Annotated in this window: 48 protein-coding genes and 1 other RNA gene (1 of these 49 running past the window's edge); 14 read left to right on the forward strand and 35 right to left on the reverse strand. The window is 33.8% G+C overall.

Annotation, left to right across the window (positions count from 1 at the left end; all coding sequences use genetic code 11):
- Positions 1-1315: 1315 nt before the first annotated feature.
- Positions 1316-1570: a GlsB/YeaQ/YmgE family stress response membrane protein gene (locus tag CP357_RS00780; RefSeq protein WP_025005684.1), complete on the reverse strand. Its 255-nt coding sequence runs from the start codon at positions 1568-1570 to the stop codon at positions 1316-1318.
- Positions 1571-2133: 563 nt separating this feature from the next.
- Here CP357_RS00780 and CP357_RS00785 point away from each other — a divergent pair.
- Complete coding sequence (locus tag CP357_RS00785; protein WP_098036306.1) at positions 2134-3291, forward strand: GH25 family lysozyme; 1158 nt, start codon at positions 2134-2136, stop codon at positions 3289-3291.
- A gap of 485 nt (positions 3292-3776) precedes the next feature.
- A complete protein-coding gene (locus tag CP357_RS00790; RefSeq protein WP_025005682.1) occupies positions 3777-4385 on the forward strand; it encodes a DUF5052 family protein in 609 nt (202 codons plus the stop codon).
- Between the two features lie 102 nt (positions 4386-4487).
- Here CP357_RS00790 and CP357_RS00795 read toward each other — a convergent pair whose 3' ends face one another.
- A complete protein-coding gene (locus CP357_RS00795; protein WP_025005681.1) occupies positions 4488-4943 on the reverse strand; it encodes a hypothetical protein in 456 nt (151 codons plus the stop codon).
- A 515-nt stretch (positions 4944-5458) separates the two neighbouring features.
- On the opposite strand from CP357_RS00795, the gene xerS reads away from it, so the two are divergent.
- A complete protein-coding gene (gene xerS / locus CP357_RS00800) occupies positions 5459-6541 on the forward strand; it encodes a tyrosine recombinase XerS (RefSeq protein WP_098036307.1) in 1083 nt (360 codons plus the stop codon).
- Positions 6542-6735: 194 nt separating this feature from the next.
- Here xerS and CP357_RS00805 read toward each other — a convergent pair whose 3' ends face one another.
- Both CP357_RS00805 and CP357_RS00810 read right to left on the reverse strand, forming a co-directional pair.
- The gene (locus CP357_RS00805; protein WP_098036308.1) at positions 6736-7617 is read right to left on the reverse strand and encodes a DegV family protein; all 882 of its coding nucleotides are present in this window, start codon (positions 7615-7617) and stop codon (positions 6736-6738) included.
- A 73-nt stretch (positions 7618-7690) separates the two neighbouring features.
- Positions 7691-8107, reverse strand: a complete 417-nt coding sequence (locus CP357_RS00810; protein WP_098036309.1) for a MarR family transcriptional regulator — start codon at positions 8105-8107, stop codon at positions 7691-7693.
- A 294-nt stretch (positions 8108-8401) separates the two neighbouring features.
- Between CP357_RS00810 and CP357_RS00815 the strand changes: the two genes are divergently transcribed.
- Positions 8402-10096, forward strand: coding sequence for an NFACT family protein (locus CP357_RS00815; RefSeq protein ID WP_098036310.1), 1695 nt, complete (start codon positions 8402-8404; stop codon positions 10094-10096).
- 64 nt (positions 10097-10160) lie between these two features.
- Here the strand turns inward: CP357_RS00815 and CP357_RS00820 are convergent, their stop codons facing one another.
- The 10 genes from CP357_RS00820 to CP357_RS00870 all read right to left on the reverse strand — a co-directional run bounded on the left by CP357_RS00820 (position 10161) and on the right by CP357_RS00870 (position 21821).
- Complete coding sequence (locus tag CP357_RS00820) at positions 10161-13352, reverse strand: carbamoyl phosphate synthase large subunit (RefSeq protein WP_025005677.1); 3192 nt, start codon at positions 13350-13352, stop codon at positions 10161-10163.
- A gap of 3 nt (positions 13353-13355) precedes the next feature.
- Positions 13356-14411, reverse strand: coding sequence for a carbamoyl phosphate synthase small subunit (locus CP357_RS00825; RefSeq protein WP_025005676.1), 1056 nt, complete (start codon positions 14409-14411; stop codon positions 13356-13358).
- 2 nt (positions 14412-14413) lie between these two features.
- Positions 14414-15325 (reverse strand): RluA family pseudouridine synthase, encoded by a 912-nt coding sequence (locus CP357_RS00830; protein WP_098036311.1) that lies wholly within the window; start codon positions 15323-15325, stop codon positions 14414-14416.
- Entirely contained in the window at positions 15318-15782 is a 465-nt protein-coding gene (gene lspA, locus CP357_RS00835) for a signal peptidase II (protein ID WP_025005674.1), read from the reverse strand. Before lspA ends, CP357_RS00830 begins: the two co-directional genes overlap by 8 nt.
- A 6-nt stretch (positions 15783-15788) precedes the next feature.
- Positions 15789-17465 carry a formate--tetrahydrofolate ligase gene (locus CP357_RS00840; protein ID WP_025005673.1) on the reverse strand — a complete coding sequence of 559 codons (1677 nt, stop codon included), beginning with the start codon at positions 17463-17465 and terminating at the stop codon, positions 15789-15791.
- Positions 17466-17920: 455 nt separating this feature from the next.
- Positions 17921-19153, reverse strand: a complete 1233-nt coding sequence (locus tag CP357_RS00850) for a metallophosphoesterase (RefSeq protein WP_098036312.1) — start codon at positions 19151-19153, stop codon at positions 17921-17923.
- 3 nt (positions 19154-19156) lie between these two features.
- The gene (locus CP357_RS00855) at positions 19157-20281 is read right to left on the reverse strand and encodes a class I SAM-dependent RNA methyltransferase (protein WP_098036341.1); all 1125 of its coding nucleotides are present in this window, start codon (positions 20279-20281) and stop codon (positions 19157-19159) included.
- A gap of 67 nt (positions 20282-20348) precedes the next feature.
- Positions 20349-20718: RNase P RNA component class B (rnpB, locus tag CP357_RS00860), an RNA gene on the reverse strand.
- Positions 20719-20744: 26 nt separating this feature from the next.
- Complete coding sequence (locus tag CP357_RS00865; RefSeq protein ID WP_098036313.1) at positions 20745-21161, reverse strand: DivIVA domain-containing protein; 417 nt, start codon at positions 21159-21161, stop codon at positions 20745-20747.
- Between the two features lie 90 nt (positions 21162-21251).
- Positions 21252-21821 (reverse strand): DUF1273 domain-containing protein, encoded by a 570-nt coding sequence (locus CP357_RS00870; protein WP_087235528.1) that lies wholly within the window; start codon positions 21819-21821, stop codon positions 21252-21254.
- A gap of 63 nt (positions 21822-21884) precedes the next feature.
- Here CP357_RS00870 and recU point away from each other — a divergent pair, with 63 nt between their 5' ends.
- Together recU and CP357_RS00880 are read left to right on the forward strand one after the other, a co-directional pair.
- Positions 21885-22511, forward strand: a complete 627-nt coding sequence (recU, locus tag CP357_RS00875) for a Holliday junction resolvase RecU (RefSeq protein WP_025005667.1) — start codon at positions 21885-21887, stop codon at positions 22509-22511.
- Positions 22512-22513: 2 nt separating this feature from the next.
- The gene (locus CP357_RS00880) at positions 22514-24787 is read left to right on the forward strand and encodes a PBP1A family penicillin-binding protein (protein WP_098036314.1); all 2274 of its coding nucleotides are present in this window, start codon (positions 22514-22516) and stop codon (positions 24785-24787) included.
- 179 nt (positions 24788-24966) lie between these two features.
- On the opposite strand, the gene nth is transcribed toward CP357_RS00880, so the two are convergent.
- The 7 genes from nth to CP357_RS00915 all read right to left on the reverse strand — a co-directional run bounded on the left by nth (position 24967) and on the right by CP357_RS00915 (position 38070).
- On the reverse strand, positions 24967-25587 hold the full coding sequence (gene nth, locus CP357_RS00885) for an endonuclease III (RefSeq protein ID WP_098036315.1): 621 nt from the start codon (positions 25585-25587) through the stop codon (positions 24967-24969).
- 1 nt (position 25588) lies between these two features.
- Positions 25589-26233, reverse strand: a complete 645-nt coding sequence (locus tag CP357_RS00890; RefSeq protein ID WP_098036316.1) for a DnaD domain protein — start codon at positions 26231-26233, stop codon at positions 25589-25591.
- A gap of 85 nt (positions 26234-26318) precedes the next feature.
- A complete protein-coding gene (gene asnS, locus CP357_RS00895; RefSeq protein WP_098036317.1) occupies positions 26319-27617 on the reverse strand; it encodes an asparagine--tRNA ligase in 1299 nt (432 codons plus the stop codon).
- A gap of 54 nt (positions 27618-27671) precedes the next feature.
- Positions 27672-28169: a hypothetical protein gene (locus tag CP357_RS00900; RefSeq protein ID WP_087235550.1), complete on the reverse strand. Its 498-nt coding sequence runs from the start codon at positions 28167-28169 to the stop codon at positions 27672-27674.
- Positions 28169-30952: a helicase C-terminal domain-containing protein gene (locus CP357_RS00905; RefSeq protein WP_098036318.1), complete on the reverse strand. Its 2784-nt coding sequence runs from the start codon at positions 30950-30952 to the stop codon at positions 28169-28171. Before CP357_RS00905 ends, CP357_RS00900 begins: the two co-directional genes overlap by 1 nt.
- A gap of 18 nt (positions 30953-30970) precedes the next feature.
- On the reverse strand, positions 30971-34585 hold the full coding sequence (addA, locus tag CP357_RS00910; protein WP_098036319.1) for a helicase-exonuclease AddAB subunit AddA: 3615 nt from the start codon (positions 34583-34585) through the stop codon (positions 30971-30973).
- 2 nt (positions 34586-34587) lie between these two features.
- Positions 34588-38070 carry a PD-(D/E)XK nuclease family protein gene (locus CP357_RS00915; protein WP_098036320.1) on the reverse strand — a complete coding sequence of 1161 codons (3483 nt, stop codon included), beginning with the start codon at positions 38068-38070 and terminating at the stop codon, positions 34588-34590.
- 81 nt (positions 38071-38151) lie between these two features.
- On the opposite strand from CP357_RS00915, the gene mvk reads away from it, so the two are divergent.
- Genes mvk through fni form a run of 4 tightly spaced genes read left to right on the forward strand, consistent with a single transcriptional unit; the run spans position 38152 to position 42177 of the window.
- Positions 38152-39060, forward strand: a complete 909-nt coding sequence (gene mvk, locus CP357_RS00920) for a mevalonate kinase (RefSeq protein ID WP_025005661.1) — start codon at positions 38152-38154, stop codon at positions 39058-39060.
- Positions 39060-40022 carry a diphosphomevalonate decarboxylase gene (gene mvaD / locus CP357_RS00925; protein ID WP_025005660.1) on the forward strand — a complete coding sequence of 321 codons (963 nt, stop codon included), beginning with the start codon at positions 39060-39062 and terminating at the stop codon, positions 40020-40022. The genes mvk and mvaD overlap by 1 nt, the downstream gene beginning before the upstream one ends.
- Positions 40023-40065: 43 nt before the next feature.
- Positions 40066-41148 carry a phosphomevalonate kinase gene (locus CP357_RS00930; protein ID WP_098036321.1) on the forward strand — a complete coding sequence of 361 codons (1083 nt, stop codon included), beginning with the start codon at positions 40066-40068 and terminating at the stop codon, positions 41146-41148.
- 12 nt (positions 41149-41160) lie between these two features.
- Positions 41161-42177 (forward strand): type 2 isopentenyl-diphosphate Delta-isomerase, encoded by a 1017-nt coding sequence (fni, locus tag CP357_RS00935; RefSeq protein ID WP_098036322.1) that lies wholly within the window; start codon positions 41161-41163, stop codon positions 42175-42177.
- 235 nt (positions 42178-42412) lie between these two features.
- On the opposite strand, the gene CP357_RS00940 is transcribed toward fni, so the two are convergent.
- The 3 genes from CP357_RS00940 to CP357_RS00950 are packed head-to-tail and all read right to left on the reverse strand — an operon-like array spanning position 42413 to position 45501.
- On the reverse strand, positions 42413-43801 hold the full coding sequence (locus tag CP357_RS00940; protein ID WP_098036323.1) for an RsmB/NOP family class I SAM-dependent RNA methyltransferase: 1389 nt from the start codon (positions 43799-43801) through the stop codon (positions 42413-42415).
- The gene (locus CP357_RS00945; RefSeq protein ID WP_087176071.1) at positions 43782-44759 is read right to left on the reverse strand and encodes a hypothetical protein; all 978 of its coding nucleotides are present in this window, start codon (positions 44757-44759) and stop codon (positions 43782-43784) included. Before CP357_RS00945 ends, CP357_RS00940 begins: the two co-directional genes overlap by 20 nt.
- Entirely contained in the window at positions 44749-45501 is a 753-nt protein-coding gene (locus tag CP357_RS00950) for an SAM-dependent methyltransferase (RefSeq protein ID WP_087176070.1), read from the reverse strand. The genes CP357_RS00945 and CP357_RS00950 overlap by 11 nt, the downstream gene beginning before the upstream one ends.
- 85 nt (positions 45502-45586) lie before the next feature.
- Here CP357_RS00950 and lepB point away from each other — a divergent pair, with 85 nt between their 5' ends.
- Positions 45587-46156: a signal peptidase I gene (gene lepB / locus CP357_RS00955; protein WP_025005655.1), complete on the forward strand. Its 570-nt coding sequence runs from the start codon at positions 45587-45589 to the stop codon at positions 46154-46156.
- Between the two features lie 62 nt (positions 46157-46218).
- Positions 46219-46410, forward strand: a complete 192-nt coding sequence (locus tag CP357_RS00960; protein WP_003627439.1) for an LBP_cg2779 family protein — start codon at positions 46219-46221, stop codon at positions 46408-46410.
- A gap of 56 nt (positions 46411-46466) precedes the next feature.
- On the opposite strand, the gene CP357_RS00965 is transcribed toward CP357_RS00960, so the two are convergent.
- The 9 genes from CP357_RS00965 to CP357_RS01005 all read right to left on the reverse strand — a co-directional run bounded on the left by CP357_RS00965 (position 46467) and on the right by CP357_RS01005 (position 54482).
- On the reverse strand, positions 46467-47792 hold the full coding sequence (locus CP357_RS00965) for a replication-associated recombination protein A (RefSeq protein ID WP_098036324.1): 1326 nt from the start codon (positions 47790-47792) through the stop codon (positions 46467-46469).
- A 61-nt stretch (positions 47793-47853) separates the two neighbouring features.
- Positions 47854-48681, reverse strand: coding sequence for a hypothetical protein (locus CP357_RS00970; RefSeq protein ID WP_098036325.1), 828 nt, complete (start codon positions 48679-48681; stop codon positions 47854-47856).
- A 6-nt stretch (positions 48682-48687) separates the two neighbouring features.
- The gene (locus tag CP357_RS00975) at positions 48688-49530 is read right to left on the reverse strand and encodes an ABC transporter permease (protein ID WP_098036326.1); all 843 of its coding nucleotides are present in this window, start codon (positions 49528-49530) and stop codon (positions 48688-48690) included.
- A 12-nt stretch (positions 49531-49542) separates the two neighbouring features.
- A complete protein-coding gene (locus CP357_RS00980) occupies positions 49543-50379 on the reverse strand; it encodes an ABC transporter permease (protein WP_098036327.1) in 837 nt (278 codons plus the stop codon).
- Positions 50379-51086, reverse strand: a complete 708-nt coding sequence (locus tag CP357_RS00985; protein ID WP_098036328.1) for an ATP-binding cassette domain-containing protein — start codon at positions 51084-51086, stop codon at positions 50379-50381. Before CP357_RS00985 ends, CP357_RS00980 begins: the two co-directional genes overlap by 1 nt.
- Positions 51079-51453 carry a GntR family transcriptional regulator gene (locus CP357_RS00990; protein ID WP_098036329.1) on the reverse strand — a complete coding sequence of 125 codons (375 nt, stop codon included), beginning with the start codon at positions 51451-51453 and terminating at the stop codon, positions 51079-51081. Before CP357_RS00990 ends, CP357_RS00985 begins: the two co-directional genes overlap by 8 nt.
- 290 nt (positions 51454-51743) lie before the next feature.
- A complete protein-coding gene (pepT, locus tag CP357_RS00995) occupies positions 51744-52985 on the reverse strand; it encodes a peptidase T (protein ID WP_098036330.1) in 1242 nt (413 codons plus the stop codon).
- Between the two features lie 20 nt (positions 52986-53005).
- The gene (locus CP357_RS01000; RefSeq protein ID WP_098036331.1) at positions 53006-53803 is read right to left on the reverse strand and encodes a Nif3-like dinuclear metal center hexameric protein; all 798 of its coding nucleotides are present in this window, start codon (positions 53801-53803) and stop codon (positions 53006-53008) included.
- Positions 53796-54482, reverse strand: a complete 687-nt coding sequence (locus CP357_RS01005; RefSeq protein WP_025014652.1) for a class I SAM-dependent methyltransferase — start codon at positions 54480-54482, stop codon at positions 53796-53798. Before CP357_RS01005 ends, CP357_RS01000 begins: the two co-directional genes overlap by 8 nt.
- Before the next feature lie 102 nt (positions 54483-54584).
- Here CP357_RS01005 and CP357_RS01010 point away from each other — a divergent pair, with 102 nt between their 5' ends.
- Both CP357_RS01010 and CP357_RS01015 read left to right on the forward strand, forming a co-directional pair.
- Positions 54585-55025 (forward strand): 8-oxo-dGTP diphosphatase, encoded by a 441-nt coding sequence (locus tag CP357_RS01010; RefSeq protein ID WP_098036332.1) that lies wholly within the window; start codon positions 54585-54587, stop codon positions 55023-55025.
- Complete coding sequence (locus CP357_RS01015) at positions 55026-55694, forward strand: M23 family metallopeptidase (protein ID WP_098036333.1); 669 nt, start codon at positions 55026-55028, stop codon at positions 55692-55694.
- Positions 55695-55744: 50 nt separating this feature from the next.
- Here the strand turns inward: CP357_RS01015 and rpoD are convergent, their stop codons facing one another.
- Together rpoD and dnaG are read right to left on the reverse strand one after the other, a co-directional pair.
- Positions 55745-56857 (reverse strand): RNA polymerase sigma factor RpoD, encoded by a 1113-nt coding sequence (gene rpoD / locus CP357_RS01020; RefSeq protein WP_056945521.1) that lies wholly within the window; start codon positions 56855-56857, stop codon positions 55745-55747.
- Positions 56858-56873: 16 nt separating this feature from the next.
- On the reverse strand, positions 56874-57671 hold the 3' end of the coding sequence (dnaG, locus tag CP357_RS01025; RefSeq protein WP_098036334.1) for a DNA primase. It continues 1038 nt past the right edge of the window; only the last 798 of its 1836 coding nucleotides appear in the window; its start codon lies off the right edge, out of view — the gene reads right to left on this strand; the stop codon is at positions 56874-56876.

A 57671-nucleotide genomic window follows, 5' to 3' on the forward strand; every position in this document is an offset into this window, starting at 1 on the left:
CCGAATGGACTTTTTATTTTTTATCAAGTGTTCAATTTAATTTTACAATCGGCGAAAATAATAAAAAAGTAGACATGCTAAAATAAGTAATTATATAGCAATAAAGAAGTATAAAAGAGAGCAATTAATTCTTACTTGTATCTGCGCATAATTCATATTATGTAAAGTTATAAGTAAGAATATCGTAAATACACAAACAGAAGACATTTTCGTGTATTTTAAAATTGGCAACTCTTTTTATACTTTTTATTTTTGCTTTCTTATTTGTTGCAAGTTAATTAAAGTTTTTTACTTTTATAAAGATGCTGAGATCGCAATTCTACGGTCAAGTTCATTATTTTTAATTAATAATCAATGGATCTATTGATTAATTTCTAACAAAATTTAAAGGCTTAAGTGAAATACCATATACATTCAATAACTAGCTAATCAAGCTAATACGCTGATATTTTTACCATAATAATAAATAGATTTAATACAGATTCTCAGACTAAAAATCGGTCTAATTTCATGCTGATTATAGGGATATTCATAGTAAAATGGCATGATCAGCTGATTTAATAATGATTTTAGGGGGTAGACAATTCGTCATATAAATTTTGCTGAATCATTATTAATGAAATAATCCCTTTAACGACCATATTCTTTATACTTGCTTTCTATAAATGGTAATTAATTAGATAAATTATATTTGCTATGCATTACTTAAAACAATAATTTTAATGATAGCAAGAACTAAGTTCCTATCAAAACAGCTATTTTTGCTGATTTATAAAGTTCGAACAAATTTTATATTTTGTTTTAATTTTCATTCATTCTTTATAAAAATCCTTATATTATAAAGAATCTCTACGTCTCATAGCTTTTCTAAGCTTTTTTCTTTTATTACTCCACAGTACACTTGCTAATCATCTTTCTATTTTTAATATTCAGCTTTTAATATTCAGCGTTTGATTTTTAACAATTACGTATTACATAATTACGTATTACATAATGAATAAAAAATGACTTTTTATTTGAACAATCATAAATCCTTTTAAAATACGTCATTATTAGTCAATAAAAACCTAAATATAACTGGCTTCAGTTGATAATGAGAGCCAGAAATTCTATTTAAAACAGCTAAATTATCATCAATTCATTGTTTCAAAACCTATTTATTTTCGTCAATCTGTGCCCACACTACCTTTAATGCTTTTATTTCTCTCCCCTCTCCCAAGAGAATAGGGCAACAAAAAAGGCTAAATAAGGATTTTATCCTAGATTTAGCCTTTTCGTTTGTAGTACGTACTAAAAATTTCTACTCATATAAACGTTATGCAGTTCTAAATTTGCTGACAACGAAGGCAACAATGATTACCAAAATTACTGCACCTAAAATTGACGGTACAATTGCCATGCCAGCAACTTGTGGTCCCCAGGCACCCAATAAAGCTTGACCTAATGAGGAACCAATTAACCCTGCTAAGATATTAGCAATCCAGTTCATTGATCTGCCGTGCCCTGTAAGAGCTCCAGCAATCAAACCAATAACTCCTCCAACAATTAATACCCAAATCCAATGTAGCATTTTGATCACCTTTGCTTTCATTAAAGAAACATCTATATACTTTATTTAGTTAATTAAGCGCTTTTCTTAACTATCTATATTTTATATAATTACAATATTTTTGTCATTAAAGTAATATACGAAATAGGCCTCCTTATACTTTTCTTTAGGTTTTAAGTATTATTCTTGCCATTTAAAAATTAAAAGTTTCTAAAAAACATAATATTCTAATTGTAATATCAGCATCTATTTATTTTCATTCAAATTTCTTCACCACGTCTATTATCATACTTGGCTAAGTACTAGCACTTTTTTACTGTTTGCTAGGCCTTTTGAACGTGCATCCCTCTAAGGAAGCATAAACCAAAAAGAATGACATTTAATAATCATTCCATGCTCGACTCTCAATTATTATCCCAATTTTATTGCAATTATTTCTATCTGATTACTACAATATTAATATTTAATCTCAACTATTGCATTTTGGTACCTACCAATGTAGTCTATAATATATAAGTTTTAAATATATTAAAAGTGGGAGATATAGATTATTAACTCTCTCCACCAATTATGGAGGAATTAATTTGTTAAAAAAGAAAACATTCGTAAAATTAGCTTGTGCAACTATGTTAGTAAACACTGGGATGAGTCTCCTACCTGCATCCCTCTCTCCTATTAATCCTTCCCATGTACAAGCTTCAGCAACTTCCGTAGCAGCAAGAGAACTAGGGATTGATGTTGCTAGTTATCAAAGTGCGGATTTAACAGCTCATGCCAAAGCCGGATCTCAATTTGCAATAGTCAAAGTTAGTGAAGGTACTAGCTATCGTAATCCAAAGGCTGCCGCTCAAATCAAATCTGCCATTGCTAACGACATGATGCCGATGGGTTATCACTTTGCTACATTTAGTTCTAATGCTTCTATAGCTAAAAGTGAAGCTAAATATGCTGTAGCATCTGCTAAAGCCCTTGGCCTTCCTAAAGGATCCTACTTAGCTTGTGATTATGAAACTGGCAGCGGCAATATAATTACTAACGGTAAGAACGTCACCGCTAAGGCAATCTTAGCCTTTATGGATGAAATTAAAGCAGCTGGCTATCAGCCACTACTTTACGCTAGTTCTTCTGTGTTACAAAATAACATTAATACACCATCTATTATCAAAAAATATCCTAATTCCTTATGGGTAGCAGCATATGCTATATCTGGACGAGTAGATAAGCCTAATTTTAAATACTTCCCTTCAATGGACGGCGTAGCTATCTGGCAATACACTGATAATTGGAAAGGAATGTCTACAGACGGTAATGTAACTATTCTCCCATTATCTATTTCAGGCTCTGCAGTTTCCCAAGCACCTTCTAACTCTAATGCCAAACATACTGGCACAATAATGTATAAGTCCTACGTATATGATGGCAATGGCAAGCGTACCGGCGAAGTTTATAAAGCTTATACATCAGTCAATTACTATGGTGGCAAGACAAAATTAAGCAATGGTAAATCAGCCGTTAAAATTGGCGATAATAAATACATCATGGCAAGCAATATCTTAGGTAACTCACGTATATTTAAGACTGATGCCGATGTTTACCAAAGCAATGGATCACTTAACACCGAGTGGAAAACATTAAAGCAAGGTTCACCTATTAAGACATATGGACCAAAACATTATATTAACAATGAAGCCTACTATAGAGTTGGTAAAAATGCATACGTAAAGGCTGAAAATTTTAAATAATTGAAAAAGGACTAGACGTAATAGTTTAGTCCTTTTTGTTATAAATCAATTATCAGATTTAAGCTTATGTTTCAAAATTAATTTAGTAAATTATTTTTGAATTTTTTAGCATCTTGCATAGATAATATATACAGAACTTAGGTGGAGATATAACTGGCCTAATTTTGATGATTATCGCAGGCGTTCTAGGAATATTTGGTGGTTTTATATATGCCTGGATGTTTTTGTATGCGGCTATTGCATTAGTAATCGGATTTGGATTTTACATTTGGCATCGTATAATTGGTACTGATGATTAGAAAAAGATATTCAAAATATATAAGAGTGGATTGATTATTAGAAAAGATCAATTCACTTTTTTGTTTTTTTATTAACTATCAATAGCTTAATTTAATAATACTCCCCGCCTTTTTGCATCCCTTAAGTACAAATATGATAAAATTAAACTCATCACTATTAAGTATGAATTGAGGAATTTAAAACATATGCGTAAAAAGAAACTTATTTCATTGTTAAGCTTAAGTATTTTAAGCGTAGCTTTACTTTCTGGCTGTAGCAATTTTGAAAATTGGGAGCTGTCTATGCGCTCTAAAATCGGTGCTTTACCATTGACAGTTTCCACTTATGATTCAAATGGACAAAAGATCGATCAAATTAAGGCAAAATCTGTTAATATTCATACAGATAAAAAGATGTCTCAAAAAGACAGCAATGGTAACGAAAAATCTAGCGTAATTGACATTGATTACGGTCACAACAGAATGATTCATGTAGGCTCCACTCTTATTGCCTATGAAGGACTAAAGAATTACGAAGATGAATTTAATAAGCATGTTAATATCAATGATCAAAACAAGGCTGTTCCACTATTAAATACTATGTATCAAAATTTTAAAAATGACTGGAATGGTGATGCTAAAGTAGTTATGATTAGAAGCCAACTAGGGATGCCAATTGCTGTATTCACTGGTAAAAACGTTTCTATTCATAAAAGTGATATGAAGAATGCTACCCAGTTTGTAATTGATGGTCATCGTCTTGTTGCTTATAGAGCTGATTACACTATTTATCCAATAGCTAGTTTAAAGAAATAATATATTAAAAAAGCGCCTCACACATGAGACGCCTTTTTAATTGATCCATCTAAAGATTGTAAAACCATTTTGCCTTTTATTAAATTGGATCTTCAAGCACTATTATTCCTTAATTAAAGTATTGAAAGCTTCATTAGTAGCTACAATATCACCCATAACCTGGTTAACCCAATCGTTGAGTTTATCGTTATCATAGTTTTCAAGACCACCTTCAGTATCTCCAATATCAGCAATACCATTATTAAAGTCTACCATTTCAGTGATTAATCTTTCTGCAAAATCCTTAGTTGTACCTGCAAAATTATCCGCAAAGGTATCAACGTTACCATAAGCATCTGTGATATCACTAAAAGTTTGTACCATCTTGCCAAAAGTATCGTCCAAATTATTAACGTCTTCTTGAGTTGGTACAGTTAATTCTTCATTTTCATTATTAAGCTGCTCATCCAAACGAACACCGATATCATTTAATACTAAATGACCATCATACAAACGATTTAATAATTTAATACCACTTGGATTCTTAGCTTGAAAATTTACATCAATTTCTTCTGTCATAATTTTTCCTCGTCTTATATAATCTTCGTCTTTATTGTACAATTTTTATACATGAAATTTCAAAAACAATATTTTAAACTAAATTAACATTAAATATAAATATTTTTTGAAAATTTGGCGTTTAAGACTTGATCATTAGATTTAATCATCTTAAAATAAATACTTGAAAGGTAAGTTGTACCATACAAACAACACTGTCTAATAATACAGATTGTTTAGCTTGATGTTAAATGCCTATATTATATAGATAAACATAATCAAAGTTACTATAACTGGAATGCTGAAGGGTTGCTACCGGCGTTGCTAGTATTCCAGTTATAGTGACGTGGTTTATTCCATTCTTTAAATACTTATGAACAATTTTTTACAATAATACTATAGATATTATCGTTTGAGTTGGGAAAAGTAATTAAAGCTGGGATTTTTAATATTCGCCTATCTCCAAAGATAGGTGTTTTTTATTGCCTTTTTCTATGATACAATTATTTAAACATTTGTTCGAGTAAGGAGAAAATATGGAATCTACTAAGTATCTTAGCTTAATTAAAACTGAACTAGATAATATGCCAGACTTTGTTAAACAATATAATTTAGGTACTAATCACTCATTAACAACCACCTATCAATATTTAACCGAGATACGTCGTTTTTTTAATTGGTTACGTCAAGAAGGCATCTCTACTGCAAAAGATAATCAACATATCTTACCAGATACTTTAGCAAATTTACGGCGAAATGATATCATGTTGTACATTGATAACTTAGGCCACACTAAGAATAAGCAAGGACACTTGAACTCCCCCACTACTATTAATCGTTCTATTAATGCCCTACGCTCTTTATTTAAATTTTTGACCATTACATCAGATAATAATAATGGTGAGCCCTATTTTGAGCGCAACGTAATGCTCAAAATTGAGTCTTTAAATGATACTAAAACATTAAATTATCGTGCTCACGTTTTAGAATCACACATGTACACTGGAAACCTCAAATTCGAATTTCTTAAATTTATTGATCATGACTATGAAAATAAATGCAATAAGCAAGCTAAACCTGGTTTCAAGATGAATAAAGAAAGAGATATGGCCATTATTGCTTTAATTTTAGGGACAGGAATTCGAGTTTCTGAGTGTGCTGGCGTAGATATGCAAGATTTGAATATAAAGGACGCAGTTTTAGATGTCACGCGTAAAGGCGGACAAAAGGATAGTGTCCCTATTGCTGAATGGACTCTAAACTATATTAAAAATTATAAAAAAATCCGAACTGAGCGTTATATGGCCGATTCTAAGCAAACGGCTTTCTTTCTAACAAGATGGCACAATAAAACAAAACGCATGACTACTAATGCAATTGAAAAAATGGTTAGCAAATATTCAGCCAGCTTTGGTCATCCTCTTACCCCTCATAAATTGCGCCATACATTAGCTTCTGAATTGTATGCTGTTACTAAAGATCAAGTTTTAGTAGCACAGCAATTAGGTCAAAAAGGAACAACTGCCACAGATTTATATACTCACGTAGATCAAAAGAAGCAGCGAGCAGCATTAGATGCAATTTCTAATGATCATCAAAATTTAAATGAAACTAAATAATAAAACAGCACCAAACTATATAAAAATGGTGCTGTTTTTAATATGTCTAGCAATAATAAAAGTGTTATTGCTGATCGCCACATAGATAATAGCAAATTTATTATTATATCCATAACTACAACTATAACAATTTTACTATTAATATTAAATAATAAAAAAGACACTGTTTTTTTAGTTTAACAGCGCCTCTTTTATTATTTAGTTAAATCTAGTTTATCAAAGTCTATCATCCATGCAATCGCAATAGACTTTTCACCTAAGTGTGTAGCAATTACAGGACTGAATTCAGCCACATCCACCGGCTTATCTGGGAAGTTAGTATTAATAAACTCTTTTATGTCTTCTGCTCGTTTGAGGTCATTAGAATGAAATACGAATAAACGTAATCTATCCTTATAAGGTAATTCTGCAGTTTTTTCTAAAGTAAGTTTCTTAACCTTGGCAACAGCACGCTTTAAAGATCTGATTTTATCAAAAGCAACAATTTTACCATCATCATTAAATGTTAATAATGGTTTTATTTGCAGCATAGTACCAATAAACGCACCTGCGTTGCTTAAACGACCGCCTCTGCTTAAATTCTTAAGATCATCAACTACAAAATATTCATCGATTGTCTTTCGAATTTCGTCCAGTTTCTTTAAAATAGCTTCTGGTTCCATGCCATTCTTAATCATTCTAGCAGCAGCTAATACCAAATAACCTTGTAATCTTACGGTCATTTTAGAATCATAAGGATATAGATTATATTCCGGATTATTATGAGCCATGTTTACCATGTTTTGATAAAATCCAGAAATACCACTCGATAAAGTAATAGCAATGATAGCCTCATAGCCTTCTCCATGAAGCTTATTGCATAATTCAATCATTTGACCCATGCTTGGTTGTGAAGTCTTAGGAAAAGCTGCGCCTTGCTTTTGTAGTTCAAAAAGTTGCGCAGAAGTAATATTAACTCCTTCTAAGTATTCCTTGTCGCCAACGATGACGGGAATCGGAACCACATTAATATTATTGTCCTTAACTTCTTGTTCAGTTAAGACACTAGTACTGTCAGTAACTAATGCGATTTTCAATTTATTTCCCCTTCCCAATTTCTTTAATTATATAATACAGAAGAATTATAGCATAAAACCATTAATTACACACCTATTGCAAGTCGTCTAATGAGGAAGAAGCTTGTGCAATTTCGTAAAGTTGCTTAACAAACAGACTAGAAGCATCAGAATCCAAAGATATAAAAAGAAGACTTTCAATTTTACTAAGTGTATTCTTTAGTTCTTCTGCTTTCTTTATACCTTCTGAACTTAATTTCACAATCTTACTTGAATCTTTTTCAGATCGTGTAATTTCTATAAGGCTCTTTGTCTTTTTTTGTTGAAGCTGACGACTTAAGGTAGATAAAGAAATATTAAGTGCTTTAGCTAATTTCCCCATGGCTAAAGCTTTATTATTTGTGTCATCAAAAAACAGCAAAATTCTAGTTTGTGAAATATTCAGGCCACACTTGTGATTTATTTCTTTTTTTATTTGATCTGCAACAGTGCTAAAAAATAATACATCCATATACAAAGTCCTTTTTCTCCAAATTAGATTACTATAACTGTATTTTATCATTTAATAATCTATTTGATAATACCGTTTCCAAACTATATTAGATATATAGTGTTGTGTGAAACATTAAATATTAAAACTTTAATACTAATGTTAATTATAACTTTAATATGTCATTTTGTATTTATATTAGTTTTACCTAATTATTAATGTGTATTATTTTTAGCTTATAGTTGATAACTCTAATAATTTTAGAATATTGAATTTTATTGTTATAATATTAAACGTATTTTGAGGTGATGTATTATGGCATTTGATGGATCATTTATCCATAGTTTATTACAAGATTTAACCCCTACTCTAGTAGGAAGTCGTTTATCAAAAATTTACCAACCCTTTGATCAAGACTTAGTTTTAATCTTTAGAAAAAATCGAAAAAACTACCAATTTTTAATTTCAGCTAATGCACAATATCCAAGGATGTATTTAACTGAACAAACAATTAACAACCCTGATAAAGCTCCTATTTTTGTAATGGTATTACGTAAATACTTAGAGGGCTCTGTTTTACAATCTATTGATCAAGTAGGTTTAGATCGAATTACTAATTTCCATTTTAGTAATCGCAATGAATTGGGTGATGAAATCGAATTAGTTCTTTCCGTAGAATTAATGGGTCGTCACAGTAACGTGATTCTCTACAATCAAAAAGATAATCATATCATCGACTTATTAAAGAGAATTAATCCTGATGAAAATAGAGCTCGTATTTTATTACCAAAAGCGAAATATGAGTTACCTCCATTGAAGCCAGGAATAAATGGATTAACTTTGTCTGAAACTGAATTTAAACAACTTAGCAATGAAAATGATGCTAAAAGTTTAGCTAAGCAAATGGATGGTTTAGATAAAGATGATCGAAGTGAACTATTGGGGTACTTAGAAGATGAATACAGCTATTCTTCCTTTAAAACGTTTTTCAATCAGTTCGACAATCCACGCGCATTTGTTTTAAAGACTCCTAATAATAAGAGAAAAATCTTTTGTTATTTGCCTTATCATCTAGATCTTGAAAAGGAAAGCTCTAATCCTGACCTTAACAAAGGACTTGATGAATTTTATGAATATCAAGCTAATCGTGATTGGGTAAAACAACGCGCTAGTCAAGTAGAACGCGTGGTTAAGAATGAGCAAAAAAAGCTAAGCAAGAAAATCAAGAAATTAAAGAAACAACTCAATCTTGCTGAAAACTCAGAAGGATATCGTATTAAGGGTGAAATTTTAAACACAAATTTAAATCAAGTGAAGCCAGGAATGACTACAGTTTCCCTGCCTAACTACTATGAAAACAATGCACCTATTGCAATAAAATTAGACCCTGCCCTTTCACCAGCACGCAATGCTCAAAAATATTTTACTCGATATAAAAAATTGCGCGATTCCATTAAACATGTTAATCAGCAAATCAAAATAGCCGAAGAAAATTTGCGCTATTTTGATTCTATTCAAACTGCTATCGATAATGCGGATCCGCAGGATATTGATCAAATTAATGATGAGTTAATCAATCAAGGATATATTCGAAAACAAAAGAAGAATAAACGAAAAAATAAAATTACAGAACGTAATCTGAATGAATTTAAACTTTCTTCTGGTAAACATGTTTTAGTTGGTAAAAACAATTATCAAAATGATTGGTTAACTTTAAAAAAGGCTAACAAATCTGATTACTGGTTCCATGTTAAAAATATGCCAGGATCTCACGTGATTTTACGAGATGATCAACCATCTGAAGACGATATTAAAGAAGCAGCTGAAATCGCAGCATTCTTTTCTAAGGGCAAAGACTCTGCCCATGTTCAAGTAGATTATGTACAAGACAAACGTGTTAAAAAGCCTAATGGTGCTAAACCCGGATTTGTAATTTATACTGGTCAAAACTCTATTGAAGTCACTCCAGTAGAGAAAGAAATTATGGCAATGAAAGTCAATAAAAAATAAGCATGCCTCTTAAACATGCTTATTGCGAAAGCTAAGTTATTTGAATAAACTTAGCTTTTTTATTTTAAATTGGTTGTGTAGTTAACGCTAGTGATTCTAATACATCTAAAATTAATTCAGCAGTTTCAATACTTGAAAATACCGGAATATGAGTATACAAAGCCTCATCTCTTATTCGTAATGCATCTTCACTAGCCGCATCAGAAAGATTAGTAATATTTACTACCATTACAATTTTATGTTGTCGGATTTTTTCTAGTAAATTGCGAGGATTATTATGGACTTTTTCTACAACTCCTGTAGTAATCCCAGCTTCCGCAAACATATTCGCAGTTCCTTCGGTTGCAATTAACTTAAAGCCCAATCTATCAAATCGACGAGCCAATTCTGTCACTCGATTTTTATCTTCATCTCTAACTGAAATAAAAATTGTCCCATAACTAGGGATGTGTAAATCACTAGCTTCGTATCCTTTGTATAATGCCTTAGCTAAATGAGTATCTCGCCCCATTACTGAACCAGATGATTTCATATTAGAATCAAATGTATTGCCACTACTATAATTAAGGAAAGAAAATACTGGCATTTTAATATGAATAAAGTTACTTGTATGCCATAGTCCATTGGGATAGCCCAAATCTTGAAGGTTATGACCTATCAAGACTTCCGTAGCGCAGGCAGTAATATCTTTATTCAAAGACTTAGACAAAAACGCTACGTTATGACCTGCATATGGCTTAATTTGTAATAAATATAATTCATCATTTACCAACAAATAATGTAAGTTAAAGATTCCTCTTGTTTGTAATACTTTTATCAATTTAATCGATTGTTGTTCAATCTTTTTTTGTTGTTCTAATGATAAATTTTGAGGTTTAATAACCGCTATTGAATCTGATGCATGTGAACCTGTTTGCTCTAAATGTTCAATAATACCAGGTAAAGTGACATTCTTACCATCCGAAATAGCTGTTACTTCATACTTATTCCCTTCAATAAACTGAGACACGGTGATTTGATCTACCTGATTTTCAGCTAAATATCTTTTAATTGCTGGAATATCATAAACTACAGCGGATTTTAATTTATTCTCTTTATTCATGCCCCCAATTAAAATTGGAAAATCATATTGATCAACAAATTCAAATACAGCATTAGGATTTGTAGTTTTCAGAGATGGTACTCGTTTTAAATCGGTCAGGGGATGATTTAATAATTCCGTAATCATATCACGAGGATCTTTAGTCTCCCATTGACCTATTATATGAAGACCATTTTCTTCCAATTGCTTACTTAATGCACTTACTCTTTTACCTGAAAATTGTAAAAGTACATCTTTAATATTTTCTCTTTTAGCAATAGTTAAAATATTTTCTAATGTAATTGATTCAAAATATACTCGATCGATATCCTTATATCTAGAAGAAACAGATTCATCATTATTTGAAAGCAAAACTGTAACATAGCCATTATTATGTAAAGTCTTTGCTGCATGAGCAATCATATAGTCAAATTCACTAGTCACAGATACTTGTAAAGGCAACATACCTAAAATTAATATCTTTTTATCTGCCGCTAAATCTTTAGCTTCATTTTGAACATCATATGCGCCATAGTAAGCACACACATTAGGCCGATAAACTCCAGCCGAACCGTCTATCTTTAAAAATGATGGTTCTAAATTATATTTACTAATTAATGATCGTACTTCCTCTACAGAAATATTTAATACCTTAGCAAGCAATGGATTAAAAAAGCCGTAATCTTTAGCTTCTCTTACTAAATCTAAAGTTAAATGCTCCTTATTTTGCACTAGTTTATTAATGATTGTGACAATATGAAGAAGCTTTTGATAATAAATTGGATGAAGGCCTGTAATTTCTTGTAATTCACTAAAAGGAATATTTTCTTTAATAGCTGCTAGTAATTTAATTAGATGTAATTCATCGGGATGCTTAAGATCTTCAATTATTTCTTCATATGTTTTCCGGCTCTCTTCTACAAAAGCAGCCCAGCCCAAGTCAAGATTAGTAGTTGCATCTAAACCTTTCAAAAACGCTGTTTCAAAATTACGTCCTACGCCCATTGCTTCGCCACTGGCTTGCATTCGATTATTCAACTGATAATGGTTATAACCTGAACCAGTAAATGACCAATAAGGTATTTTAATCGCTATTGCATCTAAAGTAGGTTCAATAGAAGCATTTAATCCTGATAATGGATCGGTTATTTCATTTAGTCGATAACCAATAGCTACTTTACTTACTACATAACCCACATCATACATGCCAATTCGTTGAGCCCAAACAGAACTACGAGTTAAACGAGGACGGATCGTCAATAATTTTGACTTAATTTGGGTGCCATGATGTTTAATAGCAAAATGAAAACTAGTAAAACCAACAATTTCCAAATTATCTACAATTCGTCTAACTGATTCTCTCAATTCTTGAATATGATCATTATTTAAAGTTAAAGACGGCATTACTATAGCTGAATCACCAGAATTTATTCCCACTGGCTCTATCGAACCAGCAAAATTAGTAAATACTAAATTGCCATCCTTATCACGTATTACATCAACAATAACTTCTTCCCAAGCTGAAAGATCCTCCGTTAATCGATAATTTTTCCATGTAAAATTATCAGTTTGTCTTTCTTCTTTAAAATAGGTCACTAAAGCTTCTTTAGTCTTAAATCGTAAATGTTCATTATGAACATAACGATTATACTTAGTAACTAATACTGGAAAAGTAACTTTGGAAAGTAAATTATCCATAGCACCATTCATATTGTCTTGAGCATTTTGATTTAATTCCCAAGACTCACTAGTATCAATTCCTAATTTATTTAAAAGCTCTGTTCTTTTTTGCTGATTACCCATCTGCAAGATACGAGAATTCAAAGTTAGCAACTGAATGCCCATTTGCTCTAAAATTCCATCTTGCAATAATTTATGAGCAACTTTTAATCCATTAGTTGAACCGTACGCAGTAATAATCGCATCTGGTTCTTCCATACGTAAAATTCGCTTAAGAAAATCTAATGTCATCGGCTCTAGATATACGGTAACATTGGACTTTTTATCCGTGGAGATAGTTGCTGGATTAGGATTAACCAATATAACTTGTATTCCTTCTTCGGTTAAGGCATCAATAGCTTCTGTAGCCATTAAGTCCATCTCAGCTACGCTACCAATCAAAGTAGGACCTGATCCGATAATTAATACTTTATCTAAATCATTTTCTAACGGCATAATTTACTCCATCATTTGTAAAAAATAATCGAAAATTTCATCTGCATCATGGGATCCTGGGGCTCCCTCTGGATTAAAAGCGGTTGCTACTATCTTGTCTTTGATATTCCAAAATCCTGCATTTAATTCACTATGAAGATCAAAATATTCACGATTCATATTCATTTTTACGCTATCAGGTAATACTAATTGATCAATATTCATTGAAGTCTGCCAAATTGCATTAGTATTTTGCTCAATTACTGGATAATTAATTCCATTGAATTCCTGAGGTAACTGAACCAATTCAAAGTCTAAATAATCACTTAACACTAAGAAACCTAATCCAATTCCTAAGATTGGATATTTGCCATAAAAATGATCTAAAATCGGAGCAATTTTATCAACTATTTCCTCCGGTTTACCTGGTCCATTTGAAATAATGATTCCTTCAGGACGTAAGTTCTCAACATCCAGCGGACTAACATTATAAGGTAAAACGGTTGTGTTTACTTTTCTAAGAGACAAAGCTCTGAGCATAGAGTGCTTTAATCCTAAATCTAAAACTGCAACTGTTTTACCTACATTTGGGGATGCATAAGCATTTTTAGTTGAAACCATTGCCGATTTATTTTTAGGCAGAACTAATGCTTTAATTTGATCAAAAGCGTGTTCATCATTAGTATCCATGATTGAGGCCTTAATAGTTCCTTCTTCGATCAAACGATGAACAAGCGCACGGGTATCTACCTTAAAAATGGCAGGTATCTTTTTTTCTTTTAAAAACGAACTAAGATCTTCAAAATTTTCACTATCAGAAATATTCAAAGCAATATCATTAGCAATTATTCCCTTAACAGTAGGATCAATACTTTCATAGTCAATTGCATTGATCCCATTATTGCCGATCATTGGCGATGTGAAAACTAGAATTTTTCCAGCATTAGTAGGATCAGTTAATGCTTCTTGATAACCAAAATTAGTAGTTTGAATTGCTAATTCTCCGGTGGAAATAATACTTGCGCCAATACCTTCACCAGCAAAAGAGCTGCCATCTTCTAATATCAAATAACGTTTCATTTTTATTCACTTGCTTTTTCTAATTGGGCTAACATATCCTGAAATATCTTAGGTGGTTCAACAGTGAATTCTAGCCATTCTCCTGTCCGGGGATGCTTAAAGCCTAAAACTTTAGCATGCAAAAACTGGCCGTTCCCTTTTAAAGTTTTGCGTGGACCATATAATGGATCTCCCGCAACTGCATGTCCAATATAATCTAAATGTACTCTGATTTGATGAGTTCGTCCTGTCTCGAGTTGACATTGAATTAAACTATAGCCTTTGAATTGTTTGAGTACCTTAAAATGTGTAATAGCTTTTTTACCATTTTCTACCACTGCCATCTTCTTGCGATCATATGGATTGCGGCCAATTGGAGCATCAATGACACCATTTTCTTCACTAAAATTACCATGAACAATGGCCCAATATATTCTTTTGTTTGTCTTATGAGCTAACTGATCTTCAAGTGATTCTCTTGCTTGAGCATTCTTAGCAATCATCAACAAACCTGAAGTATCCTTATCAATTCGATGTACAATCCCAGGTCTAAAACCTTCGGGAGATTGTGCCAAATCTTTTGTGTGATAAAGAAGTGCATTCACCAAAGTATGATCAGGATGTCCTGGTGCGGGATGCACCACCATGCCCTGTGGTTTATTTACTACAATTACATCGTCATCTTCATAAACAATATCAAGTGGAATATTTTCTGGAACAATATCCAATGGTTTTACCGCTGGAACATTAATTTTAATTTTGTCGCCTGCTTGAATTTTATAAGATACTTTCTCTGCTTTTTGATTAACTAGGATTTCTTTTTCTTTAACTAATTCTTTTACTCTAGTTCTAGACAAATCAGGTACTTGCTCTGAGATAAATTTATCTAAACGTCCGTGCTCATCTTTAACTTGTAATAAATATTTTTTAGGCATTTTTATCATCCTTATCTGCAAAGAAAATTAAGTAAATAAATATAATGAGCACACCAGTGGTAATAGCAGAATCAGCAATATTAAAGATGTTAAAATTAATGAAATCAAGTTGAAGCATATCAACTACATACTTTAAATGAAGTCGATCAATGAAATTACCGATAATACCACCTAATACTAAGGCTAATCCCACGTCAAACAATGCATTTTTATACTTTTTATTGAACAAAAAATATAAACAAACTGCAATGGCAATAACGCTGATAGCGTAAAATAGCCACATTTGACCAGTTAAAATATTCCAAGCTGCACCATCATTTTGTAAATAATTAAATGATAAAATTCCCGGAATAATCTGATGAACTTCACCAACGGTATAATTGCTTACAATATAATTTTTTAATCCTTGATCTGCTAAAACTACAAATAATGAAATAAATAAATATAAAAATTGCATCTTTTATTAAAATAACCCACTAATCTTGCCATTATTATCAACATCGATATCCAAAGCTGCAGGATGCTTAGGCAAGCCTGGCATATCCAATACATGTCCCGTAGTTACAACAATAAAACGAGCTCCATTTTTCAAACTGATTCCTTTCACATGCAACTTGAAATCAGTTGGAGCACCTAATTGCTTCTTATCATCGCTAAACGAATATTGTGTCTTAGCAATAATTACTGGCAACTTTTCCTTGCCTAACTTGGTTAGCTCATTAATTTGTTTATCAGCCTTTTCTGTATATTCCACTCCGCTAGCATGATAAATTTTAGTAGCTACCTTTTCAATTTTGGTTTTGACATCGTCATCTTCATCATAAGTTGATACTACTTTAGCCTTACCAGAATCGGCTAAATCAATTACTGTTTGTGCAGCTTCAATTCCGCCTTTAGAGCCATCATCATGGTAAGTAACTACCTCAGCTGGAATATCTTGTTCTTCAACTAACTTTTTAAGCAAATCAAGTTCTGCCTCAGTATCTGTTGCAAATTGATTAATTAACACAACCACCGGCACATTATATGAACGCATATTATTCATATGACGCTCTAAATTCTTAAATCCAGCCTTCAAAGCAGCAAGATTTTCTTCATCCAGATTGTCGGTCTTTCCTAAAGCTTGATATTTAAGCGCACGAACAGTTGCAACAACAACCGCTGCATCTGGCTTTTTGTCCAAGTGGTTAGATACAAAATCCATAAACTTTTGACCACCGAGATCACTACCAAAGCCTGCCTCAGTTAAAACATAATCGCTTAAATGTAGGGCAAGATTAGTAGCAATAACCGAGTTAGCCCCATGTGCAATATTTGCAAACGGGCCACCATGAACTAGTGCAGGAGTATGCTCAAGCGTTTGAACTAAATTTGGCTTTAATGCATTAGAAAGTAATGCAGCAATTGCACCTTGAAAACCGAGTTGCTTAACATAAACTGGTTGATCATCTTTGGTATAACCAACAAGCATATCACCAATTCTAGCTTTCAAATCATCAATATCTGTTGCTAAACATAAAATAGCCATCAATTCATTGGCTACAGTGATTGCAAAACTTGATTTATGCTCAACGCCATTAAACTTAGAGCCTTGCCCAACTGTAATATTTCTCAAAGCACGATCATTAACATCTAAACCGCGTTTCAAAAGAATTCGTTCTGGATCAATATTTAAACTATTATCCTGATAAATATAGTTATCTACTAATGCAGCTAATGTATCAATCGCTGCAGTTAAAGCGTGCATATCACCAGTAAAGTGTAAATTAATGTCTTCCATCGGAATAATTTGTGCCATACCACCACCGGTTGCACCACCTTTAAGTCCAAAAACAGGACCCATTGATGGTTCACGCAGAGCAATCATTGTATTTTTATGCAATTGATTATTGATAGCATCACCTAAACCAATAGTAATAGTAGATTTTCCTTCTCCAGCTGGTGTTGGCGAGATAGAAGTTACTAAAATTAACTTTCCTAATTTTTTGTTTTGGGAAATGCGATTAATAGCTTGCCAATTGATCTTAGCCTTATCATAACCATATGGTTCTAGATCATCTTCTTTTAAATTAACCTTTGCGGCAATTTCATTAATTGGTAACTCTTTAGTTTCTTGTGCAATTTCAATATCTGATTTCATCTATGCTTATTCTTCTTTCTTGAAAAAACTAAAACAGAATAGCTTTGAAATTCACTTTTTAATCGATAAATTTCAAATATACGCCATTTTGCAATTAAAACTGGTTTACTTACCTTAATTTGAGTTCTGTATGGCAATTTAAGTAAATATTTATTTTTACTATTTTCGAAAAATGAATACAACCATGTATACACTAACAAAACAATAAAAATGAATCCGACTACCATTCCAGGAATATTAATTGCTTTATTTCCTTCATAACCCAAAATAAAAGCTGTCAACAGAACGATTAAAAGCCATGAGTAATAAATTACTCCAATTGTTCCTAAAAATATAAAATGCCGTTTAGATTTTAGAATTTAGATCACACCCTACATATCATTTATTCCTTTTCTTATTGTATCAAAAACCATCAAAATAAGAGAGTACGAAATAAATCATACTCTCTTTATTTATCAATATTTTATTTTTACTTGTAAATTACTATGATCACTGGTGTCATACAGAGTCTCTAAATATAGCCTATATTCAGGATGATGTTTAATTAACACTTGATAGGCCTTTGAAGAATGAATTTTATTCAATTCACTCGCCTTAATATGATTATGCCCAGTGAAAAAGTGATAATTCATCCAGCCAAACAATTTACCCATTGCTCGAACTAAATCTATATCGTCATGATATTTATTCAATTCACTCTGCATCATATCCGCAGAGATACTGCCTAATTGTAGATCCTTTAAATACTTATGAAAATGTTCTAAGGTATAATTTTCTTTTTCTTGGTCTGTCAGGTATCTTGTCATATCAAAATCACGTCTTACATATGTAATATGACGTGAATGAACGCGCACAACCCCATATCCTTGATCATTAGAACAAAAACTTGAAGTTACTACTTCAGTTGTAGGAGTTGTTTCTTGGGGACCCATAATATTTTGAGCATGAATGTGACCACTGAAAGCTAGTTTAACATTATATTGACTGCAAAGCCGCCTTAATTCAACTGCATCATCAACCACATATCCTTTATTTACAGCAGGATTATGAGCATATAAATTATGATGCATAAATAAAATCGGACGAAGTTGCTTTTTCTCCGCATACTGCAGCTGTTTTTTAATCCATTTAAGTTGGGATTTGCCGATCATTCCTCGCGTATGCGGAGCAGCCGTCGTTTCTTCTTTACCATATAAGTTGGAATCTGCCAATATCAAAAAATATTGTGGATTTAATTGCACACTATATGCCAAAGAACTATCATCCGTATCAACTGCTTGACGATAGGATTTAGCAAAAATTGAACGCCAAAACATTGGGCTAATTTCACCTGCATAAAATTGCTTTTTACCACGAAATTCTCTAGCCCAACCATCAAAAATATCGTGATTTCCTGGTATAACTAATACTTTCGTATGTTTTAATGGTCGAAAGATTTCGGCAAATTTTTCAGCTGATACTCTTTCACCATTAAAAGTAATATCGCCTGTGACAATAATTGCTGCAGGCTTTTTTCTTTGTGCCATTCGCATAAAAGCTGTTAGAGCAGTCTCTTGATAATATAAGTCCTTACCTTGACTAGTTTTTTGCATTTGTGAAAAAGCTTGTCCTTCATCATGCAAACTGTTTGCAATCAAATGCGTATCAGAAATTACCCAAAATTCAGTATTAAGATCCTTCGTAATCATTTTTTATCTTCTGTTTGCCCAATATTGATAGAAATCTACTCTTAAATTACCATTAAACAGCTTACGTTTCTTAGTAGCCTTTGCTCCAAAACATTTTTCAAAATTAGGATCAGCTGTTAAATAATATTGACTAAATGAGTCTAGTGGACGTAAAACTTCACCCATTTGCTTATATAATTCTTCAGCAGATTCTCGATCCTTAAGACGTTTACCATAAGGCGGGTTGGCAATAATAATTCCATTTTCTAAGTCAGTAGTAAAGTCTTTGACCGCTACTTGCTTAAAACGAATATCTTGTAAAACCCCTGCATTATGAGCGTTTAACTTAGCAACCTCAAGTACAGATTGATCAATATCACTAGCCCAAATAGGAGCGTCTAATGGTTTGACCTCTGCCTTAGCTTTTTCTAATGCAGATTTATGTAAATCGTGATTAAACCAATCGAAATTATCAAAAGCAAATTTTCGCCATGTTCCTGGTGCAATGTTTTTAGCAATTAAAGCCGCTTCAATTGCTAAAGTACCAGAACCTGTCATTGGATCAATCAGGGGATGCGTTCCGTTATACGGGGTCAATTTTAATAAACCTGCCGCAAAGTTTTCCTTTAATGGTGCGCCACCATGTTCTACTCTATATCCACGCTTAAAAAGACTTGCTCCAGTAGTATCCAAGGAAATACGAGCAATATTTTTATAAATGTGAACATCCAATGGATATTCACTACCAGTTTCTGGCAAGAAGCCACGTCTATGATATTGATCAATCATCTTATTGACGATAGCTTTCTTTACGATCGATTGTACATCTGGTTCAGAGTGAAGCTTCGACTTGACCGCACGACCTTGCACAGGAAACTTAGCATCTACTGGCAACAAATCTGCCCAATTGTAATCATAAACTTCATTAAATAGAGTATCAAAATCGGTTGCTCTAAATTCTTTTAACAAGATTTTGATTCTATCTGCAGTTCTTAACCACAAGTTAGTCTTTACAATATCTTCTTGGGTTCCCTTAAAAAACACACGTCCATTTTCGACTTTGGTCTTGTAACCCATACTTTGTAATTCTTTGTTTACAACGCTTTCAAAACCAGCGCCCATAGTTGCGTATAGTTGATATTCTTTCATTATTTCTCTTTCGTTAATTAAAAATAAAAAAAGAGCTGGACTCAAGCCCAACTCTGCCAATGTGAATCTCTATAAGCCACGTTTTGTTCCAGTAATTCTGGCAAAAATTACCTTCAGTAGTCATCTATCTTTATTGTCAAAGACAATAACCTGGTCTTTAGTTCATTTTCTTAGACCAAGACTCCCCCACCAAATTTGGGTTTCACGCTCGCAGGGTTTACCTCGTTCCACCAAAATCATTTCTAATTTTGCTTCGTCACTGTGGCACTTTTCAGGATAGTCATGCATGTCTTAAAGATTTAGCATTTTTTCCGCCGTAAGAGTTAAAAACTCTTCTCCAGCTTATTGAGCTGAATACGATCACTACAAGCATCGCAGCCTGTGCGTGCGTGGACTTTCCTCAGCTAGCATATAGCTAGCCGCGCCTACTCAAGATCCACACCGTTAACCATTATAGCAAAAATTAATGCTTTACACCATAAACATGTTGTTCAAGATTATAAACTTTTCTTTCTAAAGTTGAAATTCGTTGAATAATGGCCATGTTAGTTGAAATTTCGCCCTGATTATCATCATTATTATCCGCAAAATTAGGAACTGAGGCAGTTCTTCTATGAGTTGGGGTGTAAGTTTTTACTTTATCTTCCTTCTCTGTTTCAACTGTCTTCTTTTCCTTTTGTCTTTCGTCCATTATTTGACGTTGAAGTGTGCCAATTTGTCCATATAAATCTTCAATAATTTGTTGAAAATTCTCATAATCTGAAATAACTTCATCCAAATAAGCATCTACTTCGTCTGGATCATAACCTTTTACTTTACTCCTAAATTGCTTTTTTAGTATGTCTTGTGCAGATAGTTTAATATCATTTAAATTTGCCATTCTACTGACAACTCCTTTACATTCATTTTTATTTTAGCAAAAAGATAGCCTAGGTAAAACCAAGATTTCCATTTTTATAAAACTTTAAAATTATTCGGAGAAATAATTCTGTCGATGAGTCTCTTGATATTCTTCCGCTGCATCTTGTAAATCATAAAAATCAATTAAATCTAAGGGATATTCTTTAGTTTCTTGGTACTTTTGAATTAAATTATAATCATATTTTGGTTTGCCGGGATGCTCTGGGTCATAAATCATCAAAGCTCTATCAGTATGTTGAACCATAAAATTTTGATAATTACGTAATTGCACCGAATTTTGATAAGGTAGATTAGAAGTTGAAGCAAAAAAGTCGACGCGTTCTTTTAAGTTTAAAAACTTAGACTGATTATTTTCATTCCAGCGATCAGCAAACTTCTCATACGGGATCATAATAGAAGTTCGCACAGGAAACTTTTGACCCAATTCTAGTCCTACTTCTGCCGCCCATTGCTCGATTCCTAAATTTGCTCCCGTAATAATCCAGTCCAACTGGTCCTCTTCAAGCAAACTCTTAAAATAATTTCTTAAAGCGTACTTAATAACAGTAATTTTAGGGTCTTTATCACCAAAAACATTTAATTCATAACTACGATAACCAGTTACCCATAAACGCTGCATTAAAAGCCCCCTATATTCAAAAATCTAGTCTTTATTGCTATAATGCTAACAGGAGTGAAGTCAATGGTCAAATATCCAAGCGGCAGTTTAGCTGCATTTAGAAAACCTATTAAAAAGAAAGAAAATAGTACTCGTCGTCCATATACTCACCGGAAAGGCGTTAACTTTTCTGATCGTGGAATGACACTTGAACAACAAATTAATGAATCTAATAAATACTATTTGACTGAGGGTATCGCCGTAGTTCATAAGAAGCCTACCCCCATTCAAATTGTTAAGGTTGATTATCCTAAACGCTCTAAAGCTGTTATTCGTAAAGCTTATTTTAGACAAGCTTCAACTACTGACTATAACGGCGTTTATAAAGGATATTATCTTGATTTCGAAGCTAAAGAAACCAGAAATAAAACCAACTTTCCTTTAAAGAACTTTCATGAGCACCAGATTTTTCATTTGAGCGCATGTTTGAAGCAAAAAGGAATTTGCTTTACAATTATTAGATTCGCTAGTTTGGAACGATATTTTGTCACTCCAGCTAGCTTTGTAATTAATGCTTGGAGAGAAAAGGATAAAAGTTCTATGACTTTAAAAGAAATCGTGGACAATTCCTATGAAATCAAAAGCGGTTTTCGTCCTACACTACCTTATTTAAAAGCAGTTGATAAATTTATTGCAGATAGGGAAAGATAATCATGACAGAAAATAATATGAAACGTGAATCACGTAGAAATTATCATAAACGAAGGTCGATTAAGAATAGTTTAGGTATCAAAATCATTAAATGGTTTTTTCTAATAGTTTTGCTATTGATTGTTTCAGGTATTGGGCTATTTGCTTTTTATGCAAAAGATGCACCTAATATCAGTCAAGATCAATTGCAAAGTGGCGGTACGTCTAGTTTATATAATAATGATGGTAAGTTTTTGTTGTCACTTGGTTCTGAAAAACGAATTTACGTAAAAAATAAAGATATACCACAATTATTAAAAGATGCCGTAGTTTCCGTTGAAGACAAGCGTTTTTATAAAGATAAGCTTGGCGTAGATCCAATTAGAATCGTCGGTTCTATGCTTACTAATGCCAAAAGCAATAGTATTGCTGCTGGTGGATCTACTATTACTCAACAACTAGTTAAGTTAACAGTATTTTCTACTGCAGCATCACAACGTACCTTAAAGAGAAAGGCTCAAGAAGCTTGGCTAGCAGTTAAAGTACAACATGAATTCAGTAAAGACCAAATTTTAGAATTCTATATTAACAAAGTCTTCATGAATTATGGAAATTATGGTATGGGAACTGCTGCTAACTATTACTATGGCAAGCCACTGAAAAAGCTTGATTTAGCTCAAACTGCTTTAATCGCAGGGATGCCTAATGCTCCCGTTGCCTATGATCCTTACCTTTATCCTCAAAAGGCCCAATATCGTCGTAACATTGTTTTAAAAACTATGCTACAAAACGAAAAGATCACTAAAGATGAGTATAACCAGGCAATTAATGAACCAATTACTAAGGGGCTAAAAAAGCGTCGAGCAGATAACGAATCGAAGATTCGAAAGATCGATGATCCATACATCAAAGAAGTTATTTCTGAAGTTAAGAGCAAAGGTTTTGATCCTTATAATGATAATTTGAAAATCACTATTAATATTGATCAAAATGCTCAAAACAAACTCTATGAATTGGCAAATAATGGCTCTGTCCCATTCACAAACAATAAAATGCAAATTGGTGCTACAGTGATCGATCCTAATAATGGTCATGTTGTAGCAATTTTAGGTGGTCGACACTTGCCTTCAGTTCAATTAGGCTTAGACCGTGCTGTTCAAACTGGACGATCGACAGGTTCATCAATTAAGCCAGTATTAGATTACGCTCCTGCAATTCAATATTTGAATTGGTCAACTGCAAAGATGCTTGACGATAGCAAATATGTTTACCCAGGTACTAATATCCAACTTTATGATTGGGATAATAAATATGATGGCATGATGACTATGCGTAAAGCTTTGGAACAATCACGTAATGTTCCCGCTGTTAAGACATTAGCTGATGTTGGTGTTAAACATGCTTCTGCTTTTGCTCGTCGATTGGGCGTTAATGTCCCAGCCAATTCCGGATTATCAGTTGCTATTGGTGCTAATGCCTCTAGTTTGCAAATGACAGGTGCTTACAGTGCATTCGCAACAATGGGTATTTACCATAAGCCTCAATTTGTCTCTAAAATTGAAACACCTGATGGTTTAACTAGAAATTATGACTCTAACGGTGTTCGTGTTATGAAGAAGTCAACAGCATACATGATTACTGATATGCTGAAAGGCGTCATCAAACATGGTTCAGGTACTAATGCAAAGATTCCAGATCTTTATCAAGCTGGTAAAACTGGTACTGTTAAATATTCTGATGAAGATTTAGCAAAATACCCTGGTTATAATTCAACTCCTAAGGACTCCTGGTTTGTTGGTTACACTAGATCTTATACAATTGGTATATGGACAGGTTATGATAATTTAAAGGATGGTACTATTTCAGGTATTGGACAACAATCAGCTCAACTAATGTATAAGAGCATGATGTCTTACTTAATGAGAAATAAACCAAACTTGAATTGGGAACAGCCTAAATCTGTCATTCGTGCAAAAACTGGCGGCACTTGGCAATTATATGTTAGAGGTCATGCCCCTGCTGGTGTCAGTGATAGCGCGGCCAGTTACGATGAAGATGATGAAGAAACTGATACAAATAATGAGACCAACAATTCTGTTAATACAAACAATACTCAGTCTTCTTCTAGTGAAGCTGGTACTGCTCATCAATCAAGTAGAGTTGAAAGATCTCAATCTAGTCAAAGTAGTCGTGAACAATCATCATCTTCCGCTTCACATACTCAAAGTAGTAGGCCGACAAGAAATGAAGATAACGAAGATCATGAACAAAATCATGATGACTCTGATAAAGATTAATTGTTTAAGAGTAGACTGGCGTGTCTACTCTTTTTATTTGTCTGCCGAAACGTAGTGAAGGCAGACTTTGTTTTATGCATTTCAAATTTAGTAACAACTCACTATAATTATATCATTAACAAAAAAGGTTTATTTCTCTAAGCATTTTTGCAAATAGAAATAAACCTTTTTCATCTTAATTAATTCAAATATGAATATGGATCACCTTTGGCTCTGGCTGGCATTGTATATCTTCCAAATAGAATCATAGCATGATGCGTTTTAATCCATTCATTCTTAGGTAAAATTGATTCCAACCGTTGTTCAACTTCATGTGGTGTTGCCTTTTGATCAACAATATGAAACACCTTCGATATTCTTGATACATGCGTATCTACCGCAATTGCTGGAACTCCGTAACCTTCAGCTAAAACTACATTAGCAGTTTTCTCTCCTACTCCAGGTAACGTCATCAAAGTCTTCTTATCTTCAGGAATTTCACTATTATACTTTTCAACTAAAATTTGTGCAGTAGCTTTTAAGTGTTTGGCCTTTGAGCGATACAATCCAATAGTCTTAATTGTATTTTCAATCTCTTCAATTGGAGCATTGGCTAAAATTTCAGGAGTAGGAAATTTTTTAATAAAATCAGGCATAACCCGATTAACCATTTTATCGGTCGTCTGTGCACTCATCATTACCGCACACAACAAATGAAAAGTAGTATCCCATTGCAATTCGCCTTTAGCATCAGGGTACATTGCTAAAATTCTTTTTAAAACACTACGTGCTTTATCATCGCTTAATAAATCTTCTGCCATCCTATCTGTTCCTCTTTAAAAATCTCTCAATTTCATCAACGGTTTTTAAGTTATGCCGCTGCCAATTAAGTAAAACTCGATCAATATATTTCAAAGAATAAGCCTGAGACAACACAGCTTCTCTCAGAGCCAATTCTATCACTTCAGGAGTATATTGATCCACACTTAGCCATTGAGCGATCTCTTCCCTCTCAATTGGGCTCAGATAACGTCCAAACTCTACCTCAACTTTACGAGAAAGATAATTTAACGGATTATTATCTAAATCATCTACAACGGATACAGTCTTTTCTCTCTTCTTATCTTTGATTAATATATTCTGATCTATATATTGATCTATAGCATCATACAATTTATTTAAGCTATATCTATTACCAATTTTATCTTGATTATCTTTTACTTGCTCAATAGTTAAATAATCTCGATCAATTAGTCTTTGAATAATATTGCCAACATCTGCTACCGTCAAATTAGTATTAGCCGCTATTTTTTCGTTCGAGGGGAACGACTCTCCACGCTGACTAAAAGCTTCCAGTTGAATAATTAACAATAACTCCGCATCACTAATATTAAGTTTAGAATAGTACGCAATTAAGCCATTTTGTAAGGTGGTAAAACCTAAAGCGCGATAATCATTAAATTGCAAGGCAGATTTCCTTTCCAAAAATAAAAGTTGAACTAATAAATAGTCCAACTTTCGGTTTATATATTCATAATTGTCGATGCAATTATTAAGGTTGCATTCTGTTAATCAATCTTGGGAATGGAATTGCTTCACGAATATGGTCAAGGTGACATACCCAAGCAATAGTACGTTCAAAGCCCATACCGAAGCCTGAGTGAGGAACACCACCAAATTGACGTAAGTCAAGGTACCATTGATAATCTTCAAGGTTAAGACCAGCATCAATAATTTGTTGCTTCAACACTTCGTAGTTACCTTCACGTTCTGATCCACCAAAGATTTCACCGTAACCTTCTGGTGCAATAACATCAGCACATAAGTATTCCTTTGGATTATCAGGATTCTTCTTCATGTAGAATGGCTTAATTGAGGTTGGGTAGTTTACGATAAATACTGGACGGTCATATTGTTCAGAAATGTAACCTTCATCAGGTGCACCAAAGTCATCGCCCCACTTAAAGTCACGACCTGCCTCTTGAAGCATCTTAACAGCATCATCATATGGAAGACGAACAAAGTTACCTTCGGTAGTTGGACGAAGCTTTTCAGGATCTCTACCTAAAATCTTCAATTCGTATTCATTCTTGTCTAATACTTGCTTAACCATGTAAGCTAAGTATCTTTCTTGTAAGTCTAATGATTCATCTTGGTGCATCCAAGCCATTTCGGGTTCCATCATCCAGAATTCAGTCATGTGACGGCGACCCTTTGATTCTTCCGCTCTAAATGTTGGACCAAAAGTAAAGATCTTGCCATAAGCCATAGCACCAGCTTCACCGTATAATTGACCAGATTGTGATAAGTAAGCATCATGGTCAAAGTATTCAACGTGGAATAATTGAGTAGTACCTTCTGGAGCTGAGTGCATGAAAATTGGTGCATCAAACTTAATGAAGCCTTCCTTTTCAAAGAAGTCTACAGTAGCCTTAAACATAGTGTTTCTAATTTGCATAATTGCAAATGGCTTCTTTGATCTTAACCATAAGTGACGGTGGTCAAGTAAGAAGTCAACACCGTGTTCCTTATTACCAATTGGGTAGCTTTCATTGTTTGAAACTACCTTTAAATCAGTAATTTGGATTTCATAGCCAAAGTGAGAACGTGCATCTTCGTGAACAGTACCAGTAATGTAGAAGCTGGCTTCTTGTCTAAGAGTCTTAGCAGCTTCAAAAACTTCTTCTGATACGTCATTCTTACGAACTACCCCTTGGAAAAATGCAGTACCATCACGTAATTGCAAAAAGATAATCTTTCCGCTTGATCGTTTATCTGTAAGCCAAACATGCATTTTCACTTTTTCATCAACATGTTTAGAAGAATCTTTAATTGAAATCAATTCTGTCATAAAATTCCTATCCACCTTTTTATCATTTATACAATGTACATGATACCAAAGTTTCTACAAATTATCGACTTCTGAGATATCATTTCCATCTTTAAATTCATATAAAGTATAACCTAGATTGCCATTTTGTTTTTTATAGGCAACTTCCCAAACAGCTTCACCTTTGTACCAACCAAGATTAATATGATTAATTGTAGCATCAGAATGAGAGGATTTAAACTTATTTTTAATATAGGTTTCAGATACTCCTTTATTTGCTGGATATAAATATGCTTTTTTAGAGTTAGGCAAATAAACAAAATAATAGCGTTTGCCTTTTTTCCCGGTTCCAGTAATAGCATAACTACTAGTTCCTCTATCTAAATGATAGTAGCTTTGAATATTCTTAATTGGAGTTTTAGTCCGGGCTATTTCTGCAATTTTTTGATCATTACCTCGACTGCGAGACCCCGCATAATAAAAGATTAAAATGCTAGCCACAAAAGCAATTATAACAATCCCGATTACCCATGATATAAATTTTAACGTTTGTCTCGTATCATCTTGTATCATCATTTTTTCTTATTTTCTAATTCTTTTAATTTCTCTTTTGTAACTCTTTCTACCTTAACAGGAATTGCCTGTAAGAACGCCTTGCCATATTCTTTAGACCATAATCTAGGATCCAAAATAATATATTGTCCATGATCTTTTTCACCACGAATTAAGCGCCCCATTCCCTGTCTGAATCTAATAACAGCTCGAGGGAGGCTATCCTTTTCAAAGACGTTAATCCCTTGATCTTCTAGTTTTTTCTGTCTTAAACGAACTTCTGGCTGATCTGGGGATTCAAATGGCAATCGTGCTGCAAATACAGTATCAATACCACAATCATGAAAATCGATTCCTTCCCAAAAACTATCAGCACCAATAATAATCGCTTTTTTAGCAATTACAAATCTTTTTGCAATTCTATTATTAGAACCCGATATTCCTTGGGCCAATATTTCGAAATCTTTTAATTCTGGGGAATTCATAATAGCCATGAATACCGTTCGAATTTTTTCTAGATTAGTCATTAACACTAGGACGTGGTTTTTATTTGTAAGATCGTTAATTAAAATTTGCTCAATATCATCTTCATACGCTTCACTATCTGGATTAGGCATGTTATTAACCGAGATTACTTGCAAATGCTTCTTAATGTTAAATGTGCTTTTGCCTATGTATTCAACTACAGCCATATTTTTTAAAGCCAGCTGGTTAACAGCATAATCAAAATTATGGTTACTGGTTAATGTAGCACTGATAAAAGCAATATGGTCAAAGCGACTATAAATTTGATTAAGCACTTCTTCAGCATCTAACATCAGCCAATCTAAGTTAGTGCTTAAAGGATCATCCGGATTAGTAACCATCAATATAAACCCATCTTGATCCAAATTTTGCGAATCAGATAATATATCTGCTAATTGATAACTCTTTTCAGAATAATAATCTAAACGATCAATTTGTTCAGTAATTTCACTCAGCAGAGTCTCAGTATTGGTCAGAATTTGTTCTTGCTCATGATAAAGTTCAAACAAAACCTGATTGGTTAATTCTCTAACTTCCTCTAATTTTTGTTGGAACTTAGATAATAATTGCTTAAATTGACTATTTTTATTAAATAAGCCTTTTCCTTGAAAACTTAATTCTAAAGTTCCATTAGCCAAAAATGACCTATTGACTGCATTATCGTTTTGAGCGTATAAATCCTTTTGTAAATCATTAATACATTGAATCAATTCTAGAATCTGTGGATCAAGCTTTTTTAATAAAAAGTTGAGTTGCACATTATCATTAAATTGATTTTCTACACCATCATTAGAAAAATAAAGCAGGTTGCGTAAATGACTTAATACACCCCATAAAGCTTCAAAGCGTAATGAATCATTACGTGAACTAATAACGTTTTCAGTAAAGCGATGTGCTTCATCAACTACTAAATATGGGTTTTGCCCCCAAATAGTGTCCATATAATGATTAGCCAAATAAGCATGGTTAGTAACTAATATATCAGCCTCTTCCTGGCGCTTTCGTGCAAGATTCCAGAAATCTACACTAGCAAAACGACTACCTACTCTTGCATCCCCCGGGTGTTGAATCTGTGCAAACAACGGAGCATTATAGTTAGTCAAATTTAGCTCATCTAGATCACCAGTTTTAGTTTCCGTAAGCCAAACTAAGATCTGCATCTGTAATACAAGAGTATTTTTATTCGGCGTACCTTGAAAAATCGTTTGTACAAACCCATCTAAATCTAAATAATGACTGCTGGATTTAACGACCTCAGCTGTTAAATCTAATTTAGTAACCTTTAAAAGCTGAGGTATCTCATGCTCCATTATCTGCTCTTGTAATACCTTGGTTGGTGTAGCTACTACTAGTTTTCTACCCGAATAAAGTTGATACGCATATGAAAACAAATATGAGAAAGTCTTTCCAGTTCCATTAGGCGCTTCAATTATCATAGCTCGTTTATCGGGATTATTAATAAATTGATGTAAATGGTTAATTAAATCTACCTGAGCACGACGAAAATGCAATTTACCTTTAAACAAATTCTTCTTTTCATCATCAGTTTTTGGAAAATGAGCATTCTCTCCATGACGATCTAATTGATCATTCTGTTTTTGTAAAATAATATTGCGAACCTGCATATAGCTTGAGCCCAGTGGTCGTTTTTGCTTACGCAGATTATCTGCAATTGTCGCAATTACCCAAGATGTATCTCTAATTAAACTTGCTGATAAAGAGCTCAACGTATTCAAAGTTGCCTGAGGAAGACTCTCTAATTTATGAATAATTTTAATTAATAAAATGGCGGTCCCGTATGCATCTGAATCAGCCTTATGAGGATTAAGATGTTTAATCTTAAGTTGAGCAGTTAGATCACTCAACTTATATGAAGGCAATGTAGGAAAAGCAATCTTAGCTAATTCCACTGTATCAATTGCCTTATTAGTCAAAGCCTCATAGCCATGTTGTACTAATTCATAATTTAGAAAAGGTAAATCGAAATCAACATTATGCGCTACGAAAACCGTATCTTTTAAAATCTCTACTATCTTCGGTGCATAAACAGAGAAATCATCTTTCCCTTGTACATCTTCATTATGAATACCAGTCAGATTAACTACAGACTGGGGAATTTCACGATGAGGATTAATCATAAATGAATATGTCTTAACCACCCTCATATTTTTGATAATTGCACATCCGAACTGAATAATATGATGGCCTTTTTCTCGCTGCGTTCCTGTAGTTTCTAAGTCAACAACAGCAAAGGTATCTTTTGCAAAAATCTTTGCCATCTTTTTCCTTCTTTCTAACTACTTAACCTCAACTACTTGTTTTGCATCAAGCAGAATTAAATATTTGCCAATAACTTTCTTTTCACTAAATTCATTTAACGCTTGTTCATACAAACGAAGCTGACCAGTATATTTTTCTTTAATTAATTCAATTGATTTATCAATATTAGATTTATTCACATGATCAGTTTTGTAATCAAACAAAATGATACCATTCTTTGCTACAAAATAACCATCAATTGTACCGTGAACCAAAATTTTAGAATCTGGATCACTAAAATCCTTAAATAAAGTTCTAGCTGAAAGCAAACTAGAAAAATCAACTTCTCGCTTTAAATTATCTGGCTCTTTCCAAAAAGCTTTGGCAAAATCACTATGAACAAACCAGTCAATTTGGTCCTTCTTTAAGCTCGAAACAATATCTGGATTCAATTTCTTTTGTTCAATCAACGTTTCTATCTCTTGATCTAAATTATCTGCACTATCATTCGTGTAATCATAATACTGCAGGATTAAGTGAGTAGCCGTACCGATTTCTGCTCCTGTAAATTTTGTTTGATACAAAAAATTAGGCTTGGTATCAATTGGTTGCAAATAACGATTAGTAGAAGTTAATAAATGTGAATTCTCTAATTCAGCATCTATTGGATCATTAAATGCTTTTTTGATTTCAGAAACCGCTTGATAAGCCGTAGTTTCACTTGCATCTTTGAAAGGATAATCAAATTGATAAAGCTGGTTGACTGTCTGCGTTAGCAAATTAAGCTTACTTGTATTTTCCTGCTGCTTATTATCAGTTTCTTCTTTTTCAGTAAATTTAATATCTTCATCCTGATAATCAATAAACAAGATCTTTTGACTTTGATCGATTGACTTAGTAACATCACTCAATTTAATAGCCACATGTCGATCAAATCTTAATGAAGGTCCTATAAAACTTAAAGGACTAGTAGCTGATAATTTATTAATTAATGGCAGTTGACCAGCATGATTCAATTCCGTCGACCATTCTTTTACCTTTTTGTTAAAGCTAGGAACATCACCTACCAAAATCAATTTTTGCTTTGCTCTAGTTAAAGCCACATAAAGAATACGTGCTTCTTCTTCAAGCAATTGCTGTTTTTTAGTAATGTTCCCCATTGCCTTAACTAGTGAGTCTACACGATAATGCTTTTCTCTTAAGGTAATCCCCATACTATCAGAGTTAATAATATAATTACCATTTAAATCGCGCATCTGATAATGGTGCTGCATCCCTACATAGAAAACAATTGGAAACTCTAATCCCTTAGAACCATGAATCGTCATTAATCTAACAGCATTACCAGCTTCTTTAGTTAAAAGTGGCTGTGCTAAATCTTTTTGACTACGTCTCATTCGATCAATGAAGTTAATAAATTGATATAGTCCTTTAAATCCTGCACTTTCATATGAAGAGGCTCTTTCATATAGTGCTTCTAAGTTAACTCGCCGCTGCTCACCATTAGGCAATGCCGTCATTATCTCTAATAAATTAGTACGCTCATATATGCTCCAAATTAATTCCGATATTCTATGGGTCGTGGCAAAACTACGCAATTCTGCTAACTGATTTAAAAAGTTTTTACACTTTTTACTTAACTCATCGTTAGTACCTATATATGAAGTAAGTGCACTATAAAAGTTGCTATTTTTACTCTTAATTCTAATTCTGGCTAGCTCTTTTTCATCAAAATTGAACAGTGGAGAACGTAATACTGTTACTAATGGAATATCCTGATCAGGATTATCAATTATTTTTAAATAATTCATCATGACAGTTAATTCAAAAGTTTGAAAATAGTTTTCTGCATCAGTAACAAATAATGGAATATCTTGCTTAGCAAATTCTTGCATAATTTCCAGATTATCACTACGACTTCTAGTTAAAATAGCAATATCACTATATTGCATATCTCGCATTTTACCAGTATTACTGTCAAAAACCTGAACGTGTTCTTCTTCTAACTGCTTAATCCGAGCAAGTACCATTTGAATTTCAGAAAAGTCTATCTCACTTTCATCTTTATTAGTGCCGTTTTTCTTTTCATGAATAATCACTTCACTTGCTTGAGGCAGTGATTTGGGATAATATTTCGCCCCAAAAACTAGCTGCCCTTCTTTTTGATAATCAATCCCACCAAAATCAGTACTTAAAATGCTCTTAAACACTAGGTTAACTGTTTCTGTTACTGGCTCGGTTGATCTAAAATTATCTGACAACAAAATCCGTTCTTCATGTTCATTCTGTTCTTGGGCAAATTGATGATATTTTTGTAAAAACAGACTTGGTTCAGCTTGTCTAAATCCATAAATTGACTGTTTTACATCCCCCACCATGAAAAGAGTGTTCTTTTCCTCATTTTTAATTTGCTGAATAATTCTTTCCTGCAGAGCATTAATATCCTGATATTCATCAATCAGAATTTCCTTAAACTTATTTTGATAAAAATCGCGCGCCATTTGGGAACTAGACGTATCTTGACTTAAGATTTGATAAGCTAATTGCTCCATATCACTATAATCAAGCAAATTTTCATTACGTTTTAACTGATTAAAGCGTTCAATTAATTTAATTTCAGCAGCTGAAATAGCACTGACAATCTTTTGCCCGTCTTGCATAATCTTGATCTGCTCTTTTTCAGCTACCGCAAAAAATGAAGTAAAGGTATCGAATACCTGACTCTTCGATTCATCTTTTAAAGCTTGGATTTCTTCATAAAACTCTACCAGGTCTTCATCCCATTTTTTCGATTTACGAAAACTAATTGTAAATACGCAGCTTCTTAATAAATCCCTCTGCTTATCATAATCAGCATCTTCTTTAACCGCTTGGACAAAATTATCTATATTTTGTGCAAACAGCGTGAATGACTCTTTTACCTTAGCCAATTCCTTAGTTTCCATCACAGCTTGTGATAAATAAGATGCTATCTTGTCCTGTAATTCCGAGAATTTAGCCACAATATACGGCTTAATTTGTTTTTGCCAAATCTTTGATTCCACAACACTGTCTTCAATATCATAAATCTGTGGCAATTGTTTAAGCCAAGCGCGATATTCTGGTTTTGCCATAGCAAAATTGTATAAATCTAATAGCAAATCACGAGGACTATCTGCATCCCGATCACCAGCGAAATTATCATAGAAATGTCTAAAAGCTTGATCCTTATTAGTTAACATTTCCCCTTCGATCTCACGCAAAGCACGTTCTTTCAACAAGGCAGCTTGCGTATCATCAGTTAAGATCGTAAAACTAGGATCTAACTCAATTGAATAATAAAAGCGATGAATTACATCCAAACAAAATGCATCAATAGTTGAAATATTAGCGGTATCTACCTGATTTAACTGCTCACGCAAATATCTATGATTAACTCCAGGTTTGGCTAATTCTTTAGTTAAAGCAGCTTTAATTCTGATCTTCATTTCTTCGGCTGCGGCTTTGGTAAAAGTCACAACTAATAATTCATCTACTCGCGTACCTGCTAAAATTTCTTTTAAAACACGCTCAACTAAAACAGTAGTTTTACCACTACCGGCAGATGCGGAAACTAAAATATCATGCCCTTGATCATTAATTGCTTTTTCTTGTTCTTTTGTAAATTGTGGCAAAACTAATCCTTCTTTCCTAGTTTTTCCTTAATTTTAGCTAACAAATCTTTCTTACTCATGTTGCTAATCTCGTGATATTGATTATGTCTAAGCATGGCGTCAAAGAAGAAAATATCTTTAAAGTCTGAATATGTTAGAGCATTTTTGCTCCTGCCATAACGATATGGATTTAATTCAATTTGACCAGATAAAATCTGTCTAGAAGCTTCTTTAATAAGATATTCATCATATTCCAATAGCAACTGAATTTCTTCTTCGCTAAAGTTACGATCTGCTGGCAATTTAAAGCCGCCTTTTGCCTTGGTTCCTACTCCTGTATAAAGTTGAGAAGCTTGACTAGGCTTACCATCTAATAATGGCTCAGCTTCTAACAAAATTTCCGGATTATTACTAATTAGGCCCGTATACATCAACTTAGGCTTACTATCCATTGCATTTTCACGTAAGTTTAAGCTGCTATCAATTAACTTATTACTATTTAGCCTTTCTAGCTGTCTAGTAACTGTTTGATAAAAAGCACCTAATAGCGAAAGCTTGTCCTCTTCCGCAAAGAAATGATTATTATTAGTTAAAACATCCAAGTAAGAAACCATCTGAAGGGCGATACCGTTATAAAACATCCCTAAATCAAATTTTTTAGCAGAAGATTTGTAATCGATCACTTGCGCTAAAACTTGATCTTTATTAGCAAAATTAGCTAAATCTACTCGGTCTATTTTCCCGCGTAAATTAACTTGATGATTACCAGCTAAATCCGGAATATCTAAACTGATACCTTTAATTTTTTGATCTAAACCAAAACTTAATTCAGAATATTTGGCTCGCAGCGGTGTTTCAGCTAGTGATTTACGCCAATTTCGAGCTACCTTGGAAGTTGTATGATCTAAACAGTGGAATAAATACTGGTTAAACGGGTCATTCATCAATTGAGCATATTTACTTTCATCCTTGATAACATCTCTAACCTGATTAAGTTGCTGCTCAAGCTCTACACTACTTAAATCGGCCAAATCAAGATGCTGTTCATTCAATCGCTTAACTAACCGATCAAATGTCTCATGGAAATAATTTCCGGCTTGAATAACATCAAATTCATTTTCAAAGCGGCGCCGTAATTTTAACCCGTAGGTCAAGAAATACTCATAAGAATTTTCATAAAAAGTCTCCAACTGTGAAACTGATGAATACAAATTCTTACCATATAGTTCCGCTGCTAAATCTTCTCCGATATCTTCAGGCTGATTATCAAAGTCGCTTGCGTCAAGCACAACTTTTACTTTTTGTGGTAAATATTTCTGTGTAATTCTTAGAAGTTCATTTATTGCATCAGATGAAGCATTAGAATTCATATAGGCTAAGTAACCTAGGCTCGCATCAGGATTAGTTATGAAAGATAAAAGATCCTGCATCTTTTCTGGTAGATCATGTTGACTAAATTCAGGCGCACCATAATTTTGTAGACGCTGATAATAAATTGACGGATCTAATTTCTCATTTGATGCATTTAACACAGGATAAGAAATATACACTCTGTCCTGCGCTAAGGCTAAAGACAAGCCAAACTGATAATTTTGATCTAAATTATTTAGTCGCTGATTATCTTCCAAATATGCATCAGATTCAAAACTACTTTGCAATTGATTTAAATTTTCTGTCGTCAAAAAACCTGGCTTTTTTTCAATTGCAGGTAAATTTCCGCTTGTCGCACCAATAATAAAGACTTGCTTATACCCACTGGCTTGAACCATTCCCATTTCTGATAAGTTGACAGCATCAAGAGTTGAAGGGATTTGCGAGAAAGTAGCTTCCTTGAATGCGCTAATCATCATATTAAAAAATCCATCTAAATCAAATTGCTCTGGGTTAATTGCCAGATAATCTTTCAATAATTGAATCAGCAAGTCCCATAATTGTTCAGGTTGCTGTGCTTGTTGCAAATCACCAGATTCATTCGCATCATCGCGCCATTGTTCTAAACGCTCAGCAATTCCGTTCTTAGTCAAAAAATCAAAGAATATGGTTAGAGCTTTTTGACTATCCTTTTCTTGCTCTAATTTAGTAAACAAATTTGTAACTTTATCTACCAAATAACCACGTAATCGATCAATTTTGACCACTTCTTCATCAATTTTGTCTAATCTGATAACTTCTGCACTTACAAAATCTGCAAAATGTTTTTTCCACAAATTATGATTAATTCCGTGAGCTAAAACAAAATTTTCTAATTCATCTACATCATGAATATACTCAGCTTCTTCTTTATACCAAGATGGGATGAGCAAATGCGTCTTTAATATGGCAAGCATACTCTGCGTCCGAAATGGACTATCCTTTAAGTCACGTAAATTGAACAGATTTTCAATCAATACAACTAGAGGGTGATATTTCATTTCCTGCTGCAAATCATTAAAGAAAGGAATATTATTTTGCCGCAAAATTGGCGTTAAATATGTCTCATATTCTTTCAAATCTGGTGCCAAAATCAGAAAATCACGGTAGCGATAATTATTCAGAGCCACTTGTTGATAAATTGTCCGCGCAACAAAATATGCTTCCGCATACCGAGAATCAGCTTTAACAAGTTGTACTTGATTTAATTCATCAACTTTAGGAATCGTTTCTGTCCAAAGGCTGTTTAGGATTTCACGTGAAGTAGGCTCAGCAGCAATCGGAAATTCATTTGCTACATAATCCATATCTCTCTCTTGCAAAAACGAAACTAATCGCTGGATAGTTTGTTGAATGACGTAATCATAATCTCCTTCTTCGGCTTTAGGATTGATGTTTCCTAGTCTCGTTTTAAAAGCCAGTGTTACATCTTTAGCTTTTCTCATTAAGATTTGAATAGTTAACATTTCCTGCAGAGAAAAATGAGAGAAATCACAGAAATAAAAACTAACATGTTTTAAATCAGAATTTTTAGCTAAAATTTCATTCAACTGTACTTGTACTTCGTTTTTAGTTGAAAATTTGCCCGCTATTTCCTCAATAAAAGCATTATAAATAATCCGTAAATCATGAATTTTACTTTTAGTTTCTTGATCTAAATTAGTTTCATCTATGTTATCCAAATCCAAATTGCCGTCATACACTTGTAAAATCGTATTATAAAGTTGACGTACCATCCCTGAATTACTCTGTTCAAAGATAATCAGCTCGTCTTGCTTTTCCTCAATAATATGGGTTAGCAACATCGCACTAGCAGCATCATCTAATTGTGTAGGCAATCCCTGTTCAGCATCTTTTAAGAAAAACCACGCTAAACGCGAGAACGATAACACGTACAGATTTTTGACTGCTGTCTCCGTTTGCTTTTTCTTAGATGCAAGTTTATTAATCGCTCTAACTTCTGTGGTAAACTTAATATGATTAGGAACGATGATAAAAGTTTTGTTTTCTGGGTGCTTTTGATAATTTTCAATTGCTGAGGCCAGAATTTTTTCTTGTAATGGGTCAGTTTGTCGTCCTGTTAAAATTTTGATCATTTGTTCGCACTTCCTTGTTTATTATTTTATCATAGCAAGGTTGATATCTTTTATTAAATCTATTTTAAGGATGATTAAAAAATGAAAACTAGTTTTTTAGCTCATGGGAAAGTAATTATTATTGGTGAACATTCTGTTGTTTACGGCTATGATGCTTTAGCGATGCCTATCAAAGCTTTGCATATTAAAACTACTGTCGAAAACAATTCTAAAATGTGGATGGATACCGCACGCTACCATGGCTCTTTTTATGATGCTCCGAGTGAATATGATGGTCTGAAGTATGTTGTCAAAGCTATGCAAAAAAAGGCAAACAACGATGAGCCATTAAAGATCACATATACTGGAGAAATCCCTATGGAACGAGGATTTGGCTCCAGCGCTACAGTTGCTCTAGGTACTACAAAGGCTTTAAACGAATTCTTTTCTTTAAATTTATCTGAATCTGAAATTATGGCAGTTACCAATCAGGCAGAAATGATTAATCACGGCAAGGCTTCTGGTCTTGATGCCGCTACAGTTAATTCCAACTACTTAGTATTTTTTAACAAAAAAATGGGACCCAAAGTTTTACAAGCTGAATTAGGTGCTACACTTTTAATTATGGACACTGGAGAATTAGGCAATACTAAGAAAGCTGTTACTCAAGTAAGTCAACTTTTAAGTGAATCAAAAAAGGCAAATGTTAATATGAAACGCTTAGGCGAATTAGCTGATCTGACAAAAAAAGCCTGGATTGATCATGATATCAAAACTGTAGGTAATATTTTTAATGAAGCACAAACGATTTTGCATTCTTTTAATATTTCAACTACCAAAATTGATCAATTACAAAAAATTGCTCTAGATAATGGTGCCCTTGGCTTCAAATTATCTGGTGGTGGCTTAGGCGGAATTACTATTGCTCTATGCGAGAACCAAGAAATCGCCAAAAACATTGCGGATAAATGTCAAGATCTAATTAGTAACTACTGGGTGGAGAAAATTTAATGTCAAAAATAGTACGTGCTCATACAAATATCGCTTTAATTAAATATTGGGGTAAAGCAAATGCGGAATTAAGACTTCCCTTAATGTCTAGTCTCTCAATGACACTAGATGCTTTTTATACCGATACTACAATCGAAAAGACAAACGATGATCCTGCTTTTTATTTAAATGGAAAAAAGCAAGATTCTAAACAAAGCCAACGAGTTTTTTCATATTTGGCCAAACTTCAAAATAAATTTGGTTTTCATGACAACTTAATCGTTAAATCTGTTAATCATGTTCCAACCTCTGCTGGACTCGCCTCTTCTAGTTCAGCCTTCGCCGCATTGGCAGCTGCTTTTTGCCAATGCTATAATATCCAAGTTGACAAAAAAGAGTTGTCACGTTTAGCACGAATCGGTTCTGGTTCCGCATGTCGCTCTATTTTTGGTGGGTTCTCGGTTTGGCAAAAGGGAGATTCCGACGAAAGTTCTTATGCATATGCTTTAGATGAACATCCTCAAATGGATCTACACCTTTTGGCTGTAGAATTAAACACTAAGCAAAAGAAGATTTCTTCTACTAGCGGCATGAAAGAAGCACAATCTTCTCCTTTCTTTAAGCCTTGGCTTGAACGCAATGAAAGTGAACTAAAGCAAATGATTACGGCCATTAAAAACAATGACTTTACCGCATTAGGTGAACTAGCAGAATTAAATGCTAATGAAATGCATGCCATCAATTTAACCGCTCAACCTGAATTTACGTACTTTGAACCAGATACAATTCGCGCCATTAAATTAGCTGAAGATCTTCGCAAGGAAGGAATTGAATGCTACTATACTATAGATGCTGGTCCAAACATTAAAGTTCTTTGCCGGTTAAGAAATAGCAAAGAAATTGTTGAACGCTTTAAGTCAGTATTTAATAATGTTAATATAGTGATTGCAAATTTTGGTCCTGGTATTACCTACTTGGATTAATCGTTGTAATAGAAAGTTAATTAGATTCGAGGATTTAATTCTTTTGATAACAGAAAAAGCACCCGGAAAATTATATATCGCTGGAGAATACGCCGTTTTAGAACAAAATTGTCCTGCTGTTTTAGTTGCCGTAAATCAATTTGTACGTGTTTCAATTACTAAAAGCAAGACTTCTACGGGCTTAATCCACTCTAAACAATATTCACAAGACTCTATTCACTGGATCCGTCAAGGTTCTAAGATGGTAATCGATAATCGTGATAACCCATTTGAATACATTTTATCTGCAATTTCTTACACAGAACAATATTGTATTGAACAAAACATTAAGATGAAAGTCTACGATCTGCATGTTAATTCAGATCTAGATTCTGCTGATGGTAAAAAGTATGGTTTAGGTTCAAGTGCCGCTGTCACTGTAGCTACGGTTAAAGCTATTTTACACTTCTATGGTGTCAAAATGAGCAATGAACTAGTATATAAATTATCTGCCATTTCCCATTATTCTGTCCAAGGTAATGGTTCTGCTGGTGACATTGCAGCTAGTGTTTATGGTGGTTGGCTAGCCTACCAAACTTTTGATAAAAAATGGCTACAATATGAATTAGCTAATAAAACCTTATCAGAAGTCATAAATGAAGCTTGGCCAGGACTTAAGATTGAGTTGCTAACCCCACCTCACGATATGAAATTAATGATTGGTTGGAGTCAAAAGCCAGCATCAACTTCTCGTTTAGTTGATGAAACCAACGCTAATAAGGCAGCTTTAAATATGGAATACAAAAACTTCTTAGCTGCTTCTAGAGAATGCGTATTAAAGATGATTGCCGGCTTTGAGGCAAATGATATTCCATTAATAAAGAAGCAAATTCGTGTTAATCGTCATTTATTACAACATTTTGCTAAAATTAACCAAATTGCCATTGAAATTCCACGTTTGACTCAATTAATCAAAATTGCTGAAGACTTTGGTGGTGCCGCAAAAACTTCTGGGGCTGGTAATGGTGACTGCGGTATTGTAATTACTGGTGCTGACACTGATGTTGATGCATTAGAGAGTGAATGGCGCCGCAATGGGATTTTACCTTTGAACTTTAGAGTTCACCAAATTAGCCTTGCTCACTAATTGGAGAAAAATATGTCAATTAGATCTGAAAGAAAAGAAGAACATCTGAAATTAGCTCAGATGTTTTTTAATAAAGAAAAATATAATAGTTTTGATCAAATGCATCTGTTACGCCCTGCTCTACCAGAAAGTAAGGTTGATCAATCTGTTTTGGCAACAGAAATGTTTAATAAAAGCGTTTCTGCTCCTTTTTTTATCAATGCAATGACAGGTGGATCAAAGCAATCCTTAATAATTAATCAGGCTCTGGGAAAGATCGCACATCAAGAAAAGATTGCTCTAGCTCTTGGTTCTGCTAGCATTTTAGCTAAGGAAAAGGATCAATTAGAAAGTTTTTATGTTGCTCGCAATGAAGATCCAAATGGCGTTTTAATTGTCAATGTTAATCCAGAAACTCCCATTAGTGCGATTAAACAAACAATAAATGAGTTGCAAGCTGATGCATTACAGATTCACCTTAATACAGTCCAAGAAATTGCAATGCCAGAAGGTGATCGTGACTTTATTTGGCTCAATAAAATCAAGAATATCCTCGATCAAATTTCCATCCCCGTGATTATTAAGGAAGTAGGATTTGGTCTTGATCAAAACAGCATTCACCTGCTTAAAGAAAATGGCATTAAGTACTTTGACATTGCAGGTGCTGGGGGAACAAATTTCGCTCAAATTGAAAATGCACGTAATTCACGGGATGTTTCTTATCTAGAAGACATCGGATTACCTACTGTTGTTTCAGCCTTAATGGCACAAAAAGAAAACGTTAATTTTATTGTTTCAGGTGGTGTATGTAACCCGCTAGATATTTTAAAAGGGCTAGCTTTAGGTGGACAATTTGTTGGTATTTCTAATGTATTCTTGCAAGAATTCAACAAGAATGGTTTTGAGGGACTTCAAACCTTAATCAGCGATTGGAAAGATGAATTAGCTGCTTTAATTGCGATTTATGGTAAAAACGATTTGGCATCCCTACCCCAAATAAAAAAATACTATGATCTACAACTAAAGAACCAAATAGATCAATTAATTTAATATCAAAAAAGCACTAGACAATCTAGTGCTTTTATTTTACATAATTTTTATTATTTTGGCCTCTATATCTTTCTTACTTTTATTTTTATTGTAGAAAAGAAAAAGGATTAAGCATTCCTGATCCCCGGATCTAATGCTTAATCCTTTTAATATTTATTTAGTTCTTTTTCTTACGGTCCAAGCCGAAGATTGAGAAACAGTCGAAAAATTTCTTTTATAGCCGCAACTGCCGCAATTATTTTCTAAGTCCTTTAGGATAGAAATTTTTCAAAATTCCATTACCAGTAATTTTGCCAAAACTAAAAATCATTTGACTATAACTAACCAGCACAAAACCACGCAAATCACTTTGGACCTTAATCGTTTCTCCATGTAAGTACTTTTGGTAATCATCCAAGGTTGCCAAATCAACTACACATGTCTGCTCCGATTGACCTAATACTTCTGCAAGTTGATGACCCGGTTCGAATCTCTTTTTCTTCAGAATTCCTAATTCGACACCATTATTAACAATGGGCAGCTTAGTCTTTTCAGGTAAAACAATCGCAGGAATAAAGACATGATCATTTCTAACCATTGCCTTTTTAGACCAATCACTCAAACTAGTAGGCAAATTAAATTGATTAATCACCTCTGCAACTAGTTCTTGTTCGTTCTTAGTCAAACGCAATGGATTCTTTTTTTGCTTTTGCTTTTGCTTTTTACTCTTTTTGGTTACAACTTCTACATTGCCACCATTTTTCTGCAATACAGCAGCAAACTGACCTTCACCGACTCCATCTTGTGGCCAAAATCTAAGCGTTTTGGTTAATTCTGGATTATTATCACTCCACTCAGGATGACCTAGACTTATTCTTTCATCTTTGATTCCAGTATCAAAAATACTAAAATCGTGTTCATTAACTAACCAGCTAACAATTTGTTCATCTTCTTCTGGAGCAAACGTACAAGTCGAATAGATCAAGCGTCCATTTGGCTTGAGCATCTTAACTGCTTCGTTCAAGATATCTTTTTGTCTTCTTTGACATGTCAAAACATAATCTTGAGACCAATAATCAATTGCTTCAGGATTCTTTCTAAACATCCCTTCCCCACTACATGGAGCATCAACTAAAATTACGTCAAAGAAATCAGAAAATACTGGCGAAAGTTTTTCTGGGCTTTCATTAGTAATCAGTGCATTACTTATTCCCCAACGCTCGATATTTTCTCTCAAGGCTTTAGCTCTACTGCCAGAGATTTCATTTGCAACTAAAAGGCCTTCATTTTTTAATTGTTCTCCTAATTTAGTCGTTTTCCCACCAGGAGCAGCACACAAGTCTAATACTTTATCTCCAGGCTTAACACCGCTCAACGCAGCAGGAAACATCGCAGCAGGATCTTGCGAATAAACGTATCCACTTACCCATTCAGGATCTTCACCGCTTATTTCGCCATAATATGCATCCCTAAGATCAGGAATTGGTTTATTTAAGTCATAAGATAATTTGATCGGATTCTTTAACGTATTAATTCTAAAAGCTTTTTTGCTTTCTTCATTCATTGCCGTAAAAAGTGCTGTCGCTTCTTTATCGCCTAATAATTTTTCGTATTTTTCTTTAAATTCAACGGGTAGCTTTAACAACTTTTTTATCCTTTCTTATTAAGTGATATAACGTGATACAAAATGCCACTACATTCATTAGCCATGCCATAAGTAAAACTATGCTCAACACACTAGCCACTGAATAAAATGCATGCCATCTTAAAAAGATATATGCTAAAAGTCCACAAACGCCTTCTACCATTAAAGTACGAGCACTACGATTAATTACCCAATTGCGGAATAAATCGCCATGAAGGTGGGTTAATTTAGCTTGTCGCATCATTAAAATTGCAAGTACTATATTAGTTACCACACCTAGTATCATGCAAGTTACTAACATTAAAATATTAGGCAATACTGACAAGCGGTCACGGTGATGTTCCTGTACAAATGGAGGAATATGAAGCTTAGCGTGATAATGTTTAGCTATCTTACTAATTACATACGGAGTACTATCAATCACTATCCTATAATTTCTTAACTGATCTCGTGCTGTAGGCTGATTTACTCCTGTGCTCAGATAATATTTATCCATTTCAACTTGAGGATAATTTTTAAACGTGCCAATTACAGAATAATAATTTCGTCCTAAAACAACATATTTATTATTTTGTGCTTCTAAAACATTGATCTTAGCAGTAGGACCTAATACAGCAAATGAGACTTTCCCTTCAAAATCATCTGGAGAAAAATAGCGTCCTGTTTCTGTCGGCAAACTTTTTACCACATGATTACTCCAGACTAAGACTTGCTTTTTTTCATAATTACTATCGAAGTGTAATTGAATCTGATGATTTTTATAGTTCTTATTTAGGTAACGTAAAAAAGAACTAATGCTTTCATCGCTATCTGTTCTAAAATAGCGTGTATTGTTAGTCAGCCCATGGGCTTCTAATACTTCATCTGCATAATCAGATTGAATATTAGAAATCATGGTGCCTATTCCCAAAAACATAATTAACGGTACTAAAAGTAAAAAAATTCTTTTAAAATTCATTATCTATCTCAAATATCCGTTCATCAATAAAATCAAAACTTTGAAATGAACTATTAATTTCATTCAAAGCTGCTGTACGTTTAAACCAATTACGTTGCCAGAATTCTGGCGAATTAGTTGCCCCATCTTCTTCACCAATGAAGATAAAATGCTTTGCATTACTATATTTTTGCCATGCATCAATTGCCGCAAGATCACTTTGACCGAAATTGGGTGACCAAGAGCAAAGAATCAAATCCACATCGGAATACTTTTTTATTGCTTGCGCTGCTTCTAAATTAATAACTGGATGAAATGGCTCCGCACCTGTTGATGAAGTCTTAGCCCATTCTAAGGAATCCGTACTTATTGTTTGAATTCCAACATTTGCTAGTGTACTTGACCAATAAGCATTGCCAGCCATAATTTCCAAAGCAGTATCAATCTGCATCTTATCTTTTATCAAAGCTGCCGTTTTTAAATTGGCTATTGACCAAATGCCATATTTCCAAGATAAGTATTGCCGAAAATTATTAAATAAGTTATTAATATCGGTTAATTTTCTTTTTTTATTATTTCCGATTTCTTTTAAAACATCTTCAAATTGATCTGGTAATAATCCCAATTTATCTGGTGCGGCTTTTAACGGCTTACCATTACCAACGTAATGATCAATTTGTTTTATTTCTTCTACTTGACTATGTATCAGAGGATGATTAATTTCATCATCTAACATAGTTAATTTGTGCAAATAATTCGTCATATCTTCCTACCTTACCTAATGATTTTACCATTCAAAGTCATAGAAATCAGTTATAATAAAAATAGCAAATAAAAGGAGATTGTTTATGGGAGAAAAAACTAAGAAGAAAAATGAAGACGAAGAAAGCATAGGTCATTTTGTTCTCGATATAATCATTATGTTTGCGATTTTGATGGGGATTTACTATTTTGTATTTAGCTTTTTCCTTTCAAATGAAACAGTTTCTGGCCCCTCAATGCAGCCAACATTTGAAAATGGTGATCGTTTAATTGCCGTTCGTCATTTTACGCCTAAGCGCAATGATATTGTGATTTTAAAAGCTCCTGATCAAAAAGGCGCTTTATATATCAAGCGTGTAATTGGCACACCTGGCGATATGGTTACTTCAAAAAATGATAAGCTTTACATTAACGGTAAGCAAATCGCTGAACCATATTTGAATAACAAGTATGAAAAGCAAGCTCATCGTTTAGGAGAACTATATACTAACAATTTTACATTAAAAGAAAAAGTACCTAAGAATCACTACTTCGTCATGGGTGATCATAGAGATGTTTCTAAAGATTCTCGTTACTTTGGCTTTGTTAAACGGAGTGCACTTATTGGGAAAGTTGTCTTCCGCTACTGGCCATTTACTCAGTGGAAAACATTTTAATTATTTAAAAGTTTTATTTTGTATATAATTTGATTAAAATTAAAGTGTAAGGAGAGATTATTATGAATGAGCAACAAGAAGAATTATCGAACGCAATTATTGATTTTCAAGTTAAACACCATGTTAATGATACTGATTTAGCTTTTGCTAGTCACCTATCTGTTGAAAAGGTGCATGCAATGAAAACTGGTGATGGGGAATTCACCAACGAAGAAATTAATCAACTTTATGACTATATGTCTGCTAATGCTTAATTAGTTATAGATGTACGAAAAAGCTCTATTTCCCATGAGAAATGAAGCTTTTTTCTTTACCCATTCTTTTTATGCCAAGCCTTGATCTGTTCAATTCTTTTCTTAAAGCGAATTTCATTCCCCTGTTCACTTGGATAATAGAATTGACTTCCTTCCAATTCTGGCGGCATCGTTTTCATATTAGTAAGCTTATCTGGTGCATCTTGAGCATACTGATAATCTTTACCATAATTCAATTCTTTCATCAACTTGGTTGGTGCATTTCTAATTTGAAGAGGTACCGGTAAATTGCCAGTCTTTTTAATCGCCTTTTCTGCCTTTTGCTGAGCAACATACACCGAATTTGATTTTGGCGTACAAGCTAAATAAATTACACATTCTGTCAAATGTACGCCACATTCTGGCATCCCAATGAATTTACAAGCCTGAAAAGTATTAATCGCCACATTCAAGCTATTAGTGTCAGCTAGGCCAACATCTTCGCTAGCAAATCTTACCAAGCGACGAGCAATATATAAAGGATCTTCACCACCATCAAGCATTCGATTAACCCAATATACTGCAGAATCCACATCACTATTACGCATTGATTTATGTAAAGCCGAGATTAAATTGTAGTGTTCGTCACCCTTTTTGTCATAACGTAAGGATTTGGTATTAATTAGTTGATTTAAAATACTCTCATCTACAACCACTTTCTTTCCTGTCTTTTTGCCATTTAAAACAGCGATTTCTAACGCATTTAAACTGCTGCGTGCATCCCCGTTGCCAAACTCTGCGATCATACGCAAATTTTTATCAGAGATTTCAACATCCAACCCAGGAAAACCGGCTGGATTTTTGATTGCATTTTTAAGTAAATGACTAATATCCTCAGTCGATAAAGAATGAAGCACAAATACTTTTGCGCGGCTAAGAAGCGCTGAATTCACTTCAAACGATGGATTTTCAGTGGTCGCACCGATCAAAGTAATACTTCCACGTTCAACAAACGGCAAAAATGCATCCTGTTGTGCCTTATTGAAGCGGTGAATTTCATCAATAAAGACAATGGTCTTTTCACCAAATTGACGATTTTGCTCTGCTTCTTCCATGATTTGGCGAATATCTTTAATTGACGATGTCACAGCACTAAAGGTAATAAAATGTGCTTTAGTATGCATGGCAATGATCTCCGCTAGAGTCGTCTTACCCGTTCCAGGTGGTCCCCATAAGATCAGAGAAGGCACACGATCTTTTTCAATCAATTCACGCAGGATTTTACCTGGACCAATTAGATCATTTTGCCCTACAAATTCAGATAAATTCTGTGGCCTAACACGATCAGCTAGTGGTGTATTTTCGTTTTCATTTGCTAAGGAAAAAAGCGATTCTTCCTTCATAATTTTCACCTCAGATAAATTATAGCAAGAAAAAAAGCAATCAATTAATGATTGCTTTTTCTTATCTGTTTACAATTTTAGGTTCAACCCATTTTTTAACAAATAATATATCGCATAAGCCAAACACTAAGTTAACTATTAATAAAAGAAGATCATCTAACCAGATTGGATCATATGACTGAAGTACTTTATTAGTATTAACCAAGTTTTGTAAGTGAGAAAGGACGATTAACCAAACATAAACAGCAATAATTACTAAAATCGCCATGATCAAAAGTCTAATCCATAAGGTGCTCTTTACAGGGAGTTCATTAGAAACAATTCTTGAAACAAAGTTGGCAAAACTTACAAAGAAATAAATAAACAAAATAACTAATACTACAAATAGCCAATAAAATTCAAACGATACATTAATTCCTGGTACGTTAGGAGTATAAGGAGATAACCCAAATTTACTAAAGGCCTCTGCTATACTATTAGCCCCCATAGTAGGAATAAGTAAGAAGATATTAACAATCTGTTGCAATAAGAAGAAAACACCACACGCTAATAAACTACTAAAAACATTAGCTAAATAAGTTTTACCTTCATCTGCGGCAGCTAAATGCCATGTTTGACTCATATTGATCTTTTCATTTTGCCAACAAGTAACTGCAAAAAAAGCAATATCAAAGTAAATAGTTAAAGTGGCAATATTATAACGCCAAAAATTGCCTAAATTATGAGTCCATGTATAAAAGAAAGTTAAATCATAATTTCCTGTTCCCCAAGCAAATAATGAAATAAATACTATTGTAAACAAATTAATGATGAAAAACAGATAGATGTACCTACTCTTCTGTACCCACATTTGTTTAAAAAGATTACCAAAACTAGTCAAATCATTCATCCCTTTCTAACGATTAACAATTTTAGGCTCAACAAATTTTTGAATAAGAAGACAATTGATAATTCCTAATAAAATTGCGCCAATCCAATATTCTAGTGTAGAAATTCCCAAAGTATCTACATCAATAGCCTTATTTGCTCGAGCAAATAAATGATTAGTATACATAGTTAATATTTGATCATTGATTCGCAATGCAATAATTACACCAACAATTACCAAGATAGCCATTACGACTAATCTAACTCCTGTAGTATTCTTCATTGGCAACTGATCAGCAATAGTTCTAGTTAAAAAGTTGGTCAAGCTAACAAAAGCAAAAATAATTAAAACTAGTCCAACCAAAGCTAATAATTCTTCAACAAAAGCCCAAACTGTTTCGCCGAAAGAAATATTAGCGCCAAAACTTGTACCTACAAATGGATTAATATTGTGACTATAACTATCAATAATAACAACGATCATTCCAATTACGACTTGAATAACAAAGATATAGGCACATTCTACTATGCTAGAAATAATATTAATGATCCAGATTTTACTGCCAGATGCTGGAATTAACTGCCAAGTCTGACTCAAATTGATTTTTTCATTTTGCCAACACATTAAACCTAAAAAGATAAAATCTGCAAAAAATGTAGTCAGTGTACCTAGTCCTAGTATTAAGTCCCAAATGTTGTCATTTCCAAAAATTCCACTAGCCATATTATTAACAGAATTTCCATTGCCTTTAAAAATAATCCCCATTAAGAACATAAACGCTACAGCAAAAGTTTGGATTAATAAAACTAAATCAGCATAATGACGCTTCTGCAAAAACATTTGCTTAAATAAGGCTTTATTACTTGTCATAATCAGCCTCCATTAATTTTGCTTTGCTTCGACAAATTTATTCAAAAGCAAGATATCGATTAAAGTTACAATTACATCAAAAGCAAGAAATGCAAGAAGTGTTGTACCTACTCCTGAATCGCCAGTACCAAAATCAAATGGCGTAAAACGACCAATTACTGAAAACAATGTAGTTCCCGCATAAGCCAAAAGCCAAATAATTACGATGACTGTCACTAATCTTACAAAGAATACGAGTACTTTGCTTGAACCACTTGGTAAGAAATCCATAATACTTCTACTACTTAAGTTAATTAGACTAACTACTGCATACCAAGCATAGCCAAGTAAAATTATCAAAAACAATCCACCTAATAGTTGACCCCAATCTTGAGCACTAAAGTCAAAATTGCTTCTTTGAAGTGCAATTTTGATTTCTTTACTTGATAAAAGCAAAGGTAAAGATGCAACTATAACAGTAGCAATTTCTAAAATTCCCAGCCAAATGTATGTGAAGAAAGCTGTACCAAAGTTACTCAATAAGAACTTAGTATCACTAATCGGGATTAAACGCCAAGTTTGACTACGATTTATTCTTTCATTTTTTACAGAAGAAACAATCCAATAAACAAATGCTGCTATAAATGACGTCATAAACATCATTACCGCAAACATGAATAAGAATTCAACTATTGGATTAATTGATTCTCTCGCATTTCCTACTACTACCTCTTGAGAATGACCTCCAGCCGAAACCGTCATCATGATTGTAAAACAGAGGGTGGCAAAGGCTTGGATCAAGTAAATCAGATAAACTGACTTACTTTTTTCTTGAAACATTCTATTGAACAATGTGTTAAAACTAGTCATTATTCATCATCCTCATCTGCATAAAAGCTCTCGTAGTATTCCTCGATTGACTTGTTATTTTGACGAATATCATCAGCAGACTTGTGTTCAAGAACTGTATGGTTCTTTACGATCACTACTTCATCAAGCAATGATGAAATTTCATTTACAAAATGATCGGAAATCAAAATAGTGGATTTTTCATCTTTCCATAAAATAATTGAATTAATGATCTTCTTACGAGCCATTGCATCAATTCCACCGAATGGTTCATCGAGTAAGTACAAATCTGCTTTACGAGCAAAAGTCAAAGCAATGATCAATTTTTCACGCATACCACGAGATAATTGGCTAAGCTTCATATCTGGATCTAACTTCATAAATTTGCGTAATTCGTCAAATTCATTTTCATCAAAATCTTGAAAAATTGTAGAGTAAAAACGAACAACCTGAACAATCTTAGTTGAATCGCTAAAGCCTGTTAAACCATCGGTAAAAGATAACTTTGTCTTTCTTTCAGCTTCCTTAGTTGCACCAGCTAAATCAATCTGTCCCTTATAGTTTTTAGCAACTCCAGCGATAATTCGCATTAAGGTTGTTTTCCCTGCCCCATTTTCACCTAATAAGGCAACGATTTTACCTGACGTTAAAGTTAGATCTACGTCTTTTAAAATAGTTTTTTGATTCTTCTTGTAAATTAAATCTTTAATAGTTAATAAATCACTCATTATGATCCTCACTATGCCCCAAGTAATCTGTAAGCGTCGAAACAAGCTCGTCTTGCTTTACGCCTAACTTTTCCATATTTTGAACAAATTCATCTAACTCATTATTGATGAGGGATTGCTTTGTTTTAGACAACAGTTCCGTATCTTCAGTAACAAAATTTCCTTCACCACGCTTAGTATAAAGAATGCCTTGTGTATTCATTTCTTGCAAAGCACGTTGAACAGTATTGACATTAACAGTCAATTCCAATGCCAACTTTCTAACCGATGGGATCTTTTCACCGGCCTTCATCTTCCCTAAAGCGATTTGGCGATACAAATATTGCTCAATTTGAAGATAAATAGGAATATTATCTTTGAATTCCATTAACTCACCTTCTGCATATACTGTATTATTTATCTATTACACTAATAATACTACTAACTTTATTTTGAAATTTCAAGCATTATTTTTTACTTTGTTTCACAAATCAATATAATTAGAATTTTAAACAAAAAAACAGCTAATATTACTGATCTAACAGTAATATTAGCTTGCTTTTTGTTGTTCATAATACTAGTGAATAACTTATATTTGCTTTCTTTCATTATAAGATATGCATAATATCGGCTATCTAAAAGTATATATTTTTACAAGGCTTGTTTAAAATTGTTTCACTATTTAGCTCTTTCAGCATTTAATTCAGCCATTTTGATCATGACATCGACAGCCTTGTACATTGATTCAAGAACAGTGTATTCATAGCGACCGTGCATGTTTTCTTCACCTGCAAAAATATTAGGACATGGCAAACCCATGTAAGTTAATTGAGAGCCGTCTGTACCACCACGAACTGGATCTTCATTAACTTCTAAGCCTTCTGCCTTATATGCATCCCTAGCTAAATCAACGATATTCATGTGCTTCTTTAATTCATCAGCCATGTTGTAGTATTGATCCCACATCTTTAACTTGATTCGTTCAGTACCAAATTCAGCATTCATCTTGTCAACGATTGATTTAACTAAATGCTTACGTTCTTCAAGGCCATCACGTTCAAAGTCACGAATAATATAATCAAGATGAGCATTATCAACGGTTCCATCAAAATTCATCAAGTGGAAGAAGCCTTCACGACCATCAGTGTGCTCTGGACGATCATGTTCTGGCAATTGATTATGGAAATCAATACCTACTTGAATTGCATTAATCATTTGACCTTTAGCAACAGCTGGGTGAACATTCACACCTTGAATATCAAGGCTAAATTGTGCTGCTGAGAAAGTTCCCCAGTCAAGCTTACCAGGTGCTTCACCATCGACAGTAAAGGCAAAATCTGCACCAAAGTCTTTTACATCAAAATGTTCAGCACCAGTACCAATTTCTTCATCTGGTGTAAATGCTAAGCGAATCTTACCGTGCTTAACTTCTGGATGATTCATTAAGTATTCCGCAAAGGTCATTAATTCAGAAACACCACACTTGTCGTCCCCACCAAGCAAGGTATCGCCTGAGGCAGTAATTATAGTTTGACCCTTGTAATTCTTCAAATGTGGAAAGACCTTTGGATCAAGGTAAAATTCTGAATCGCCTAATTGAATTTTGCTTTCACCATCGTAGTTCTTATGAATTTGTGGCTTAACATTTTCTGAATTAAAGTCAGCTGTATCACTATGTGCTAAAAAGCCCATTACCGGAACATCATAGTCAACGTTTGAAGGAATTTCAGCAATTACACTACCTGCTTTTTGGTTGTAATGAATGTCACTTAAACCTAAGTCTTCAAGATCCTTCATAATGACGTTCTTTTGGAAGTTTTCTTCTCTTTCAGTTGAAGGAAAACGGTCAGAATGTTCATCTGAACGTGAATTTACTTTTACATACTTTAAAAATCTTGCCAATAAGTTTGGGTATTCCATTTACTCTGTCCTCTTTCTACCTAAAATAAATCTTGAAATGGATTGGTTGAAACTTCCGAAAATTCAACACCAACATTCCAATTATTTTCTTCGTTCCATTTCTTGAGACGATCATATACCTTATATTTAAACAATTTTTCAGTATAATGACCAGGGTCAACAACTGTTAAGCCTGATGAAATCATATCATGACCTACGTGATAGTAAACGTCACCAGTAATAAAGGCATCTAGATTATCATCTAAAGCGCTAGTCCAATATTTACCACCATCACCGCAAATAAAACCAACAGTAGAAATTTGTTTTTCATTATCTGCAGTAATCAGTCTAGCCATCTTAATGTTCATTTTATCTTTAACATAATAGGCAAAATCATAAGCTGACATTGTTTTAGGCAACTTACCTTTACGTCCCATTGCAATGCCATCATCATCTAAACAAAATGGCTCTACATCTTTTAATCCTAATTCTTCAGCCTGCCAATCGGCAGAACCATTTTGAGCTTTATCAGAATTGGTATGAATTGAATAAACAGTAATTCCATTTTTGATAATCTCGCCATACATTGCATTTTGCGCATTGGCAAAGTTCAAATTGCGAGCTGGTCTAAACATTACTGGGTGATGACTAACAATAAAATTAATACCTTTTTTGACAGCTTCTTCAACTACTTGCGGACGTACATCTAAAGTAGTCATTACTTTAGTAACATCCGCATCCATTGAACCAATTTGCATGCCAACAGGATCGCCCTTAGAAGCAATGTCTTCTGGGAAATCTTGTCTCAAGCGTTCTACTATATCTTTAACTTTAGTCATCGCTTAATTCCTCCTTAATCAGTTGAATATTATGTTCAACTTCATTAATACGGTCTTCATCTTTCTTGCGTGCTTTATTCAAATTTTGCAGCAATTTTTCATAATATTGCAATTGCCCTTGCCACTTTTGATAAAAGACTGGATTTTTTTCACGCATGATAAATGGGCCAAAGAAAATCTCTTTTTCAGTTAAATCATGCTTGTCTGAAGTTAATCTTGCCTTAATTAATTCATAAGTGTGGCCTGCTTCCGCAATTAACTTTTCAGCTACAATTTGATAATTATGCATCATTAACCAATTACGTACGCCTGCTTCACCGATATTAGGCTCAAGCACTAAATTCTTAAATTGAAAATCTTTACTCCAAGCTGTATCTAAGATATCTACCATTAATTTACCGCCCATACCAGCAATAACAACAGTATCTACTTGATCTTGATGAGTAATAGTCTCCAAGCCATTGCCTAAACGCGTTTCAATTTGGTCACTTAAACCTGCCTCTGCAATATCACTTTTAGCATTTTCAAGCGGACCTTCAGCTACATCACTTGCAATGGCAAATTTTATTTTTCCTGATTTAACTAATTCAATTGGCAAATAAGCATGGTCGGTTCCAATGTCTGCAACTTTGCTGTCCGGATCAACCATTTTTGCCAGCGTATTTAATCTTAAGTTCATTTAATCCTCCATAAAGAGTATGTTTAATCAAATTTTAGCATATTTAGTAGTTGTTTTTAGTCATGTTTTGCTATAATCGTACAAAGAAAGTGGGTTTTTGCATTGAAAAGAACTGAGACAGTAACTTTAACTAACATGTGCATGATCAAAAATGGAGATAAAATTCTAGTTTTGGACCGCAACGATCCAGTTTGGCCAGGCCTTACCTTTCCTGGTGGTCATATCGAACCACATGAGTCTTTTTGTGATTCAGTTATTCGAGAAATTAAAGAAGAAACCGGACTGGCCATTTCTCATCCCCAATTTGTTGGAGTAAAGCAGTTCTATGATAAAAATCATGAACGTTATTTAGTTTTCTTCTATACTGCCGATAAATTTAAGGGGACAGTCAAGGCATCAGACGAAGGGACTTTAACTTGGATGACTAAAGAAGAGCTGCAGCAACATAAGCTAGCTTATAATTTTGATCATGATTTACCTGTATTTTTCGATCCCAATGTTAGTGAACATATGCTTGATGGAAAACGAGATGAACTTTTTTAGATGAAAAAAACAGAAAGCAAAGTATCGCTTTTTATTGCATTAATTGCAATTATTATTTTCGCTTCGGTACCGCTTGGGCACTTTGATTTAAATGCCAATAGACCTCAGACTCAAGTCGTAAAAAAGAAAAAGCCTAAAAAGAAGAAAAAAGTAGTTCATAAGGTTACCTGGGGTTATCCTTTTAAACGCCTTTACGAAAAGAAAATAAAATTTAAATCAGGTCAAAAATTCGGTGAAACTGACATAATTAGACGTTACTACCCTACTAAGAGTTACTTCCACGATGGTTACGACTTCGGCTTCAGCGAAGTAGGACACTCCACTGTTTATGCTGTGCATGCAGGAACCGTTCATAAAGTTAAATATGCGCCCGGTCTTGGATTATACGTTTGGGTTATTTCTAAAGACGGATACGTAGAGATTTATCAAGAAGGTTTCTTAAGTATTACCGACATTTACGTTAAGAAAGGTCAAAAAATCAAACTTGGTCAAAAAATTGGTCGTTTAACAGGCTCACATATTCATTTAGGCATCACAAAAACTGATAAAGACTATATTGATAAACATGGTGTACCATGTCGCTACTATTGGAAAGACAACGGTACCTGGCTTAATCCTATGAAAATTATTGAAGATGACATTGCCGAAGGAAAAGCCAGCAGATCCTAAAAAAGACGTTAAGCATAACAGCTTAACGTCTTTTTTATAGATCTAGATAATTAATCCATAAAGTCACGCAATTGATTTGAACGACTTGGGTGACGAAGCTTTCTTAAAGCCTTAGCTTCAATCTGACGAATACGTTCACGAGTAACGCCAAACACCTTCCCCACTTCTTCCAAAGTACGAGTACGGCCATCATCAAGACCAAAACGCAAACGTAAAACATTTTCTTCACGGTCAGTCAAAGTTTCAAGTACTTGTTCAAGTTGTTCCTTAAGCATCTCATAAGAAGCATGTTGTTCTGGACTAGTTGCATCCTTATCCTCAATGAAGTCACCTAAGTGTGAATCATCCTCTTCACCAATAGGAGTTTCAAGAGAAACTGGCTCTTGTGCAATTTTAAGAATATCACGAACCTTATTGGTTGACATATTCATTTCAGCACCAATTTCTTCTGGAGTTGGTTCACGACCTAAGTCTTGTAACAATTGACGTTGAATTCTAATCAACTTGTTGATCGTTTCAACCATGTGGACAGGAATTCTGATTGTACGAGCCTGATCTGCAATAGCACGAGTAATAGCTTGTCTAATCCACCAAGTAGCATAAGTAGAGAACTTAAATCCAAGACGATAATCAAACTTATCTACGGCTTTCATTAGCCCCATGTTACCTTCTTGAATCAAATCAAGAAATGACATTCCACGTCCCACATAACGCTTAGCAATAGAAACTACCAAACGAAGGTTAGCTTCAGCCAATTCTTGCTTTGCTTCTTCGTCCCCTTCTTCAATTCTTTTGGCAAGTGCAATTTCTTGATCAGCAGTAAGAAGAGGTACACGTCCAATTTCTTTCAGGTACATCCGCACTGGATCGTTCATTCGAACGCTTGATGGTGCAGACATATCTTTTAATTCAGCCTTTTCAACATCTTTTTGTTTCTTTAAGGCTAGTCGTGATGGATCCCCATTCTCATCTACAATACTAATACCGTTATCTTCAAACTCTTGTACTAGTTGATCGACAGCCTTACCCTGCAAATTATATGGCTTAATCAGACGAGCAGTGAAATCTTTTTCTGTGATTATCTTGTCTTTTTTAACGTCCTTAACGACTTTCTTAACCATCTTGTCTAAAGATAGTTTTTGTGTAGTTTCTTTTTCTGCCACTAAAAAGCCTCCTTAATTAACCTAAGATTCTCTTCAACTCAATAATTTTTTGAGTAACTTCTATTGTTTTTTGAACATCTTCTCTGCGCTTAGCATCCTGCAATTGATTTTGAAGCTCATTCAGCTGGGAATAAATGCTGCGCTTTTGAAGTGCAAACACGTGCTCATTAATTTCTTGAATTGTAAAATCCTTCGGCATATGTGCTAGTTCAGCATCTACTATTATACCTTGAAGTTGCTCAGGAATAAAATCTAAAAAACTATCAATTTGTGGATTCTCATGCGTTGCAGCAAATTTTAGCCATAACTGGGATAAAGTTTCATAATCTTGATCAGGAAAATGAAACTTACCTTCCTGTAAATACTGTTGAGCATTTGCCGAATGAATAAATAAATAAAGCAAACGTGACTGACTGGGATGTTTTTGCACTTCTGTTTGCTGAATCGGCAATGTGTCTACACTCGTAGCAGGATCACCAAGATTTAAATCATTTGGTTGTTGAGCATAATAATCACGATTACGAGTTCGAGTATGACTGCGAGCACGATTATTTTTCCGCCGCTCACGAGCTAAGTTAGCTTTTAAAGAATTAAGCGATACACCAGCTGATCTAGATAATTTTTCCAGATACATATCTTGTTCAACTGGGTTTTTAACCTGATTAATTTCTTTAACTGCTTCATTTAAATATGTAATTTTTTCGCGATCATTATCTAAATTGTATTTCTGAGCTAATCTCTTAAGAAAGAAATCTGTAGGAGTTAAAGCACCCTTTATTTCTCCTCGATACTTCTCAGCGCCATATTTTCTTAC

Origin of the sequence: Lactobacillus sp. UMNPBX6 (assembly GCF_002553975.1) — a bacterium.
Taxonomy (GTDB): Bacteria; Bacillota; Bacilli; order Lactobacillales; family Lactobacillaceae; genus Lactobacillus; species Lactobacillus gallinarum.

Excerpts from the sequence above, each read along its gene's own strand:
- CP357_RS00780 (WP_025005684.1), bottom strand. The coding sequence starts at position 1,570 with ATGCTACATTGGATTTGGGTATTAATTGTTGGAGGAGTTATTGGTTTG.
- CP357_RS00790 (WP_025005682.1), top strand. The coding sequence starts at position 3,777 with ATGCGTAAAAAGAAACTTATTTCATTGTTAAGCTTAAGTATTTTAAGC.
- CP357_RS00795 (WP_025005681.1), bottom strand. The coding sequence starts at position 4,943 with ATGACAGAAGAAATTGATGTAAATTTTCAAGCTAAGAATCCAAGTGGT.
- xerS (WP_098036307.1), top strand. The coding sequence starts at position 5,459 with ATGGAATCTACTAAGTATCTTAGCTTAATTAAAACTGAACTAGATAAT.
- CP357_RS00810 (WP_098036309.1), bottom strand. The coding sequence starts at position 8,107 with ATGGATGTATTATTTTTTAGCACTGTTGCAGATCAAATAAAAAAAGAA.
- CP357_RS00815 (WP_098036310.1), top strand. The coding sequence starts at position 8,402 with ATGGCATTTGATGGATCATTTATCCATAGTTTATTACAAGATTTAACC.
- CP357_RS00820 (WP_025005677.1), bottom strand. The coding sequence starts at position 13,352 with ATGCCGTTAGAAAATGATTTAGATAAAGTATTAATTATCGGATCAGGT.
- CP357_RS00825 (WP_025005676.1), bottom strand. The coding sequence starts at position 14,411 with ATGAAACGTTATTTGATATTAGAAGATGGCAGCTCTTTTGCTGGTGAA.
- CP357_RS00830 (WP_098036311.1), bottom strand. The coding sequence starts at position 15,325 with ATGCCTAAAAAATATTTATTACAAGTTAAAGATGAGCACGGACGTTTA.
- lspA (WP_025005674.1), bottom strand. The coding sequence starts at position 15,782 with ATGCAATTTTTATATTTATTTATTTCATTATTTGTAGTTTTAGCAGAT.
- CP357_RS00840 (WP_025005673.1), bottom strand. The coding sequence starts at position 17,465 with ATGAAATCAGATATTGAAATTGCACAAGAAACTAAAGAGTTACCAATT.
- CP357_RS00850 (WP_098036312.1), bottom strand. The coding sequence starts at position 19,153 with ATGATTACGAAGGATCTTAATACTGAATTTTGGGTAATTTCTGATACG.
- CP357_RS00855 (WP_098036341.1), bottom strand. The coding sequence starts at position 20,281 with ATGAAAGAATATCAACTATACGCAACTATGGGCGCTGGTTTTGAAAGC.
- CP357_RS00865 (WP_098036313.1), bottom strand. The coding sequence starts at position 21,161 with ATGGCAAATTTAAATGATATTAAACTATCTGCACAAGACATACTAAAA.
- CP357_RS00870 (WP_087235528.1), bottom strand. The coding sequence starts at position 21,821 with ATGCAGCGTTTATGGGTAACTGGTTATCGTAGTTATGAATTAAATGTT.
- recU (WP_025005667.1), top strand. The coding sequence starts at position 21,885 with ATGGTCAAATATCCAAGCGGCAGTTTAGCTGCATTTAGAAAACCTATT.
- CP357_RS00880 (WP_098036314.1), top strand. The coding sequence starts at position 22,514 with ATGACAGAAAATAATATGAAACGTGAATCACGTAGAAATTATCATAAA.
- nth (WP_098036315.1), bottom strand. The coding sequence starts at position 25,587 with ATGGCAGAAGATTTATTAAGCGATGATAAAGCACGTAGTGTTTTAAAA.
- asnS (WP_098036317.1), bottom strand. The coding sequence starts at position 27,617 with ATGACAGAATTGATTTCAATTAAAGATTCTTCTAAACATGTTGATGAA.
- CP357_RS00900 (WP_087235550.1), bottom strand. The coding sequence starts at position 28,169 with ATGATACAAGATGATACGAGACAAACGTTAAAATTTATATCATGGGTA.
- CP357_RS00905 (WP_098036318.1), bottom strand. The coding sequence starts at position 30,952 with ATGGCAAAGATTTTTGCAAAAGATACCTTTGCTGTTGTTGACTTAGAA.
- CP357_RS00915 (WP_098036320.1), bottom strand. The coding sequence starts at position 38,070 with ATGATCAAAATTTTAACAGGACGACAAACTGACCCATTACAAGAAAAA.
- mvk (WP_025005661.1), top strand. The coding sequence starts at position 38,152 with ATGAAAACTAGTTTTTTAGCTCATGGGAAAGTAATTATTATTGGTGAA.
- mvaD (WP_025005660.1), top strand. The coding sequence starts at position 39,060 with ATGTCAAAAATAGTACGTGCTCATACAAATATCGCTTTAATTAAATAT.
- fni (WP_098036322.1), top strand. The coding sequence starts at position 41,161 with ATGTCAATTAGATCTGAAAGAAAAGAAGAACATCTGAAATTAGCTCAG.
- CP357_RS00945 (WP_087176071.1), bottom strand. The coding sequence starts at position 44,759 with ATGAATTTTAAAAGAATTTTTTTACTTTTAGTACCGTTAATTATGTTT.
- CP357_RS00950 (WP_087176070.1), bottom strand. The coding sequence starts at position 45,501 with ATGACGAATTATTTGCACAAATTAACTATGTTAGATGATGAAATTAAT.
- lepB (WP_025005655.1), top strand. The coding sequence starts at position 45,587 with ATGGGAGAAAAAACTAAGAAGAAAAATGAAGACGAAGAAAGCATAGGT.
- CP357_RS00960 (WP_003627439.1), top strand. The coding sequence starts at position 46,219 with ATGAATGAGCAACAAGAAGAATTATCGAACGCAATTATTGATTTTCAA.
- CP357_RS00965 (WP_098036324.1), bottom strand. The coding sequence starts at position 47,792 with ATGAAGGAAGAATCGCTTTTTTCCTTAGCAAATGAAAACGAAAATACA.
- CP357_RS00970 (WP_098036325.1), bottom strand. The coding sequence starts at position 48,681 with ATGAATGATTTGACTAGTTTTGGTAATCTTTTTAAACAAATGTGGGTA.
- CP357_RS00975 (WP_098036326.1), bottom strand. The coding sequence starts at position 49,530 with ATGACAAGTAATAAAGCCTTATTTAAGCAAATGTTTTTGCAGAAGCGT.
- CP357_RS00980 (WP_098036327.1), bottom strand. The coding sequence starts at position 50,379 with ATGACTAGTTTTAACACATTGTTCAATAGAATGTTTCAAGAAAAAAGT.
- CP357_RS00985 (WP_098036328.1), bottom strand. The coding sequence starts at position 51,086 with ATGAGTGATTTATTAACTATTAAAGATTTAATTTACAAGAAGAATCAA.
- CP357_RS00990 (WP_098036329.1), bottom strand. The coding sequence starts at position 51,453 with ATGGAATTCAAAGATAATATTCCTATTTATCTTCAAATTGAGCAATAT.
- pepT (WP_098036330.1), bottom strand. The coding sequence starts at position 52,985 with ATGGAATACCCAAACTTATTGGCAAGATTTTTAAAGTATGTAAAAGTA.
- CP357_RS01000 (WP_098036331.1), bottom strand. The coding sequence starts at position 53,803 with ATGACTAAAGTTAAAGATATAGTAGAACGCTTGAGACAAGATTTCCCA.
- CP357_RS01005 (WP_025014652.1), bottom strand. The coding sequence starts at position 54,482 with ATGAACTTAAGATTAAATACGCTGGCAAAAATGGTTGATCCGGACAGC.
- CP357_RS01015 (WP_098036333.1), top strand. The coding sequence starts at position 55,026 with ATGAAAAAAACAGAAAGCAAAGTATCGCTTTTTATTGCATTAATTGCA.